Origin of the sequence: Sphingobacterium sp. UBA3519, assembly GCF_002377215.1 — a bacterium.
In the GTDB taxonomy this organism is placed as follows: Bacteria; Bacteroidota; Bacteroidia; order Sphingobacteriales; family Sphingobacteriaceae; genus Sphingobacterium; species Sphingobacterium multivorum.
The window spans coordinates 1-57,671 of record NZ_DFPI01000030.1; the positions used below are offsets into that span (position 1 = coordinate 1).

General features: G+C 39.9%; 55 protein-coding genes, 2 tRNA genes and 1 pseudogene (1 of these 58 running past the window's edge). 44 read left to right on the forward strand and 14 right to left on the reverse strand.

Annotation, left to right across the window (positions count from 1 at the left end):
• The first annotated feature begins 185 nt into the window (after positions 1–185).
• Positions 186–2,498 carry a glycoside hydrolase family 3 protein gene (locus B3297_RS19360; protein ID WP_286779320.1) on the forward strand — a complete coding sequence of 771 codons (2,313 nt, stop codon included), beginning with the start codon at positions 186–188 and terminating at the stop codon, positions 2,496–2,498.
• Between the two features lie 117 nt (positions 2,499–2,615).
• Here B3297_RS19360 and B3297_RS19365 read toward each other — a convergent pair.
• Positions 2,616–2,689 (reverse strand) — tRNA-Arg (locus B3297_RS19365).
• 186 nt (positions 2,690–2,875) lie between these two features.
• On the opposite strand from B3297_RS19365, the gene B3297_RS19370 reads away from it, so the two are divergent.
• From B3297_RS19370 to B3297_RS19400, 7 genes are all read left to right on the forward strand, one after another.
• Entirely contained in the window at positions 2,876–3,394 is a 519-nt protein-coding gene (locus tag B3297_RS19370; RefSeq protein ID WP_046676084.1) for a YceI family protein, read from the forward strand.
• 55 nt (positions 3,395–3,449) lie between these two features.
• A tRNA-Ser gene (locus B3297_RS19375) sits at positions 3,450–3,537 on the forward strand.
• A gap of 555 nt (positions 3,538–4,092) precedes the next feature.
• Positions 4,093–4,932 carry a class I SAM-dependent methyltransferase gene (locus B3297_RS19380; protein WP_070560890.1) on the forward strand — a complete coding sequence of 280 codons (840 nt, stop codon included), beginning with the start codon at positions 4,093–4,095 and terminating at the stop codon, positions 4,930–4,932.
• Complete coding sequence (locus B3297_RS19385; protein ID WP_083295741.1) at positions 4,922–5,131, forward strand: hypothetical protein; 210 nt, start codon at positions 4,922–4,924, stop codon at positions 5,129–5,131. The genes B3297_RS19380 and B3297_RS19385 overlap by 11 nt, the downstream gene beginning before the upstream one ends.
• A gap of 284 nt (positions 5,132–5,415) precedes the next feature.
• Positions 5,416–5,910: a hypothetical protein gene (locus B3297_RS19390; RefSeq protein ID WP_286775400.1), complete on the forward strand. Its 495-nt coding sequence runs from the start codon at positions 5,416–5,418 to the stop codon at positions 5,908–5,910.
• Positions 5,911–6,037: 127 nt separating this feature from the next.
• Positions 6,038–6,331, forward strand: a complete 294-nt coding sequence (locus tag B3297_RS19395) for an MGMT family protein (RefSeq protein ID WP_070560884.1) — start codon at positions 6,038–6,040, stop codon at positions 6,329–6,331.
• Positions 6,332–6,348: 17 nt separating this feature from the next.
• A complete protein-coding gene (locus B3297_RS19400) occupies positions 6,349–6,876 on the forward strand; it encodes a DUF1697 domain-containing protein (RefSeq protein WP_070560882.1) in 528 nt (175 codons plus the stop codon).
• Positions 6,877–6,977: 101 nt separating this feature from the next.
• On the opposite strand, the gene mgrA is transcribed toward B3297_RS19400, so the two are convergent.
• Complete coding sequence (mgrA, locus tag B3297_RS19405) at positions 6,978–8,009, reverse strand: L-glyceraldehyde 3-phosphate reductase (protein ID WP_070560881.1); 1,032 nt, start codon at positions 8,007–8,009, stop codon at positions 6,978–6,980.
• A gap of 219 nt (positions 8,010–8,228) precedes the next feature.
• On the opposite strand from mgrA, the gene B3297_RS19410 reads away from it, so the two are divergent.
• On the forward strand, positions 8,229–8,870 hold the full coding sequence (locus tag B3297_RS19410) for a peptidylprolyl isomerase (protein WP_070560879.1): 642 nt from the start codon (positions 8,229–8,231) through the stop codon (positions 8,868–8,870).
• 51 nt (positions 8,871–8,921) lie between these two features.
• On the opposite strand, the gene B3297_RS19415 is transcribed toward B3297_RS19410, so the two are convergent.
• The 4 genes from B3297_RS19415 to B3297_RS19430 form a co-directional block, all read right to left on the reverse strand.
• Entirely contained in the window at positions 8,922–9,557 is a 636-nt protein-coding gene (locus B3297_RS19415) for an HdeD family acid-resistance protein (protein ID WP_046676237.1), read from the reverse strand.
• A gap of 107 nt (positions 9,558–9,664) precedes the next feature.
• Complete coding sequence (locus tag B3297_RS19420) at positions 9,665–11,005, reverse strand: TolC family protein (RefSeq protein ID WP_286779321.1); 1,341 nt, start codon at positions 11,003–11,005, stop codon at positions 9,665–9,667.
• A gap of 84 nt (positions 11,006–11,089) precedes the next feature.
• The gene (locus B3297_RS19425; RefSeq protein WP_070560877.1) at positions 11,090–11,938 is read right to left on the reverse strand and encodes a helix-turn-helix domain-containing protein; all 849 of its coding nucleotides are present in this window, start codon (positions 11,936–11,938) and stop codon (positions 11,090–11,092) included.
• A gap of 175 nt (positions 11,939–12,113) precedes the next feature.
• Positions 12,114–12,953 carry an aldo/keto reductase gene (locus tag B3297_RS19430; protein WP_115048514.1) on the reverse strand — a complete coding sequence of 280 codons (840 nt, stop codon included), beginning with the start codon at positions 12,951–12,953 and terminating at the stop codon, positions 12,114–12,116.
• A gap of 273 nt (positions 12,954–13,226) precedes the next feature.
• On the opposite strand from B3297_RS19430, the gene B3297_RS19435 reads away from it, so the two are divergent.
• The gene (locus B3297_RS19435; RefSeq protein WP_286779322.1) at positions 13,227–15,446 is read left to right on the forward strand and encodes an NADP-dependent isocitrate dehydrogenase; all 2,220 of its coding nucleotides are present in this window, start codon (positions 13,227–13,229) and stop codon (positions 15,444–15,446) included.
• 82 nt (positions 15,447–15,528) lie between these two features.
• Here B3297_RS19435 and B3297_RS19440 read toward each other — a convergent pair whose 3' ends face one another.
• Together B3297_RS19440 and B3297_RS19445 are read right to left on the reverse strand one after the other, a co-directional pair.
• Positions 15,529–16,482: a glycoside hydrolase family 43 protein gene (locus tag B3297_RS19440; protein ID WP_115048517.1), complete on the reverse strand. Its 954-nt coding sequence runs from the start codon at positions 16,480–16,482 to the stop codon at positions 15,529–15,531.
• 253 nt (positions 16,483–16,735) lie between these two features.
• Positions 16,736–17,629 (reverse strand): DUF4377 domain-containing protein, encoded by an 894-nt coding sequence (locus tag B3297_RS19445; protein WP_286779323.1) that lies wholly within the window; start codon positions 17,627–17,629, stop codon positions 16,736–16,738.
• 39 nt (positions 17,630–17,668) lie between these two features.
• Between B3297_RS19445 and B3297_RS19450 the strand changes: the two genes are divergently transcribed.
• The 4 genes from B3297_RS19450 (at position 17,669) to B3297_RS19465 (ending at position 22,746) form a co-directional block, all read left to right on the forward strand.
• Positions 17,669–18,568 (forward strand): hypothetical protein, encoded by a 900-nt coding sequence (locus B3297_RS19450; protein WP_286775407.1) that lies wholly within the window; start codon positions 17,669–17,671, stop codon positions 18,566–18,568.
• Positions 18,555–19,481 (forward strand): alpha/beta hydrolase, encoded by a 927-nt coding sequence (locus tag B3297_RS19455; RefSeq protein WP_312194605.1) that lies wholly within the window; start codon positions 18,555–18,557, stop codon positions 19,479–19,481. The genes B3297_RS19450 and B3297_RS19455 overlap by 14 nt, the downstream gene beginning before the upstream one ends.
• 136 nt (positions 19,482–19,617) lie before the next feature.
• A complete protein-coding gene (locus B3297_RS19460; RefSeq protein ID WP_070560867.1) occupies positions 19,618–21,942 on the forward strand; it encodes a TonB-dependent receptor in 2,325 nt (774 codons plus the stop codon).
• A gap of 6 nt (positions 21,943–21,948) precedes the next feature.
• Positions 21,949–22,746: a DUF4249 family protein gene (locus tag B3297_RS19465; protein WP_070560865.1), complete on the forward strand. Its 798-nt coding sequence runs from the start codon at positions 21,949–21,951 to the stop codon at positions 22,744–22,746.
• On the opposite strand, the gene B3297_RS19470 is transcribed toward B3297_RS19465, so the two are convergent.
• A complete protein-coding gene (locus tag B3297_RS19470; protein ID WP_376745399.1) occupies positions 22,743–23,294 on the reverse strand; it encodes a polysaccharide deacetylase family protein in 552 nt (183 codons plus the stop codon). The genes B3297_RS19465 and B3297_RS19470 overlap by 4 nt on opposite strands.
• A 114-nt stretch (positions 23,295–23,408) precedes the next feature.
• Between B3297_RS19470 and B3297_RS19475 the strand changes: the two genes are divergently transcribed.
• The 5 genes from B3297_RS19475 to ispE all read left to right on the forward strand — a co-directional run bounded on the left by B3297_RS19475 (position 23,409) and on the right by ispE (position 28,544).
• Complete coding sequence (locus tag B3297_RS19475) at positions 23,409–24,788, forward strand: TolC family protein (RefSeq protein ID WP_159332923.1); 1,380 nt, start codon at positions 23,409–23,411, stop codon at positions 24,786–24,788.
• 22 nt (positions 24,789–24,810) lie between these two features.
• Positions 24,811–26,115, forward strand: a complete 1,305-nt coding sequence (locus tag B3297_RS19480) for an efflux RND transporter periplasmic adaptor subunit (RefSeq protein ID WP_070560902.1) — start codon at positions 24,811–24,813, stop codon at positions 26,113–26,115.
• 106 nt (positions 26,116–26,221) lie between these two features.
• On the forward strand, positions 26,222–27,184 hold the full coding sequence (locus B3297_RS19485; protein ID WP_070560859.1) for a helix-hairpin-helix domain-containing protein: 963 nt from the start codon (positions 26,222–26,224) through the stop codon (positions 27,182–27,184).
• Positions 27,171–27,698 carry an adenine phosphoribosyltransferase gene (locus B3297_RS19490; RefSeq protein WP_046676245.1) on the forward strand — a complete coding sequence of 176 codons (528 nt, stop codon included), beginning with the start codon at positions 27,171–27,173 and terminating at the stop codon, positions 27,696–27,698. The genes B3297_RS19485 and B3297_RS19490 overlap by 14 nt, the downstream gene beginning before the upstream one ends.
• Before the next feature lie 30 nt (positions 27,699–27,728).
• Complete coding sequence (gene ispE, locus B3297_RS19495) at positions 27,729–28,544, forward strand: 4-(cytidine 5'-diphospho)-2-C-methyl-D-erythritol kinase (protein WP_115048527.1); 816 nt, start codon at positions 27,729–27,731, stop codon at positions 28,542–28,544.
• A 74-nt stretch (positions 28,545–28,618) separates the two neighbouring features.
• Here the strand turns inward: ispE and B3297_RS19500 are convergent, their stop codons facing one another.
• A complete protein-coding gene (locus tag B3297_RS19500) occupies positions 28,619–29,464 on the reverse strand; it encodes an ATP cone domain-containing protein (protein ID WP_286779324.1) in 846 nt (281 codons plus the stop codon).
• Between the two features lie 135 nt (positions 29,465–29,599).
• Here B3297_RS19500 and B3297_RS19505 point away from each other — a divergent pair, with 135 nt between their 5' ends.
• Positions 29,600–29,896, forward strand: a complete 297-nt coding sequence (locus B3297_RS19505) for a YgaP family membrane protein (protein WP_046676248.1) — start codon at positions 29,600–29,602, stop codon at positions 29,894–29,896.
• A 76-nt stretch (positions 29,897–29,972) separates the two neighbouring features.
• Here the strand turns inward: B3297_RS19505 and ychF are convergent, their stop codons facing one another.
• Positions 29,973–31,073: a redox-regulated ATPase YchF gene (gene ychF / locus B3297_RS19510; protein WP_070560853.1), complete on the reverse strand. Its 1,101-nt coding sequence runs from the start codon at positions 31,071–31,073 to the stop codon at positions 29,973–29,975.
• Between the two features lie 68 nt (positions 31,074–31,141).
• Between ychF and B3297_RS19515 the strand changes: the two genes are divergently transcribed.
• The 7 genes from B3297_RS19515 to trxB all read left to right on the forward strand — a co-directional run bounded on the left by B3297_RS19515 (position 31,142) and on the right by trxB (position 38,091).
• Positions 31,142–31,477 carry a Rieske (2Fe-2S) protein gene (locus B3297_RS19515; RefSeq protein ID WP_070560851.1) on the forward strand — a complete coding sequence of 112 codons (336 nt, stop codon included), beginning with the start codon at positions 31,142–31,144 and terminating at the stop codon, positions 31,475–31,477.
• Between the two features lie 88 nt (positions 31,478–31,565).
• The gene (locus B3297_RS19520; protein WP_286779325.1) at positions 31,566–32,570 is read left to right on the forward strand and encodes an NAD(P)H-dependent glycerol-3-phosphate dehydrogenase; all 1,005 of its coding nucleotides are present in this window, start codon (positions 31,566–31,568) and stop codon (positions 32,568–32,570) included.
• Between the two features lie 19 nt (positions 32,571–32,589).
• The gene (gene hemF, locus B3297_RS19525; protein ID WP_070560847.1) at positions 32,590–33,486 is read left to right on the forward strand and encodes an oxygen-dependent coproporphyrinogen oxidase; all 897 of its coding nucleotides are present in this window, start codon (positions 32,590–32,592) and stop codon (positions 33,484–33,486) included.
• A 20-nt stretch (positions 33,487–33,506) separates the two neighbouring features.
• Complete coding sequence (locus B3297_RS19530; RefSeq protein ID WP_115048529.1) at positions 33,507–34,766, forward strand: M16 family metallopeptidase; 1,260 nt, start codon at positions 33,507–33,509, stop codon at positions 34,764–34,766.
• Positions 34,756–36,078, forward strand: a complete 1,323-nt coding sequence (locus B3297_RS19535; RefSeq protein ID WP_070560844.1) for a M16 family metallopeptidase — start codon at positions 34,756–34,758, stop codon at positions 36,076–36,078. The genes B3297_RS19530 and B3297_RS19535 overlap by 11 nt, the downstream gene beginning before the upstream one ends.
• A gap of 71 nt (positions 36,079–36,149) precedes the next feature.
• Positions 36,150–37,106 carry a 3'-5' exonuclease gene (locus B3297_RS19540; RefSeq protein ID WP_286779326.1) on the forward strand — a complete coding sequence of 319 codons (957 nt, stop codon included), beginning with the start codon at positions 36,150–36,152 and terminating at the stop codon, positions 37,104–37,106.
• A 28-nt stretch (positions 37,107–37,134) separates the two neighbouring features.
• Positions 37,135–38,091: a thioredoxin-disulfide reductase gene (gene trxB, locus B3297_RS19545; protein WP_070560840.1), complete on the forward strand. Its 957-nt coding sequence runs from the start codon at positions 37,135–37,137 to the stop codon at positions 38,089–38,091.
• Positions 38,092–38,136: 45 nt separating this feature from the next.
• Here trxB and B3297_RS19550 read toward each other — a convergent pair whose 3' ends face one another.
• Positions 38,137–38,631, reverse strand: coding sequence for a ribonuclease H family protein (locus B3297_RS19550; RefSeq protein WP_070560900.1), 495 nt, complete (start codon positions 38,629–38,631; stop codon positions 38,137–38,139).
• Positions 38,632–39,058: 427 nt separating this feature from the next.
• On the opposite strand from B3297_RS19550, the gene B3297_RS19555 reads away from it, so the two are divergent.
• From B3297_RS19555 to B3297_RS19570, 4 genes are all read left to right on the forward strand, one after another.
• Entirely contained in the window at positions 39,059–40,897 is a 1,839-nt protein-coding gene (locus B3297_RS19555; protein WP_286779327.1) for an alpha-L-fucosidase, read from the forward strand.
• Positions 40,898–41,070: 173 nt separating this feature from the next.
• The gene (locus B3297_RS19560; RefSeq protein WP_070560836.1) at positions 41,071–41,526 is read left to right on the forward strand and encodes a hypothetical protein; all 456 of its coding nucleotides are present in this window, start codon (positions 41,071–41,073) and stop codon (positions 41,524–41,526) included.
• A gap of 82 nt (positions 41,527–41,608) precedes the next feature.
• Positions 41,609–42,298 (forward strand): SIR2 family NAD-dependent protein deacylase, encoded by a 690-nt coding sequence (locus tag B3297_RS19565; RefSeq protein WP_070560834.1) that lies wholly within the window; start codon positions 41,609–41,611, stop codon positions 42,296–42,298.
• A gap of 32 nt (positions 42,299–42,330) precedes the next feature.
• Positions 42,331–43,428, forward strand: a complete 1,098-nt coding sequence (locus B3297_RS19570) for a DUF2891 domain-containing protein (RefSeq protein ID WP_070560832.1) — start codon at positions 42,331–42,333, stop codon at positions 43,426–43,428.
• On the opposite strand, the gene B3297_RS19575 is transcribed toward B3297_RS19570, so the two are convergent.
• The gene (locus B3297_RS19575; protein ID WP_286779328.1) at positions 43,417–43,782 is read right to left on the reverse strand and encodes a winged helix-turn-helix transcriptional regulator; all 366 of its coding nucleotides are present in this window, start codon (positions 43,780–43,782) and stop codon (positions 43,417–43,419) included. The two genes, B3297_RS19570 and B3297_RS19575, sit on opposite strands and share 12 nt — an antisense overlap.
• Before the next feature lie 91 nt (positions 43,783–43,873).
• On the opposite strand from B3297_RS19575, the gene B3297_RS19580 reads away from it, so the two are divergent.
• The 10 genes and pseudogenes from B3297_RS19580 (at position 43,874) to B3297_RS19625 (ending at position 55,269) form a co-directional block, all read left to right on the forward strand.
• Positions 43,874–44,245, forward strand: a complete 372-nt coding sequence (locus tag B3297_RS19580) for a DoxX family protein (RefSeq protein ID WP_286779329.1) — start codon at positions 43,874–43,876, stop codon at positions 44,243–44,245.
• Between the two features lie 920 nt (positions 44,246–45,165).
• Complete coding sequence (locus B3297_RS19585; RefSeq protein WP_046676263.1) at positions 45,166–45,876, forward strand: membrane protein; 711 nt, start codon at positions 45,166–45,168, stop codon at positions 45,874–45,876.
• Positions 45,877–45,891: 15 nt separating this feature from the next.
• Complete coding sequence (locus B3297_RS19590; protein WP_286779330.1) at positions 45,892–48,126, forward strand: TonB-dependent receptor; 2,235 nt, start codon at positions 45,892–45,894, stop codon at positions 48,124–48,126.
• Between the two features lie 78 nt (positions 48,127–48,204).
• On the forward strand, positions 48,205–48,612 hold the full coding sequence (locus tag B3297_RS19595) for a VOC family protein (RefSeq protein ID WP_286779331.1): 408 nt from the start codon (positions 48,205–48,207) through the stop codon (positions 48,610–48,612).
• A 1,055-nt stretch (positions 48,613–49,667) separates the two neighbouring features.
• A complete protein-coding gene (locus tag B3297_RS19600; protein ID WP_286779332.1) occupies positions 49,668–50,255 on the forward strand; it encodes a hypothetical protein in 588 nt (195 codons plus the stop codon).
• Positions 50,256–50,483: 228 nt separating this feature from the next.
• Positions 50,484–51,830 (forward strand): Gfo/Idh/MocA family protein, encoded by a 1,347-nt coding sequence (locus B3297_RS19605; RefSeq protein WP_286767580.1) that lies wholly within the window; start codon positions 50,484–50,486, stop codon positions 51,828–51,830.
• Between the two features lie 222 nt (positions 51,831–52,052).
• Positions 52,053–52,880, forward strand: coding sequence for a phosphatase PAP2 family protein (locus B3297_RS19610; RefSeq protein ID WP_201303617.1), 828 nt, complete (start codon positions 52,053–52,055; stop codon positions 52,878–52,880).
• A complete protein-coding gene (gene eptA, locus B3297_RS19615; protein ID WP_286779333.1) occupies positions 52,867–54,387 on the forward strand; it encodes a phosphoethanolamine--lipid A transferase EptA in 1,521 nt (506 codons plus the stop codon). Before B3297_RS19610 ends, eptA begins: the two co-directional genes overlap by 14 nt.
• Before the next feature lie 31 nt (positions 54,388–54,418).
• Positions 54,419–54,600, forward strand: a pseudogene (locus B3297_RS19620) (class D beta-lactamase); the annotation flags it as partial.
• Between the two features lie 51 nt (positions 54,601–54,651).
• Positions 54,652–55,269, forward strand: coding sequence for a class I SAM-dependent methyltransferase (locus B3297_RS19625; RefSeq protein WP_070560817.1), 618 nt, complete (start codon positions 54,652–54,654; stop codon positions 55,267–55,269).
• Between the two features lie 72 nt (positions 55,270–55,341).
• Here the strand turns inward: B3297_RS19625 and B3297_RS19630 are convergent, their stop codons facing one another.
• Positions 55,342–55,683 (reverse strand): winged helix-turn-helix transcriptional regulator, encoded by a 342-nt coding sequence (locus B3297_RS19630; protein ID WP_070560815.1) that lies wholly within the window; start codon positions 55,681–55,683, stop codon positions 55,342–55,344.
• 93 nt (positions 55,684–55,776) lie between these two features.
• On the opposite strand from B3297_RS19630, the gene B3297_RS19635 reads away from it, so the two are divergent.
• The 3 genes from B3297_RS19635 to B3297_RS19645 form a co-directional block, all read left to right on the forward strand.
• Positions 55,777–56,067, forward strand: a complete 291-nt coding sequence (locus B3297_RS19635; RefSeq protein ID WP_070560814.1) for a redoxin family protein — start codon at positions 55,777–55,779, stop codon at positions 56,065–56,067.
• Positions 56,068–56,077: 10 nt separating this feature from the next.
• Positions 56,078–56,881 (forward strand): DNA alkylation repair protein, encoded by an 804-nt coding sequence (locus B3297_RS19640; protein WP_286779334.1) that lies wholly within the window; start codon positions 56,078–56,080, stop codon positions 56,879–56,881.
• A gap of 182 nt (positions 56,882–57,063) precedes the next feature.
• Positions 57,064–57,671 carry the start of a TonB-dependent receptor gene (locus tag B3297_RS19645; RefSeq protein ID WP_286779335.1) on the forward strand. 2,158 nt of this gene lie beyond the right edge of the window, so only the first 608 of its 2,766 coding nucleotides appear in the window; the start codon lies at positions 57,064–57,066; its stop codon lies beyond the right edge, outside the window.

Below are 57,671 nucleotides of genomic sequence, written 5' to 3' on the forward strand. Positions count from 1 at the left end.
AAACGTTTAGGACGCAAGTGTTATTTTGTTGATTTTATTTTGTAATTGAACAAAAAGATTGTACACTTGTATTGCTTCATTATGAAGCAATGTAAATAACTGATTATAACGTGTTAAGCCAAATGTTTTTTTAGCCGTGAGGCGAATGTTTGACTACGAACTCATGTATTAAACGAACAGATTTTATGAATGTAAGAAACCTAATATTCGCTTCATCTTTCAGTCTATTTTTAACTTTTTCAGCACAAGGCCAGGTTTATCAAAAGATTGAGAATCAGTATGGCCCTGTTTTGGGGTATTCAACAGCTTCGGGCGTGAAGATCCTAAGTATTGCTGGAAATAAATTTAAGGATCTCAATCGAAATGGAAAATTAGACCGTTATGAAGATTGGCGTTTGACAGCAGAGGAGCGAGCTAAAGATCTCGCCTCAAAATTGTCTGTTGATCAGATTGCTGGGCTTATGTTGTATAGCAGGCATCAAGCTTTACCGGCACCGGCCTTTGGATTTATGGGAGGCACTTATCAAGGAAAAAACTATCAGGAAGGTCTAGTTTCACCTTGGGCTCTGACCGATCAGCAGCGTGAGTTTCTGGAGAAAGATGGGCTGAGGCATGTCCTGTTGACAGCAGTGAAAGATCCGGAGACCGCTGCCCGTTGGAATAATGAGTTGCAAGGTTTTGTGGAAGGCTTGGGATGGGGGATTCCGGCGAATGATAGTTCCGACCCACGTCATAATGCTGTTGTCAGTGCAGAGTTCAACGCTGGGGCAGGGGGGCAAATTTCAATGTGGCCGGATGGGCTTGCGATGGCGGCGACATTCGATCCAGCTATCGTCAAACGTTTTGGGCAAGTAGCGGCTTCGGAATATCGATCCTTGGGCATCACGACGGCATTATCACCACAGATAGATTTGGGTACCGAACCGCGTTGGTATCGTATCGGTATGACTTTTGGAGAGAGTCCCGAGTTGACAACAGCGATGGCTAGAGCTTATATCGATGGTTTTCAGACATCGAGTGGAAAAGACGAAATTGCCTTAGGCTGGGGGTATAAGAGTGTTAATGCTATGGTGAAACATTGGCCCAGTGGAGGGCCTGAGGAAGGTGGTCGGGATGGCCATTGGGCTATTGGAAAGTTTGCGGTATATCCAGGTGATAATCTGAAGCAACATATTATGCCATTTGTCAATGGAGCTTTTCAGTTGACAGGAAAGACGAGCAAAGCTGCCGCAGTTATGCCCTATTATACGATTTCTTTTGGTCAAGACGAGAAGAATGGTGAAAATGTGGGAAATGGTTATAGCAAATATTTGCTTACCGACTTGTTGCGCGGCACCTACGGTTATGATGGTGTGATCTGTTCGGACTGGTTGATTACGGGAGATGAAGCGCCTAAACCAGATGGATTTGCAGGTAAACCCTGGGGGGTAGAACAGCTGTCGGTGGCAGAGCGTCATTATAAAGCATTGATGGCAGGCATAGATCAATTTGGTGGCAATAACGATAAGGCTCCTGTTTTGATAGCCTATGAACTGGGCGTGAAAGAGCACGGACAGAAATTTATGAGACAACGATTTGAAGCTTCTGCCAGAAGGCTTCTGTTAAATATTTTCCGGGTAGGACTCTTTGAAAATCCATATTTGGATGTCGAGGAAAGTCGCGCCACTGTCGGTAATCCGCTCCATATGAAGGAGGGCTACGACGCACAGGTAAAGTCCATTATTTTACTAAAGAATAGTGATCAGCAATTGCCTATTCTTGGACGGAAGAAAGTTTATGTTCCGAAGATGTATAGTGCAGCAATGAAAGATTGGTGGGGAAACTATGCACAGGCACGATTGGAATACCCTGTCAACATTGATCTCTTGCGAAAATATGCCGATGTAACCGATAACCCTAGTGAAGCTGACCTTGCAATCGTGTTTGTACAGAGCCCGATCAGTGCAGAAGGTGGGTATAGCGCAAGGGATCGCAGGAATGGTGGAAATGGCTATGTTCCGATTTCCTTGCAGTATGGCACTTATACAGCCTCAGATGCACGAGCGGAGAGTATTGCCGCAGGTGATCCTATAATCGATCCATCGATTAAGAATAGGTCTTATAAGAATAAAATGGTGACTGCTGCGAATGTGATGGATCTTCAAACGATATTGGATACGAAGGATATGATGATGGGGAAACCTATTTTGGTGTCTGTGACAGCAAACAAGCCCATGGTATTTGCCGAGTTTGAAAAGGAGGTATCAGGTATTATCCTAAATTTTGGTGTATCAACACAGGCTGTATTGGATGTTATGTTTGGAAAGTACGAACCTTCCGGTCTATTGCCTGTTCAAATGCCCGCAAACATGGCTACAGTTGAGAAACAAGCTGAGGACGTGCCTTTTGACATGGAAGTCTATGTTGATCAAGCAGGACACGCCTACGATTTTGGTTATGGTTTAAACTGGTCGGGAGTCATTAAAGATAAACGCGTAGGAGAGTTTGTGAGGAAATAATAGGGGCAATTTAAAAATGAGAAGGGGAGATAGGTTCAAGCTTGCGTATGTATCGTGGATATTTTGAATTTGATGTATAAAAAAAGCTCCTTTGTGTCATACAAAGGAGCTTTTAAGTACGCCAATCAGGATTCGAACCTGAGACCGTCGGTTTAGAAAACCGATGCTCTATCCAGCTGAGCTATTGGCGCGTCGTTTTCGGTAATGCAAAAGTAGACATTTGTGTTGTATTTCCAAAATATCACTGACTTTTTTTTGTGGTTTTTCAATAACTGATTGCTTTTCAACAAGATTATTTTATTGATCTAGGTCAAACAAATTGAATAAAACTGCTGTTAACTTTGTGCTGTTAAACAAATAGAAAAAAACATAAAATTATGGCACAAGGAAAATGGGAACTAGACGCTGCACATAGCGAGATAGAATTCAAAGTAAAACACATGATGATTACAAACGTTAAAGGAAACTTTGACAGTTTTAAAATAGATGTTGACGCCGAGGGCGAAGATTTTAAAAATGCCCTTGCGAAAGTTGTTATTGACACGGCATCGATTAATACACGTAATGAGCAACGTGATGGTCATTTAAAAAGTGCAGATTTCTTTGATGTAGAGAAATATCCAGCAATTACATTTGAAGCAACGAGCTTGGAGAATAATGAAATTAAGGGAAATTTGACAATTCGTGACGTTTCTAGACCGGTGTCTTTCGACTTGGAATTTGCGGGTATCCAAAAAGATCCTTGGGGAAATACGAAAGCTGGATTTATTGTAGAAGGCAAAATCAAACGTTCAGAATTTGGCCTTAATTGGAATGCGGCGTTGGAAACAGGAGGGGTAATGGTAAGTGACGAAGTAAAATTTAGTGCTGATATTCAGTTTATAAAAGCTCAATAAGCGCAATATATAAAATAAAATTTGGTGGGAGTGTGAAAATTCGTACTTTTGTCGCGGAGAGTTGGCAGAGTGGTCGAATGCGGCGGTCTTGAAAACCGTTAACTGTCACAGGTTCGGGGGTTCGAATCCCTCACTCTCCGCCAGGTGCAAATTTAAAGTTTTTAAAAAGCACTAAAAAATAGATAAATCCTGCAAAATCAATGATTTGCAGGATTTTTTTGTTTATGGGAATTACTAAAATTTTCAAAAACACTCATAATTTTTGTGGCACATTCGTGGCACATTGGAGTTTTGAAAAAATGTGCCACGAAATTCAGTATAAACAATTGATAATCAACATGTAAATCTGCTTAACGACTTGACTTAAAGAATCTTTGGTTCGATTAAATGTAAAAATATTGAATTGTACGTCAGGAGCAAAGGGCATCATAGAAATTCATCTAAAGAAATGAATAGGTAGAAAAAAAATCTATCTTTGTAGTCAGTTATACTATATCTAACATATTATCTGCGTCTTAACTAAAAAAGACATGCTCGAAAATGAGCTATAACTGCATGAAATCTTTTGACTTTCAGTGCACAGATAATTGTATCCCCATATTTTATTAAATCACAACCGAAAAATTGATTATCAAATCGATTGGTTTATCATTTCACGATGTTATAGCATTTAAAATGCTTATTATACAAGGAATATAATGAATAGTAAACAATTAATAAGTAGAGAAATAGAGTTATTCTACGATAAAGTATCGGAAGAAACCAGACTTGATAAGGGAATGGGAGTATTTGAGTTTGAAAGAATAAAATCACTTATTGAAAAATACATCATCTCTTCACCATTAACCATAATTGATATCGGTGGTGGCACAGGGAAGTATTCGGAATGGCTTGCAAAGAAAGGACATCGAGTTCATTTGGTAGAGCCCGTTACAAAACATTTAAAAATAGCCCGCGACAGAGCTAATAAATTGAAAAACAAATTTGCTGTGCACAAAGGAGAATCTCGAAAATTAGAGTTCTCAAATAATTATGCCGACCTTATTATACTACACGGTCCACTTTATCATCTTCAAGAGAAAGAGGACCGGGATTTAACCATTTGTGAAGCCAAACGAGTTTTGAAAAACAACGGCGTTATATTGGGTTTTGCCATTAATTATACTGCATCCACTTTGGTAGGTCTTTTAAATGGGTTAATCCACAAAAAGTCATTTTTTGAAATGTGTAAGGAAGAACTAACACTTGGCAAACATAATCCGCCCCCTGATTTCCCTTGGCTTTTAGCAGAAGCATTTTATCATAGGCCCGAACAATTAAAGAATGAATTTTTAAATCAACAATTAACCTATTTAAATACGTATGCAGTTGAAGGTATGGCATGGTTGGACAAAGACTTTTTTGCCAATATGCAGAACTACCAACGGCGGAGAGTACTCATGGAGCTTATTCAAATTACTGAAAATGATAGCTACCTTCTTCCATTCAGTCCACATATGATGATAGCGGTACAAAAAACATATAACCATGGAAAATAAAGACAAATATTACTGGGCACTAATAGACAATGATGGTCAACTAAACGAAATTGATCTCGGAGAAAAAATAGGATTGAACGAAAATGAAACCAACGAAATAATTGGACAGCTTTTGTCTGAATATAAAATTGAATATACAGCAATCAGATGCTGCAATTACAGCCCGACGAAAAGAGCGAAGAGAATGAAGAAAAATTAACCGCTAATGTATTTTTCCTAGGAGCTGTTACTGCAATAGTCTATGTTGCCTTTAGTCTGACAAGGCTGGTCATGGCGATAGTTGCGGCTTTGCTTATTGGTGGGTTTTACGCTGAGATTATATTTTGAGGGATCGATTTGATACGTAAGGAATATAGCGATTGGGAGCACGAAATCCTAATAACTTTTGTAAATTAGGAAAGCAGCAAAAGACGTTGTCTGTTGACAACAGATAACGCTTTTTTTGTTTGATTATTTACTTATTAACGTTTAAAGGAACAAGATATGGGCGGAAAATTGATCCTAAAGTTCTCACTTTTGGTCGGACAGCTATTCTTAGGAGAAAGCTGTACCCATAACTCACATCGGGTGACGGCAGAAAATACTAAAAATGAGATTACAGCAGTGTCAATTTCTATGGTTGGCGGATTTACAGTAACACCTTCAAAAGCTTATACGATGAAGATAACAAGAGATAGTATTTATTGTCTGTTTTCTGCAATTGATACAGCGCAGAGTACCCTAAAATCATATGTCAACACAGAAGATAAATGGAACTTGTTATTGGATAAAATTGATTTGGAAAAATTTATTGCCGCTAAAGAAGAGGAATCGCGTCAGCCATACGACGGAATAGATATAAAAATAAGCATTACAACAAAAAAGGGGCAATATGTAAAACTGAATGCTGACGATAACCCTAGCTGGAATCGTGTATATAGACAATTGGAAGAATATTTTCCCCCACAAGCATATGGAAACAAAAAATTAGACAATTGAATCAACTAAAGACTGTACAGCTTATAGTAGCTTTTTGTAACTTAGTTTACTTTCCTTTTTTGCTGTAGAAATAGCGAAAGAAAATTTTTTGACATGTATAATCAAGGCAAATAAAATATAAATTACCATGGATGAGCAATTCAAACAGCAGGTATATGAGGTTGCAAAGCTGATTCCGAAAGGAAGAGTGACGACCTATGGGTCGATAGCAAAAGCCTTGGGCTATCCAAATCATTCGCGACATGTCGGAAAGGCTATGGGAGGATGTCCCAGTGATGTACCCGCCCACCGTGTTGTATCCAGTGGCGGCACGCTCGCAGTGCCTGAATTTCAAGAACGGCTTGAAGCCGAGGGGCTTGTTGTCAATAATTTACGGATCAAGGACTTTAGAAAGCTGTTTTGGGATCCGATGGACGAATAATCGATTAATGTAATACTATGAAATACTGTGCTTTTCTACGCGGCGTCAATGTGAAGGGAACCAATATGAAGATGTCAGATGTCAGTCAGGTTTTTAAGGACGCCGGTGTAACGGACGTTACTTCGGTACTGGCTTCTGGAAATATTGTTTTTTCGTCGGACAAAGCTCCCGCCTCGCTCAAGCAGTTACTAGAGGATTCCATGTCGGCATATTTTTCTTATGAAGCTTTTTTGTTCATCCGATCACAGGAAGAAGTGGAATTGCTGCAGGCAAATATTCCTTTTGAAATACATACAGACTTCCATGTCTATGCTTTTGTAGGGACAACAGGTGTCGAAACAATACTGATGGATGAATTCAGCAATTCGACACATGTGCCGGGAGAGAAGGGAGAAATTGTCGATACGGTCTTTTATTGGCGCGTACCCAAGGGCAATACCTTGGATTCCAGCTTCGGAAAGGTGTTGGGGAAAAAGAATCTGAAAGATAAGATGACAAGCCGGAATATCAACACCTTTGAAAAGATATTGAAAAAAATGGGTTAATTAACGGAATGAGCCCGGTATTATCCGGGCTCGTTTTTAGTTTATGGAATTCAGCCATGCGTGAAGTAGTTCCTCGGATGAAAACTTTTATGGCATTGATCTTAATCAATCTCAGCCGATTTAGCCCAGATGTTAATATGGCCGTCTTTTGCATAAAGATCAATTTCGTGAATTTCTTCCGGGCTAAACGTCAGATTCTTCAGCGCACCCACGCAATCAATGACCTGTTGTGGTCTTGAGGCGCCAATTAGCGCCGATGTAACTTGCTTCTTGCGTAAAACCCATGCTATAGCCATTTGTGCCAGTGATTGCCCTCTACGCTGTGCAATTGCATGTAAGGCCTGGATGTTCTTTTGATTTTCTTCATTCAGAAATTTTGTCTGAAGTGATTTGGATTGCGCCGCACGGCTATTCTCGGGGATATGCTGTAAATATTTATCGGTGAGCATGCCCTGTGCCAAAGGGGAAAAGACGATAGAACCAATGCCTATCTCATCCAAGGTATCGAGCAAGCCATCGGTTTCTACCCATCTGTTTAGCATAGAATAGCTAGGCTGATGAATAATAAAAGGTGTGCCCAATGATTTCAGGATTGCATGGGCTTCTTTTGTGCGTTGCGAATTATAGGATGAAATACCGACATAAAGCGCTTTTCCGCTACGGACAAGCTGATCTAGCGCCAGCATGGTCTCCTCCAAGGGGGTATTGGGGTCGAAACGATGTGAATAGAAAATATCGACGTAATCGATACCCAGGCGTTTAAGTGATTGCTCACAGCTTGATATCACATATTTACGGCTTCCCCATTCTCCGTAAGGCCCATTCCACATGTGATATCCCGCTTTTGATGAAATAATCATCTCATCGCGTAAACCGTAAAATTGTTCTTTTAATATTTGTCCGAAGGCCCTTTCGGCACTTCCAGCAGGCGGACCATAATTGTTTGCGAGATCGAAATGGGTAATTCCCAGGTCAAACGCTGTTGTGCAAATATCAACTTTCGTTTGATGGGCTGTGTCGTCACCGAAATTATGCCACATTCCCAATGAGATGGCAGGCAATAGAATACCGGATTGACCACAACGATTATAGATCATATCTTGATATCGGTCTGGATTTGCTGTATACTGCATAGTCTTGAATAGTTTTAATCCAAACTAAGATAAATTTACGCTTATTTGCAAGTTTTAATTCCATACCATGGCTGTAATTTTTTAGTGCAGGAAAAGTTTTGGAAGTATCCTGTACAGATATTCTTCGAGAGCATTTGGAAAACTGCCGCTCAATGTCTTTCAAAAATCGAAATTTAATGTATTTTTATATGAAATCTAAGAAAACGATTAATTCATACGATGAGGAAAATTCTAACCATCCTAAGCTTTGTTTTTATTGTATTGGGGAATTGTTATGCCCAATCAAAACATTTACTTTTCAAGACTGATTTTGGCGATTTTAAAGTTGTACTTTATGATTATACCCCCAATCATCGCGATTTGATGTTGCGATCTATTCGGGATACGGTCTATCAAGGAGCATTGTTTAATCGCATTATCGAAAATTTTGTTGTGCAGGGCGGAGAGCATGATATCGATATTGAAAAACGTGAGGCGGCAGATCCTCTTCATAGAAAACCGCGATTGGCGGCAGAGTTCGATGACCGGGCGTATCATAAAATAGGTGCCTTGGGTGCAGGACGGGATGGAAACCCCGCAAAAGCATCTTTTTTGAATCAGATCTATTTCGTGGTCGGAAAGAAAATCACGGAAGCAGAACTGGATAGTCTGGAATTGAAGAAAGGGATAAAATATACTGCAGCACAACGTCAGGAGTACTTGGCTCGTGGCGGACAGCCAAGACTTGATCACGATTTTACCGTTTTTGGCGAGATTTATGAGGGATTAGAGGTGATCATGAAAATCAGTCGGGTAAAGACGGATAAACAAGATTTTCCACTTCATAATGTGCCTTTTAAGATTGTCGAAATAAGTAAATAAACTTAACAGTCGGAGCAATATTGATAAAAAAAGGGCAACTAAGCCCTTTTTCTATTTGCGGTGTTGATCAAATTCTTCTTTAAGCTTCTGATAACGCTCTTTCCACTCGTCTGGCAGCTTGCTCGGGATGTCTTTGAGACTTTTCAGCTGAAATGCAAAGACACAGGCTGCAAAGCCCACCGTACTTATGGCCATTCCGGTCCATATGACCAGCGAAAAACCTGCAAATAGCGGATTCCAAAGTAAGATAAAGCTGAAAATAATGCCTAAAATGGCAAATAATAAATTCCAGCCCCAAGATTTACTGCCGTAATTTTTGAGGTCAAAAGAAAAGGATAGCAACTGAAAGGATTTAAAGAGCGCATAAAAGCCTACAATAAACGCCAACGTGCTGGCTGAAAGCAACGGGTTGGCAATCAGTAATATGCCGAATAGGGTATAAAGAATCCCTCCGGTGAGGTACCAACCCCAACCGTCCACTTCATCTTTGTTCTGCACGGCAAAGATAATTTCCAAAATACCGGAAATAATAAATGACCATGAAAATAGAATCGCTAATGTGAGAAATGCGGCAACAGGTGTGTAAATGGTATAGAACCCCAAAAGAATTAATAGAATGCCGATAATCAATGGAATATACCAGTGCTTAATGGATGATCTGATCGTTTTAAAAAATGAATTTGCCATAATAATGAGTTAAGATGATGCAGTATTGTCGATAAAAAAGCCCCATTAATTACTTAATGAGGCCTTACATATATAAAACTGATTAAATTAGGCAAAAGGAAAATGTACTAGATCTTTCCAGTCTCTTTTAAAAGTTTGTAATATGCATACAAAATATTGATTTCAGCATTTGTGTATTTCAATTCCGCTTCAAGTTTTGAGTTTGAAGCATCCATGATATCGACGATCAACGCCAATTGGTTCAAGTACTTTTTCTCAATAATACGATAGTTCTCATCTGCAAGAGCTTTATTGTATTCCAGCGTCTTGCGTTGTGAGTAGGCCTCATTGTATTTAATGTATGCAGTATTAACAGCGACGCTGGTTTTTTGTTTCAGAGCACTTGTGTATTTTTCGTTCTTTTCAATTTGTAGATCATCTAGTTTAAGCTTTTTTCCTGTCGTGTAGATTGAAGAAATCGTATAATTCAGGGAGATACCGGTATTCCAGGTATTCATATACTTGTCGATCACCGGCATCACATTGGTGATAGGTTTCACAAGACTGTTTCCCGCGAATAGGCTGAGGGCAGGGGATCGCTCTGATTTTGTAATAGCCTTTTCTGTCAGTAAAAGTTCGGTTTCCTTGGCCGCAAGCTGTAGACCGGGACTGGAAACGTAAGCGTCTTGTTTTAAGCTCGCGAGGTCTGCCAGCTGAAAGCTGCTGTTTAATAGTTTGTCATCCGGCTCAATTACTGTGCCCTCCGGTAGCCCTAATGCGACTATAAGCTCGTCATTCAGGATTTTCCGATTATTCTGAATCACCTCTTTGGCTAACTCCAACTCGGATATTTGCAATTGGTTGCGGATAACATCATTTTTGGTGATCATGCCCTGTTTATATAATTTTTCCGTCAGGTCCAGTCTCTTGTGCGCAAGCTCAATATTTTGATTGTAGACAGCTTCTTGATTTTTCAGTTTAAATAGATCAAGGTAATAGCCTAAAACCAAAATTTTAATGTTCTGTTCTTCATTCTTATGGTCCAATTCAGCCAGTTCTTCGCCCAGCGAGGATGCTTTGATGCTATTTTTTACGACACCGCCCTTCCAGATAAGTTCTTTCGCTTCCAATGCATAGTTGTTACCGAAATGGGGTAAAGGGACTTTTTCCGACCCCGAAAGGTCTTTGTCGATCAACGCAGCGTTGCCGAGGTAAAAAGCCGATGCTGAAGCACTGATTTCGGGAAGCCTTCTTAATTTTGCAACTTCCGTTTTTTGTTTGGCGATACTTACGGCGGATGCCGAAACAATAAGATTCGGGTGATGATGGATGGCAAGTTCAAACAGCGTTTCAATGGTTATTTTTCGGCTGTTTATGCTGTCTTGACCGTATGTTTGATTGCAAAAGAATGTAAAGAAGCATAACGTCAAGTAAAAACCTATTTTTCGGGCTCTTGACTTTGTATTCATGGTATTTAACTTTGTTTATATATGTGCTACAAAGTTAGTATGCCCTGGGGTGAAAAGAAATGTTTGATTACTGCTTTATGATGTTCAATTGGTAACAAGATTTGCCTGTTGTTCACGAAATAGCTTAGGTGTTATGCCGACATGTTTTTTGAAAAACTTGCTAAAAGCATATTGATCTGAAAAATTAAACTCTTGTGAGATCTGGTTGATTGTTTTGGTAGAAATGGTGAGCTGCGCTCTAGCTTCTGTGACTAGCCAGTTACTGATAATTTCCGAGGGCGATTCTTGTGTAATCTCCTTGACGCTGATCGACAGGTATTTGATGGAGATGTGGAGGCGGTCGGCGTAGAATGCGAGATCGCGCTGCGTTTTGTAGTGATCGGCGATAAGTTGTAAAAAATGGACGGTAATTTCTTCCTTTCTCTTGTTGCGTGCCTTTCCGGAGCTTTCACCAGCAGTATAGATCACATCGGCCAAAAGGTAGATAATCGCCATAAAAATATTGATATTGGCTTTTTGGAGGAAATCCTTCTTCAGATCGATTGGTTTTTTACGGTTGCTATGTAAAGTGGTTAACAATGTCCAAATAGCTTCAAAATCGTTGGCGGCAGGAGTAAAGGGTGTGGAGCGGTTGGAATTAATTAATCGATAAGCATCGTACCGACTGATTGACAAGCGTATTCGGTTGGAAAAATTCCTGTCATAATGGAGTATTTTAAAAACAGCATTGGTACTGATTGTCGTAAAGCTATAGTACTTATTGTATCCGATAAACAGGATGTTACCGGCTTGAAGGTCGGTGGGCGTACCATTGCTATTGACCTGCATAGAGCCTCTATACAGCAGTATACACGTCGTCCATAAGGGGTGATAGTAGTAGTCTTCTCCCTTCGCAGGAAGTTCCGATTGATCTATAAGTTCTATTTCATTCATTTTTATAATAAAAAAGTAAGGAATAGTGTAGGCAACTTTACCGCTATAATAGCAAAAAATTGTTATATCCTGTTTAGGAAAAAGGGACAATCAGTTTCTTTGGTACTGGAAGCTCAACAATATAAGATTGGAGGAGCAGCCCAAGAGCGACTCCATCAATCCTATATTATCACCTTTAAAAAGCGACTTTTTTAGGGTCCGATCCGGAAAACCCCATTTCAGGTAAATCGAGGATAGTTTTGATATCGCTTGCTGTCAGCTCAAAATCGTCGATCACTAAATTTCTTTTAATATTATCGGGATTGGTTGATTTTGGCAGCGGTAAGATACCCTGAGATAAAGCAAATTTGATACAGAGTTGTCCAACACTAGTATTCTTTTCCTTAGCCAAAGCAACGAGTGTTTCATCCTGTAATATTCTGCCCGAACCCAGGGGTGACCAAGCCTGAACAAGGATGTCATTGGATTGGCAGAGTGCCACAGTATCTTGCTGAAGGTAACCCGGATGAAATTCAATTTGGTTCACTGCAGGGATGATTGTCGCTGACTCCAATAATTTGGCGAGGTAGTCTTTGGGGAAATTACTCACGCCGATCGCTCTAACTTTCCCCTCTTTGTACAGCTGCTCAAAAGCCCGCCAGGTATCGGCGTTGATGTCAGACCAGTTTGCAAATTGCGTTTCGTTGGCAGGCCAATGAATCAGGTAAAGATCGAGGTAATCCAATTGTAGATCGCTGAGCGATTTTTCGAATGCAGCAATAGTCTTATCGTATCCACGCTCGGTATTCCAGAGTTTTGTTGTAATAAACAGCGAATTACGATCGATACCACTGTCTTTTATCGCTTTTCCAACACTTTTTTCGTTGCCATATATGGCCGCAGTATCAATATGTGTATACCCAGCGGCAAGTGCTTCTTTAACTGCCTGATAAGCTTCGTCGCCCTCAGGAATTTGCCAGGTTCCAAATCCAATTGCCGGAATTTCAATTCCATTGTTCAATTTGAATGTTTTCATTGTAAGTCGTGTTTTTATGTTGAGCTAAAATAGGATTTCGCCTGTAGTATCTGGTCACTGAAATGTCAAGAGGAAATACTTTTGGGTAGAGGAGGGGCGACTTATTCTGTATTGCCAAAATATATTTATTTTCACAATTTTATTGTCAAAAGGGGTGCAATTCCTCGTTAATTATGGCATTTATTCTTATCTTTAGGCGAATTTTTGAGAAATTCAGATTTTTCAATGATTTCACATAGCATTAAAAATTAAACATATTTCTAATAGATTACTATGTCAAACAAATCAAAAATTGTTTGGACAAAAACAGATGAAGCTCCTTTATTAGCGACTTATTCGTTTTTGCCTATCGTTCAAGCGATTACAGCTACAGCTGATATCGATGTTGAATTGAGAGATATCTCTTTAGCAGGCCGTATTCTTGCTAGCTTTCCAGAATTTTTAAAAGAAGATCAAAAAATTGCTGATGCATTGGCTGAGTTGGGTCAGTTGGCAACAACTCCTGAAGCAAACATCATTAAATTACCGAATATCTCCGCCTCGATTCCGCAGTTAAAAGGTGCTATCGCTGAATTACAGCAAGCAGGCTACGCTGTTCCAAACTATCCTGATGAAGCGACAACAGAAGAGGAAAAGTCAGCTAAAGCGAAATATGCCAAAGTATTGGGTTCTGCGGTAAATCCTGTATTACGTGAAGGAAACTCAGATCGCCGTGCGCCTAAAGCGGTTAAGAACTATGCAAAAGCAAACCCACATAAAATGGGTGCTTGGGCGAAAGATTCTAAAACAAAGGTTGCGTCAATGACTTCAGGTGATTTCTATGGCTCAGAGCAGTCTGTAACCGTAGAAAATGAAGGCCAATTTAAAATTGAGTTTGTTGATGAGCAAGGTGCAGTAACAGAATTAAAAGGACTTTCGCCATTGAAAGCGGGTGAAGTTATTGATTCTTCAACGTTGAGTTTAACAGCATTGAAAGCTTTTGTAGCAGATGCTATCGCTGAAGCGAAAGCGGCAGGGGTATTGTTGTCTGCACATTTAAAGGCAACAATGATGAAAGTTTCTGATCCGATTATCTTTGGTGCTGTTGTTGAAACTTATTTTGCAGATGTTTTTGCGCAATATGGCGATTTATTCAAAGAGCTGGGTATCAATAAAAATAACGGCTTAGGTGAGGTTTATGCTAAAATCGCGGGCCATGCAAAAGAGGCTGAAGTGAAAGCTGCTATCGACGCTGCTATCGCAAACGGCCCTGCTTTAGCGATGGTAAATTCGGATAAAGGCATTACAAATTTCCACGTGCCTTCTGATGTTATTATTGACGCTTCTATGCCAGCAATGATCCGTATTGGTGGTAAAATGTGGAATAAAGACGGTCAAGAAGAAGATACTATTGCGATGGTTCCTGATCGTTGTTACGCTGGCGTTTACGAAGCTACAATTGAAGACTGTAAGGAGCATGGTGCCTTAGATCCTAAAACAATGGGTTCTGTGCCAAACGTAGGTTTGATGGCGCAAAAAGCTGAGGAATACGGATCTCATGATAAAACTTTTCAAGCTGCAGGAAACGGCGTTATTCGCGTGGTGGATGCTGAAGGAAATGTTTTCATGGAGCAAAAAGTGGAGACAGGTGATATCTTCCGTATGTGTCAAACGAAAGATGCACCAATTCAAGACTGGGTGAAATTGGCTGTGAATCGTGCTCGTTTATCTGAAACTCCAGCTATATTCTGGTTAGATGAAAACCGTGCACATGATAGAGAAATCATCAAAAAAGTAGAAAAATACCTGCCAAACTTTGATACAACTGGTTTGGATATTCGTATTTTATCTCCGATTGATGCGACGAAATTCTCTTTGGAACGTATTCGTAAGGGCGAGGATACCATTTCAGTAACTGGTAACGTGTTGCGTGATTATTTGACGGATTTATTCCCGATCTTAGAAGTGGGTACATCAGCTAAAATGTTGTCTATTGTTCCATTGATGAATGGTGGTGGTTTATTTGAAACAGGTGCTGGTGGTTCGGCTCCGAAACACGTAGAACAATTCCTTCAAGAGGGTTACTTGCGTTGGGATTCATTGGGTGAATTTTTGGCGCTTGGTGCTTCTTTGGAACACTTGTCTCAAACACAGAATAATCCAAAAGCGCTTGTATTGGCGGAGACCATGGATGAAGCAACAGAAAAATTCTTAGCGAACGATAAATCTCCGGCACGTCGAGTTGGTCAGATTGATAATCGCGGATCACATTTCTATTTGACACTATACTGGACTCAGGCTTTGGCGGCACAGACAAAAGATGCTGAATTGGCAGAGAAATTTGCAACTGTTGCAACGGTGTTGACAGATAATGAAGCGAAAATCAATGAAGAACTGATCGCTGCACAGGGGCATGCACAAAACATCGGCGGTTACTATTTCCCGAATGATGAATTGGCTGCTAAGGCAATGCGTCCTTCTGAAACATTAAATAATGCAATTTCTAGCATTTAAGCGGTAATTGTTTTCATAAAAAAAGAAGCCCATTTCGATTGATCTGGGCTTCTTTTGTTGTTTGCAAAAACGAGTATTTTTGCTATTTTAATGGATACTTGACACCTGTAAAGGTCATCTTAACAGGTATGATATGTCCATTTTTGTCAAATTTCATTTCCTCGATACAGGTGACGCGCTCATTGGCCCCATCTTTGCCAAGCGGTCTACGGTGGTAGACGATAAAATACTTGTCTTTGTTGGGTACTTTGATGACTGAATGATGTCCGGCGCCAACAGCGACTTCGGGATCTCGTTCTAATATTGTCCCGATGCGCTCAAAAGGCCCAAATGGCGAATCGGCGATGGCATAAGCGACTTTGTAGTCGGGGCCTGTCCAACCGCCTTCCGACCACATGAAGTAATATTTTCCATCTTTTATAAACATAAATGGTCCTTCAACGTAATCTTTAGGGGTGATTTCTTTGTAAAAGCTACCATCATCAAAAGGGAGCAAGCCGGTGAAATCTGGCTTGAGCTTCACCATATTGCAATGCTTCCAACCGCCGTAATACATATAGAAAGTTCCGTCTTTATCTTTAAAAACAAACTGATCTATCGGTTGAGCGCCATTGATAATATCGTTGATTAAGGGTTTGCCCAATAGGTCGCTATAGGGACCTTCTGGCTTGTCGGCCACAGCCACCCCGATGCCTCCGATCTCGCCTTGATGTACATCATTGGCTCCGAAAAATAGGTAATATTTGCCTTTGTTTTCCAATACCGCTGGTGCCCACATAGCTTTTTTCGCCCATTTGACATTGCTGTTTTCCAAGATGCGGCTGTGTTTTGTCCAGTTGGCCAAGTCGGAAGATGAAAACGCGTCGAAGAATATCTGCTCTTCATAAGGTGCCGAATAGGTCGGGAATATCCAGTATTTATTGCCATAGATAATACCTTCAGGATCGGCATAGTTTCCCTTGATGACAGGGTTCTTCTGGGCAAAAAGTGTCGCGGTTAAAAGTAAGGCTGTTGATGTTAAAAATGTTTTAATCATTGTATCGGTTTAAACCTGTAAGATACAGGATAAATATGGATCGGGATGAGTCAAAATGAATCATTTTTATGCTCATTTATCTCATTATTTTTTGAAATGTTAAAATTTTGTTAAAATAATATTGTGCTTTCGATTGTTTCCGATTTATTTCACATATTTGTTTATGTCATTTCCAAATGGCATAAATACTTTTCATAAAATAGGTTAATAATATGGCTAAGATACCCAAAGTCTCCCAGACTTTGGGTGTTTTTTATTCCCGCTCTAACCCAAAAATCATGACTAGTTTTCTGTCGTTGTATAAATTTAAGGTTTGTTCGGCTATGTCAAATTGAATTTGTTTTTGTTCAAAAATTTGGAAAAAGTCATTTTCGATATTTTGGCCATTGCAGCCACGCATGGTGCTTGCTAGGTGTATAAAGCTGATTTTGTCCCCTTTAATAGTGAAATTTCCCCAAAAATTGTTGCATCCCGTTGTTCCGGTAATCGTGCCATTTCGGGCATCGAACCCGATGCTTGCTTTGCTGTCGGTGACATCCTTTCCATTTAACTGAAGTAAATTCCATTTAAAACGAGCCAGAAATGCGGCCACACTGGGCAGTTCATTTGTACGTTCTTTTGAGACAACTTCAATTAAGCTGTATCTGATGGTGTCTGTATCTTTTTGTTTCGTTTGTTTTACCCGAATGCGGTAACGGTAGCCCTCTTGGTAATCGAAACCTTGAATGGTTGCAGCGAGGTATTCCCATTTATTTTTTTTATCAGATTTTATCTGCAGACACTTCAATTTACCAAGGTTCTGAGCATTTACGTAGTTTTCTCCAACTTCCCATGTGTCCACAGCCGTCTCTTCCGATAATGATTTTGTGATCGTTTTGGCTAAGCTGTATGTTGGACGTGAACCGTTTTGACGTTTGAGGATCTTGATGTCATATTCAAATTTGGGATCATAATCAAATTGGCGTATCTCGGTATTGAATTTCTCCCAATCTTTACTGTTGTAGTACTTGACAAGATAAGGTGGTGTTTGGCGAAGACCGGATTTTACTTTTACACGAAATGAAGAATTCTGCGCGAGTAGGCTGTGACAGGGGAATAAGAGTGTTAAAAAAAGGAGTAATGAACTGTATGTGGAAGGCTTCTTCATAATTAGAAAGTAAATATCAATAAAAACGTATCTTTAAACATGAATATTGCACGATTGAATCTGTGCCTGCTGTTTACATTTTCGCTGTTAAGTTTGCAGGTGTACAGCCAAAATAGGAAGGATTATTTTAAAACGCAAATTGCTCTTGGGGAACTGACTGATCCACAATTGAAGGAAGTGTCGGGTATTACACCGGCATATCAGGAGGGTAATTTTTGGGTACACAATGATAGTGGTGACGGTGCAACTATTTATTTAATTGATCGTCAGGCCAAACTACTGAAAAAATTTTCACTTGAAGGAGTCTCTGTCGTCGACTGTGAGGATATCGATCGGGTGAAAATTGGAGATACCTATTTTCTCGTCCTCGCGGACATCGGAAACAACGCCGGGAAAAGAACCTGGACATGCCTGTATGTATTTCCTGAGCCTCAGGCCGATGATCCTGGGCTTATTCCGAAGAAGTCCATTCGGGCTATCTTTCTTAAATTTCCTGGCCGGCAACGGTTAGATGCCGAATCGATTATGATTGATCCAATTGACAACATGTTGTATGTTATATCTAAACGTGAATTTCGATCGACTGTTTATGGCGCCGAAGTATTTACAAATGTTAAACAGCAATATTTCACCTTAAATAGGATAGCAGAGCTGCCATTTACTTTTGCTACGGCTTCTGCTATAGATCAGACAGGTACACAACTGCTTGTAAAGAATATTACCCATATTTTCTATTGGCAGAGAAACCGAAGTGAATCCTGGAAGCAGGTATTGCAACGAAAGCCAGCTATTCTGCCTTATCAGGTAGAGCCGCAGGGGGAAGCAATAGCTTTCGATAGCAATGGAACTGGATTTTATACAATTAGCGAGCGTCCATTTGGTTTAAAATCCTATCTTTATTTCTTTGAAAGAAATCAATACATTTATGATAAACACTAGACCTATTTTCAGTTATTCGATGCATAATTTTCATCAAACCGATCCTATCAAAAGCGGCCTATTTTGTCTGGCCGGTATTAGACAGCTGTTAATTGCATTCACTTTATTTTTATGCACACTCACGAACTCCTACGCTGCAAAAGTGGATACTCTTTCCATTCAGAGCCCGTCCATGGGTAAAGCAATTAAGACAGTCGTAATTCTTCCGCAAAATTACTCGAGCAAAATCAATTATCCCGTCCTTTACCTATTGCATGGTTATTCCGGTAATTATAGCAATTGGGTTAAAAATTCAAGTGTAAGCGCATTGGCAGATCAGTATGGTTATATGGTGGTTTGTCCCGATGGCGGTTTTGGAAGCTGGTATTGGGACATCGCGAACGATAAAAACTACCAATATGAAACCTTTGTGTCCAAAGAGCTGATCGATTATGTAGATCAGCATTATTCAACGATCAAAGATCGGAGCGGAAGGGCTATTACGGGTTTAAGTATGGGCGGGCATGGCGCGCTCTCGCTGGCCATAAAACATCAGGATAGTTATGGCGCTGCAGGAAGTACGGCCGGTGGGGTAGATTTTAGACCTTTCCCCCTAAATTGGGAAATTAAAGATCGCATAGGGAATTATGCTGATGTATCGCAAGAATGGGATAATCGTGTTGTTATGAATATGGTTCCCAAATTAATCAATAATAAACTTCGCTTAATCATCGATTGCGGTAAGGAAGATTTTTTCTACACGGTGAATGTTGCGCTGCATGATAAATTGATGTACCATAATATAAATCATACCTTTGTTACAAGTGAAGGTGGACACAATTGGGAGTACTGGTCTCGGTCAATTGTTTATCAAATGGCTTTTTTTAAGGGATATTTTGATCAAGCGAAGAAAAGTGAAAAGAAAAATGGATAAATATTTGGCATAAATGAATAAAATACTATTTTTGTTAAACAGAGACCTTAACTAACAAATTATAAACTTATTATTAAGCCTTACAAATTGTAAGGCTTTTTTATTATTTTCAGCAAAATTTTGACTTCACTTGATTATGTTTAAACCTATAAAGGTTGTTTTTTGTCTTTCTTCCATTTTGTTCTGCGCGCAGCAAGCGTATAGTCAACAGTCTAAATCTATTTCGGGGTTTGTTAGGGACAGTATCAGCGGTGAGAATATTATTGGTGCCGTGATACGAAACGATGCGGAGGAAAAATCCACTGCGTCAAATAAATATGGTTTTTTTAGCTTGTCTGTCCGTGATGGCAGCAAAGGGATAGAAGTATCGTCGGTAGGCTATCGAACAAAAGGATTTTCTGTTTATCTGGATAAGGACTCCACTTATATTATTCAGTTGGTACCTGAGGAAAATCAGCTCGCCGAGGTTACCGTGACCGGAAATAGGCGCAAATCAATAAAGGATCTAACGCCTGGGCTTACGCAGTTTAGCCCTAAAGAAATCGAAAAAGTCCCTGTACTATTTGGAGAAAAAGATATTCTCAAGACCATACAGCTATTTCCAGGAGTAACCAGTGGTGGGGAAGGAAGCAGCAATTTTTATGTGCGTGGTGGTGGTGGCGACCAAAACCTGATTTTGCTGGATGAGGCTCCTGTCTATAACAGTTCCCATCTGTTCGGTTTTTTCTCGACCTTTAATTCCGATGCGATCAAAGACGTTAATTTCTACAAGGGTGGGGTTCCGGCTCAATATGGGGGTAAAATTTCGTCGGTTATGGAAATAACCACCTTGGATGGAAACAATCAGCACTTCAACGTAGAAGGTGGCTTGGGACTTATCGCCTCGCGTCTTAAATTGGAAGGACCTATTCAAAAAGGCAAGAGCTCATTTATGATCTCCGGCAGACGTACTTATGCGGATCTTTTCTTAAAACTTTCAAGTGATGAGAATATTAAGAAGAGTGCGCTCTTTTTTTATGACCTCAATGCAAAGTTTAATTATCGCATCAATGATAAGAATACACTTTACTTGTCTGGATATTTCGGTAAGGATGCAATGGCTTATCATGATTTGTTTGATTTCAATTGGGGAAATGCGACTGGAACCATGCGTTGGAACCATGTCTGGAGCAATAGGTTGTTTAGCAATACAACGTTAATTTTTAGTAAATTCAATTATCAGGTTAAGATTGAGGATGATAATAACTTTAAGATCCGCTCAGATATCTTTAATTACAATTTTAAGCAAGATTTTCAGTACAATCTTTCGGACCGTCACAATCTAAAATTTGGATTGCAGGCAGCCCTGCAGGAAATCCGACCGGCAAGTATCGAAGCGGGGGAAGATTCGAAGGTGAATTCATTGCAAATTCAACATCGTAAGGGTGTTGATGTTGCTGCATATCTAACCGATGACTGGTCAGTTACCGACCGTTTAAAATTAAACTTTGGACTGAGAGCATCCGCTTACGCAGCATTGGGACCGGGAACATTTTATACTTTCGATCCTGCTGGCGAGGCCGTGGATTCTACCTATGTAGGAAATGGCAAGTTGGGTAAAAAGTACGTCTATCTGGAGCCTCGCATTTCCTTAAACTACGCGATCAATGATTTGACAACGGTAAAGGCTTCGTTTAATACCAATGTTCAGTATTTGCATCAACTGAGTAATACGACCAGCAGCCTTCCTACCGATCAATATGTACTGAGCAATAATACAATTAAGCCGCAGTTATCCAATCAGTATTCGCTGGGTTACTTTCGGAATTTTGCATCCAACAGATATGAATTCTCTGTTGAAGGTTATTATCGAGATTTAAAGAACCAGATTGACTATAGGAATGGCGCCGATCTACAGGCAAATGAATTGCTGGAAGGGGAATTGCTGTTTGGAAAAGGTAGAGCGTACGGCATTGAATGGTTTCTGAAAAAGAGACTGGGGCGATTTAGCGGCTGGCTGAGTTATACTTTATCCAAAAGTGAGCGCCAATTTGAACAGATCAATGATGGTGCGTGGTTTAGTGCGCGGCAGGATAAAACCCATAATATAGCCATTGTGGCGCAGTATCAGTTAAATCCGAAGTGGAATTTGAGCGCCAATTTTGTCTACTATACAGGTGACGCCGTAACGATGCCCGCGGGGAAATATTTTGTTGACGATCGTACGATCTTCTATTACGATAAAAGAAATGGGCAGCGGATGCCAGCTTATCACCGCCTGGATTTGGCAGCAACTTATGATATTAAGCGAACAAAGAATAGCTACTCGAGCTTGTCGTTTGGTCTCTACAATGCCTATAACCGAAAAAATGCCTATTTGATCGACTTTAGAGAAAAAGAAGGACAATCCAATGTCACCGAGATTTATCGGATAGCATTATTTGGAGCGATACCATCGATTACGTGGAATTTTAAATTTTAGCAAAGTATGAAGAAGATATTAGGAGTTATAGCTGTTGCATTATTTACTTTAGGGAGCTGCGAAGACAAAATAGAATTGGAACTGCCCGAAAATACAGGTCAATTGGTTATCACCGCAGATTTGATGGTTTCGGATCAACAGCATGAGATTAGTATACAGCAGGTTGTAAGTATTAAAGACTCGCTGTTTTCTCCGATAACAGATGCAGAAGTGATCGTTAAGAATATGCAAAATAATCGCACTTATACGTTTCAAGCGGGGGCTGACGGGCTGTATACCAATAAGACATTACGGTTACAGGAGAAGGTCACTTACCAGTTGCAGGTAAAGACCGCTGATGGAAGGGAGATCCAAGGGGTATCAAAGGTTCCCAGCTATGTGGATGTGGATTCTATAGGGCTTTCACAGCGCATTATTTTTACTGATACCATTTATTATCCAACTCTCGTATTTGTTGACCCCCCGGAAAAAGGGAATTATTATAAGTATAAGATGTCGGTGAATGGAGGTAAACTACGTTTTATTGATGTCTTTAACGATAAGTATAACAATGGCTTAGAGGTGCAGCATGATATTGTCGACCGCGATAGAGATTTGAAAGTTGGTGATCGTGTGCGTATCCTACGTCAATGTATCGATGTAGGCGCCTACAATTACTGGAATAGTTTTCAAATGATTAATCCTGGTTCGGCTTCGCCATCTAATCCGATTTCAAATTTAAGCAACAATGCATTGGGGTATTTCAGTGTCAGTGTAGGTAAATATTATGAATCTGAGGTGACGTTTGCTAGAAGTAAACCTTAATCTATTCTCGAAAGCTGATAGTTATTTTTTAATAGAAATTCTATTGTTTTAGGGAGAACATATTCGACACGGGGAATGGCTTTGATATTATCATGAAAAATAATAACAGAGCCATTTTTAATGTTGGGCAAAACGTTTTCGAGGCATTTCTGGGGACTTAAATTCGGATCAAAATCACCCGACATAATATCCCACATGATCACACGGTATTTTTTATAGAGTTGACGGAGTTGGGATTTTGTTGCTCGGGCATAAGGCGGGCGAAAAAGATCGGTTTGGGTCAGTTCCTGGCATTTTGCAACATTTGCCAAATACTGCTCATCATTTGTCTCCCAGCCTTTGAGGTGATTGTAAGTATGGTTGCCCAACTGATGTCCTTCCGCTAAAATTCGTTGAAACAAATGTGGATTTTTTTTAATATTTTCACCAACACAAAAAAATGTTGCCTTCACCTGATATTTTTTTAGGATATCGAGTATAAAAGGTGTAATTTCAGGAATTGGACCATCATCAAAAGTAAGATAGACTTTTTTTTCATGACGTGGCATGTTCCATATTGATTTGGGATATAGCCATCTAAGGAAAAATGGAGATTTGACAAAATACATAACCGATAAATGAAGTTCAAATCTAAAAAAAAATGTATGGTTCTACATATGGACATGAAAAGATTTTATTATTCTGCAGTAGTATTTACTGGGTTATTTCTTGGAACTAATGTTTTAGTTCAAGCCCAACAGGTTGTGGGGGTGGCCGAGGCCATTCGTATGACATTGGAACGGAACGTACAGATAAAGCAAGCGGCCCTGAACAAAGATCTTGCTGAGCAGGACCTGTTTCAGGCAAAAAGTAATTTGTTGCCAAACCTGAGTGCTACTGTGGATCAAAGTTTCCGTTATGGTTTTGGTTTCGATTTAACTTCTGGACGAATCGTTAATAACACTTGGACAAAAGGAACCAGTGGCTCCGTGGGATCTAGTGTCAACTTATTTCAGGGTTTTCAGCAGGTCAATCAGATCAAAGCGAATAAATTGCAACTGGAGTCTACAGCGACTCAGGTAGATAAGATCAAGAATGATCTCGTGCTCAATGTGTTGGTGAATTATTTGGAAGCAATAACCAATCATGAGATGATGGTTGCCAGTGAAGATCAGATTGCTTTATCAAAGCAACAATTTTCTTTGGACTCCATCCAATTTGCAGTTGGTAATAAAACAATTGCCGATCTTGCTAAGTCAAAAAATCAGGTTGCCACAAATGAACTGAACAAAGTTAATCTAAAAAATTCATACGAAATGTCTTTGTTGACCTTGAAGCAGTTGATGGAAATGCCTCCTGAAACCGTTATTTCTTTGGAACGCCCGAGTCTGGAAGCCATATTGGTTCATGCAGTGGATAAGAATGCCGTGGATGTTTACCAAAAAGCGCTCACCTTACAGCCCGATATTCACAAATCTGCATTGGATAAAGAGGTGGCATTGAAACAAATCGATATCGCGAAGGGAGGCTATTATCCTACACTCAATCTGAATGTGAGTTATGGAACGAATTACTCCTCTGCAACGACAAGACAAACCGATCCCTTAGATCCTGCAACTCTTTTTAGAGTGCCCTTTGGCCAGCAAGTATCGGATAATAAGTCATTTTTCACAGGTTTATCTCTTGCTATTCCTATTTTTTCGAGAAATCAGAATAAAGTGAATGTGGCCAAGGCAAAGATTGGTTTGAAACAGGCGGAGGCATCCGAGCAGTTGGCAAAAAATAACTTAAACAAGGCCGTTAATCAGGCTGTATTGGATGTGAATGCGGCCAAACAACGCTATAGCTCGGCTACTGTAGCATTTGAAAGTGCTGAAACAGCATTCAAGGCAACAAAGGAGCGTTATGATATTGGTATGGCGAATTCACTGGAATTGTTTACAGCTCAAACAGAACGAAATAAGGCCGAATTTGACCTTATTCAAGCAAAATATAACGTAATATTCAGATCGAAGATCATCGATTATTACCTTGGAAATCCAATTCAATTCGATAACAATTAATCTATTTGAACTAACAAAAGAAATGGCAAAGAAAAAACGTAGCATTGGAAAAATTATACTGATCATCGTAGTGCTCTTGGTGGTCCTTGGCTTCATAGGTTTTAAAGCTGGCTGGTTTGGAAAGGGAGAGATTACTAAAGTCGCTGTGGATGTCGTAAAGGAGGCCGATGTCGATGAATTAGTTTCTGCGAGTGGGAAGATTCAGCCTGAGGTGGAGGTTAAGTTGAGTTCGGAGGTATCTGGAGAGGTTGTTGAGCTTAACATTAAAGAAGGTGATTTTGTTAAAAAAGGACAGGTGCTCTGTCGCATCAAACCTGATATTTTGCAGTCTGGTTATGATCGTTCGGTTGCGGCAATGAATTCACAGCGGGCCAATCTCGCAGCTGCACAACAGCAATTAAAACAACAAGAAGAAAACTTCAAAAATGTTGCCGCTACCTATAAACGGAATCAGGAGCTTTTCGAAAAACGTGTTATTTCTGCTTCAGAAATGGATAAAAGTTCTGCCGAATATTTTGCTGCACAGGCTTCTATCCAAGCACAAAGGGAAACGGTACGTTCGACAAAATATGGCATTGACCAATCACAAGCGTCAGTAAAAGAAGCACAGGATAATTTGAATCGGACGACAATCTATGCGCCCTCAGATGGTATCATCTCGCTCTTGTCTATCGAAAAGGGAGAGCGTGTTGTTGGAACGGCGCAGATGGCAGGTACAGAAATTATGCGTATAGCCAATATGAGCTCGATGGAGGTTAATGTCGATGTAAATGAAAATGATATTAATAATGTAAGGGTAGGGAATCAAGCTGAGATCGAAGTCGATGCTTTTAAGGATAGGAAGTTTAAAGGTGTTGTGACGGAAATTGCTAGCTCGTCTAAAAATATAGCAACAACAACGACGACGACATCATCGACAGATCAGGTAACAAATTTTAATGTAAAAGTGCGCATCAGTGCAGAATCGTATCAGGACTTGATGAAAGAGAACGTTGCATCGCCATTTAAGCCAGGGCTTTCAGCAACCGTTCAGATATTTACAAAACATGATAAAGGGCTGGTTGTTCCGATTCAATCGGTAACTGTGCGTTCTGATGATAAAGATTCTACCAATACAAATAAGAAAGTGGAGGAGTATGTATTTGTCCTAAAAGATAAAACTGTTAAGCAGGTGTTGGTAAAGACCGGTATTCAGGATGATAAAAATATCATCGTTACCTCAGGGCTGAAAAAAGGGGATGAAGTGGTCTCTCGGCCATTTGATGCTATTTCAAAAACTTTAAAGGATGGTAGCCAAGTTGAAAAAGTGGACAAGTCAAAGTTATAAATCTCTTTGTAGATAATAATTAATAAAAAGGGAATTGTTTTTAATAATTCCCTTTTTATTTTCCTTATAATTTATTAAATTTAGATATCCCAATTTTTAGCGGCTTATGAAGAGGCTATTGGCTTATTTTAAATTTAATAAAACAGAACAAAATGGGTTTTTCATTATTTTGGTAATCATTGTGTTGTTTGTGACGATCTATGCTTTGATTAAAAGCAATACGCGCGATCCAATTCCCAATCAGGCCAAATTATTTGAACAATCCTTTCATGACTCTCTTGAGGTCTCTGGTCCGGTAAACAAACAGGAGGTCGAGGCAACCTATTCGACTAAAGACAAAAGTGCGGGGGCAATATCTGAACATTCGGTTTTGGAAGAGACCAAACTATTCTATTTTGATCCAAACAATTTACCACACGCTGATTGGCATAAGTTGGGGCTTTCTGATAAACAGATTGCGGTCCTGAAAAACTATGAAAAAAAAGGTGGAAGGTTTAGAGTAAAAACCGATCTGAAGAAAATTTACTCGATCAATGGCCGACTTTACAACAGATTAGAGCCCTACATTCAAATCAAAACAATGCCTGATTCAGCGCGAACAAAACAACAAAATAAAGCGCCTTTGCTTTACGATAAGTTTGAAAGAAATAAAGCCGAGCTTATCGATATTAATACCTGTGATACCACAGCATTAATCAGTCTTAAAGGGATAGGTTCGGTTCTATCCAAACGCATTTTGAAATATAAAGAGGTTCTTGGTGGGTTCTACCGCATAGAACAATTAAAGGAGGTTTATGGAGTTACAGCCGAGACCTATGACCAGATTAAAGACTATATTGTTGTAGCCAATTTAGATGGAATCAAAAAAATCAATATTAATAAGCTTGATGCAAATTCATTGGCCAAACATCCGTATCTTAGCCCTAAAGATGCGAAACTAATCGTCAATTATAGGGATCAGCATGGAAGTTATGTCAATATTGAGGACTTGACAAAAATAGGAACACTTTCAGATCTTGCGATTGCGAAGATTGCGCCTTATTTAATATTTGAGAATGATTCAAGATAAATTGAAACTGGAAATCCGGGATATTGTGGATTTTCCTAAACCTGGTATTGTCTTTAAAGATATTACCCCTTTGTTGAAAGATGCGGCATTGTGTAGCGAAATGGTTGATGCGATTATTGATCAATTGCAAGGCATAGAGATAGATGCTATTGCTGGAATTGAGAGTCGGGGTTTTCTATTTGGATTTTTACTTGCCAATAGGCTGGGCTTGCCTTTTATTCCAATCCGAAAACAAGGTAAATTGCCTTTTAAAACCGTATCTGAATCCTATGCACTGGAATACGGCCAGGCAACCATTGAAATCCATGAAGATGCTTTTGAAAAAGGAAGCCGTATATTGGTTCACGACGACCTTTTAGCGACAGGGGGTACCGTCGTTGCCGCCAGTAAACTTATTGAACGACTTGGTGGGGAGATTGTCGCCTACAGTTTTATTATCTCTTTGGATTTCCTTAAAGCGAAAGGACGGTTATCTAGGTTCAGTGATAATATCTTTTCATTGGTAAGTTATTAATTTTGAAATATACGATTTAGAGCAATTCACATGATACTTTTTGCAAACGCTAAACTAAATATTGGGCTGCAAGTCATTGCCAAGCGTACGGATGGTTATCATGAACTGAATAGCGTTTTCTATCCACTTCCGATTTACGATATTATCGAATTATTGGAAACGACTGCTGCGGAGACAACACTAAACATTCAAGGGGAACGTATCCCAGGGAATCTCCATGATAACCTTTGTATAAGAGCTTTTGAATTGTTGAAAAAAGATTATGGCATTCCACCCGTTTCCATTGATTTGGTCAAACAAATTCCGATTGGAGCAGGATTAGGCGGCGGTTCTGCGGACGCGTCTTTTGTTTTGAAAGGACTTAATACGCTCTTTCAATTGAATCTTACTGAAGAGCAGCTGGCGGGATACGCCGCAAAGCTAGGTGCCGATTGTCCTTTTTTTATCGCAAATAATCCTGTTTTTGCAACAGGTATTGGGACAGATTTTAAAGACTTAAATCTAAATCTGGATGGCTACCATCTTGTGGTAATTATGCCTAATATTCATATTTCTACGGCTGAGGCTTTTGCTGCTGTGCAACCTAAGGCACCCGAAGTTAATTTGGAAGAAGCGATTCGTTTGCCCATCCAAGAGTGGAAGTTTCATATTCGAAATGATTTTGAGGATGGTATTTTCGAAAGTTACCCCTTGTTGAAAGAAATCAAAGAAACTTTATATCAAAAAGGAGCAATTTACGCTTCTATGTCAGGGTCCGGAGCAGCCATTTATGGTATATTTTGGGAAAAGACAGATTTAAACGAACTTGCGAAATATGGCAAGATCTATCATCCGACCAAGCTTTAGAAGTAATATCGACTACTGAAAAAGGTGTTATGTATAGCTGTCCAAACAGGTATACATAACACCTTTTTTTATAATTAATATTCTTCTTCCACCTGATAGTTGATGAGTTCGCGAGCCTCGTTTAAGACCTTTTCTTTCCGTTCTTTTGTTAAGTTTAGGAGATCCAATTTCTCGGGATTACTCACGATATCTTTTACCAAAATAAGTTGATTTTTGAGCAGTTGCTGTTCCTCAAGGTCGGAAAGAGTTGTGAGACAAGTGACCGGATAGAAAACAGCTTTGTCTACTCTCTTTTTGATGCTATTTTCTTTTGGATAATCCCAAGAAAGCAAGTTGATACGATAGTATTTGGCAAAATCAATCGAGTCGGAGGTGAAGTATGCATTGGTAATCAGCCAGCCTTCTTGAAACTGCAGCTGTTTTCCAAAAAACTGATAATTGATATTGCTGATATCTTTGAATCTTGAAAGATAATACATGGGCGTCGTTACGGATATTTTTGCGTCAATATCGTTTCGAAATTTGCATTCGGCGGTGATCAGTTTACCGTCCTTATAGGCTACAACATCCAATTCATGGGAAACGGCATGTCCCTGTACGGTCTGTCCGGTGGTGCTTTCATATCCGATGGATCGCAGAAGGTGGGCAATGTATTTTTCGAAGTAGAAACCTTCGGGGCCAAGTTCACGCAGGGCTTTCTTAAGGCTGTAGCGAGCGGCGTAAGAATTTCGCACAGTTTTTAACGTATCAAAGGCCAGCTGATAGAGTTCTCTTGTTGAAATCCCATCATATATTTCGTTGAGTACCTTATCGTAGACCTGATTGACCTGGTCAGCATTGGCACCGGAACGAGAAAGCGAACGACGTAGCGATTCACCATTAAAGGGTACCAATTCACCAGAATATTTTTTGATTTGCATGTATCTCTAATTTGTTAAATACGAATATAAGAGATGTCGTCGGAGAAACAACATAAAAAACTATTATTCTATTCCTAAACTTTTTTAGGACACCATTTGTTTATAACATGTACGATAAATAAAATGGAGATAATTATGAGTAACCTACTAAACTTTGCATTTGATAAGATAAAAACAAAGATCGAAGACGATTGTATCGAAGAAAATATTGGCACCTCTGAGCGTGTTCTGTCGGTGATTGCCGGCGGATTCATATTGGGCTTGGGTGTTAAAAAACTTTTTAAATCACCACTGACTGGATTATCAGGATTGACCCTTGGCGGAGCGCTGATCTATCGCGGCGTAACTGGTCATTGTGATGTTAAGAAAGTGCTGGAAGATAAGGATATCAAAAAAGTAGAGGTGATTGAACACCGCTATTTTGTTAAATAACACAAAAAAAAGAGGCCAGTACATTTCATGTACTGGCCTCTTTTTTGTATTTATCTGTTTGAACAGGTGGGAATGATTATACATTAAAACGGAAGTGCATGATATCGCCATCTTGGACAATATATGTTTTTCCTTCCACCGATAACTTTCCAGCTTCTTTTACCGCATTTTCGGAGCCAAGTGAGACAAAATCGTCATACTTGATTACTTCAGCGCGGATAAACCCTTTTTCGAAATCTGTGTGGATTACACCTGCAGCCTGAGGGGCTGTAAATCCGTTCTCAATCGTCCAAGCGCGAACTTCCTGTACACCAGCGGTAAAATAAGTCGCCAAATTTAAAAGCGAATATGCAGCGCGGATGAGCTTATGTACGCCAGATTCTTCAAGACCCAAGTCGTCTAAAAACATCTTTCGTTCTTCGTAGCTTTCCAGTTGTGCGATTTCAGATTCGATCTGTGCTGAGATAATCAATACCTCGGCTTTTTCATCCTTTACAGCTTCCTTAACACGTTCTACGTAAGCGTTACCTGTATTAACAGAACCTTCATCTACATTACATACATAAAGTACAGGTTTAGCCGTTAACAAGGCTAAATCCTGGATAAACTCAAAATCTTCAGCTTCAATTGCTGCTGTACGGGCGGATTTTCCAGCTTCAAGATGATCTTTGACGATTGATAGGATGTCAAACGTTCTTTTTGCATCTTTATCGCCGCCTGTTTTAGCCATTTTTTCTACCTTCTGGATACGTTTTACTACAGTGTCCAAATCTTTAAGCTGCAATTCGGTGTCAATGATTTCTTTATCTCTGATTGGATCTACCGAACCATCTACGTGGATCACGTTCCCATCGTCAAAACATCTTAAAACGTGAATAATAGCATTTGTTGTACGAATATTTCCTAAGAATTGATTGCCTAAGCCTTCACCTTTTGAAGCTCCTTTCACAAGACCGGCGATATCGACAATCTCGATGGTGTTTGGAACAATTCGTTGCGGGTTGACTAATTCAGCTAATTTATTGAGACGGGCATCCGGTACGGTAATTACCCCAACATTTGGTTCAATTGTACAAAATGGAAAGTTAGCCGCTTGCGCTTTCGCGTTCGACAAACAGTTAAATAATGTTGATTTACCGACGTTTGGTAAACCTACGATACCGCATTGTAAAGCCATATATAGTGCAAATTTTTGAAATTGCACAAAGATAGAAAATTCACTGTAATTTTTAGCTATCTTGTCGAATGGTTCATTGGTACAAAATTGAACATGCCGATTTTCTTAAAAATCAGGGCATCAGCGAACATAAATTTGGTGGAAAAATTATTTGTATTACCTGGTACGAAGACCAACTCTATGCTTTCTCGCCTAAATGTCCACATGCTGGGGCACCATTGAAAAATGGCTGGTGTGAACGTGGCAAAGTAATCTGTCCTTTTCATCGCCATGAATTCGATCTGGTGTCGGGAAGAGGTAATCCCGAACAGCATGATTTTATTCGCGTTTACCCCATAAAATTCGAAAACAACGATTATTATGTTGGCTTGGAATTAGGCTTCTGGGAGCGTTTATTTGCTTAAAAAGTAACGAAAGTATCATATCTCACCGCGTGAATCGTATATCTCGTTAGTAAATAAGTATATTTGCTGTCGAAAACAAATTAAAGACATGCAGGGGAAAAAGATTGGTATAATTGGTAGCGGAAGTTGGGCTACTGCTATGATCAAGATGCTATGTGAAAATGACCAAGACAAGCATATTTTTTGGTGGGTAAGAAAGGAAGAGGATGCAGAATATATTCAAAAATTCAAACATAACCCGACTTACCTGAGCAGTGTTTCGGTTGATCTTAGTATTACGACGATTGATACCGATGCTAAAAATGTAATTACTAATTCAGATATTGTCATTTTAAATACGCCTGCGGCCTATTTGAAGGATGCACTGGCCAATGTGACGAAGGAAGATTTTAGAAATAAAATTGTTGTTTCAGCCATCAAGGGGATTATTCCCAAAGATAATTTGATTATCGGTGAGTTTTTGGAGCAACGCTATGAGGTCGATATTGAACAGATCTGTGTGGTTGGTGGTCCCTGCCATGCGGAGGAAGTTGCCTTAGGCAAATTGTCGTATTTAACTTTCGGCTGTAAGAACCTGGATAGTGCAGCATTGGTTGCTTCCTTTCTGTCGTCAAGGGTTATCAAGACGATTCTTTCGGAAGATGTACTCGGAATAGAATTTGGTGCAGTAATGAAAAACATCTATGCGTTAGCTGGAGGTATCTGTCACGGCTTAGGTTACGGTGATAATTTTCAGGCTGTGCTGGTCTCCAATGCAATTCGCGAAATGCGTCGTTTTGTAGGTAAAGTAGATGGTGATACGTCAAGGGATGTGAATACTTCGGCTTATTTAGGGGATCTTTTGGTAACAGCCTATTCCCAATTTAGCCGAAATAGAACCTTTGGTAATATGATCGGAAAGGGCTACAGTGTACAATCTGCGCAGTTGGAAATGAATATGGTGGCTGAAGGGTATTACGCATCGGCATGTATTCAAGAGTATGCGAAAAAATATGCGGTGGAATTGCCAATATGCGATGCCGTGCATCAAATTTTGTATGAACACCTCCCTGCATCTAAAATTATTCAAGCATTGAGCGAAAAATTAACATAATAAAGTAGCAATAGAGTAGATGATAACAAAAGAAGCGATTGCTTTAGCTTATAAAGAAATTCAGGACGAAATATGTCAGGCGCTGGAGAAATTAGACGGATCGGCACGCTTTGAAGAAGAATTGTGGGAGCGTGAAGGCGGCGGTGGCGGTCGCACCAGGATCATTCAAAATGGTCAAATTTTTGAAAAAGGAGGCGTTAACTTTTCGTCTGTGTATGGCAAATTACCTGAAGCGATCAAAAAGTCATTTGCGGTGGAAGAAGATGATTTTTTTGCGACAGGAGTTTCCATTGTAATCCATCCAAACAATCCCTTCGTACCTATTATACACATGAATATCCGCTATTTTGAACTGAACGATCAGATTCGTTGGTTTGGCGGCGGTATTGATTTAACTCCGCATTATATCGATGAAGAGGATGCGCGTTATTTTCATCAGCAGCTGAAAGATGTCTGTGATAGACATGATTCTACCTACTATGAAAAGTTTAAAAATTGGGCGGATGATTATTTTTATATCAGACATCGCCAGGAAACACGTGGCATAGGAGGTGTATTTTACGATAAGTTGAATACTGAAAAAACGGGGGTGAGCATGGAAGATATTTTTGCTTTTTCCTGTGACCTTGGACGCACGTTTGCACCAACCTACACTGCATTGGTGGAGAAAAATCGACATAAAACCTTTACAGATCAACAGAAAAATTGGCAATTGATCCGTCGCGGACGCTATGTCGAATTTAACCTCGTATGGGATTCGGGGACTAAATTTGGACTTGAAACGAATGGTCGGATTGAGTCCATATTGATGAGTCTACCAGCCCAAGCCAATTGGGTATATGACTATCGTCCTGAAGAAGGCTCCGAAGAAGCCAAAACCTTATCTTTATTGCGAAAAGGTATTAACTGGATTTAAAAACATCGAAGAAAAAATAGATGGTTTCTTATCAAAAATTTACGTTGGAAAACGGCCTACGTGTATTGGTACACGAGGATCATAATACAGCCATGGCCTGCGTCAATATCTTGTACGATGTGGGAGCAAGGGATGAATCGCCGGAACAGACCGGATTTGCGCACTTATTTGAACACCTGATGTTTGGTGGAAGTATCAATATTCCTAATTTCGATACCGAATTACAAAAAGTGGGTGGCGAGAATAATGCATTCACCAGCAACGATATTACAAATTATTACATCACTTTACCCTCTTCAAATCTAGAAACGGCATTGTGGTTGGAGTCGGACCGGATGTTAAGTTTGGCTTTTTCCGAACAAAGCCTCGAAGTGCAGCGGAATGTCGTGAGTGAAGAATTCAAACAGCGTTATTTGAATCAGCCTTATGGTGACGCTTGGCTAAAATTACGTCCATTAGCCTATCAGGTACATCCGTATCGTTGGGCAACCATCGGAAAAGAACTGAGCCATATTGAAGAGGCTACAATGGAAGATGTTAAAGCATTTTTCAAATTACATTATAATCCGCAGAGTGCAATTATGGTTGTTTCTGGAGATGTTCATTTTGAGGAAGTAAAAGCTTTGACTGAAAAATGGTTTGGCGATATCGAGGCGGGCGAAAAATACAATCGCCAATTGCCTAAAGAACCCGCGCAAGATAAGATTAGGCGTGAAACGACTTGGGCAGAGGTGCCTTTGGATGCGCTTTATATGGCATTTCATGGCCCTGCTCGATTGGAAGAGGGGTATTTTGCAATGGATCTTCTGTCGGACATTTTATCGAGGGGCTCTTCTTCACGTTTGTATCGTCGATTGGTAAAAGAGGGGCAGTTATTTAGTGAAATAAATGCTTATGTGATGGGAAGTATCGACAATAACCTCTTTGTTATTGAAGGAAAACCATCGGAAGGCATCTCGCTAGAGGAAGCTGAACGTGCGGTGTGGGCAGAATTGGAGGTCATAAAATCCGAGTTAGTACCTGCAGCTGAATTGGAAAAAGTAAAGAATAAGATCGAATCGACCAATGTTTTTGCAGAACTATCTATTTTGGATAAAGCCATGAACTTGGCTTTCCATGAGTTGCTGGGTGATGCAAACGGCATCAACACAGAGGTCTCAAAATATTTGTCGGTGAGTGCTGAGGAAGTTCAACAGCAAGCTCAGGTTATTTTTAGACCGGAGAATGCTTCTATATTAATGTATAAATCAAAACAAGAGGAGGCTGTACATGTTGGATAGAACAAAAGCACCCGAGTTCCGTGAAATTGGAAATATAAGTTTGAAAGAACCAATCAAGAAGCAGTTTGCAAACGGATTGCCTGTCTATGTATTCCAGTCGCCCGAGCAGGAGCTGGTACGGATAGAATGGATCTTTGAGAATACCTATCTTGACGGTGCGGCTGAAAATCCGTTGTTAAATAGTACTTTAAGTGCATTGCTTAAGGAGGGGACAAAGACCATGTCGAGTGCAGAGATTGCAGATAAAGTGGATTTCTACGGAGCATTTCTTGTTCCTGAATATTCTTTTGACGTAACGTCTCTGTCGCTTTATACATTGAATAGACATAGTCAAGTACTCTTGCCGCTTGTAAAAGATATTCTGACGGAAGCATCGATTCCGCAACAGGAGTTAGATACCTATTTGCGTAATAACAAGCAAAAGTTTCAAGTTTCTATTCAGAAAAATGATTATCTGGCGAGACGCAAATTTTACAATTTGATCTTTGGTGAGAACAATCGTTATGGGCGTACACCAAAACTAACAGATTACGATGCAATTACGCGTGCGCAGCTGATCGAATTGTACCGTAGGGAAATTGTTCCTACCAATTGTACATTAATTGTTTCAGGTAATGTTTCTGAAGAGCTTTTGCAGGAGTTGGAGCAAATCTTCGGTGTCGATTGGCAAGGAGCAGCTGCTGTATCTCCTTCGGAAGTCCCAGTTTTGGTGCAAGGTTCAAATAACCTGGCTTATGAGGAAAAAGATAATGCCTTGCAGTCTGCCATTCGGTTAGGCTGTCAGACAATCGGAAGGGAACATCCCGATTATCCGGCATTACAATTTGTCAACACATTATTAGGTGGTTTTTTCGGTTCCCGCCTAATGCGCAATATCCGAGAAGAAAAAGGGTATACCTATAGCATTGGTTCGGCTGTTGCTACCTTGAAACATACTGGTTTTATGACCATTGTAACTGAAGTTGGGGTAGATGTAACACAGGCCACGTTGACTGAAATAGAAAAGGAGATCAATTTGTTGAAAACAACTTTGGCCTCCGAGGATGAGGTCAATCTTGTGAAGACCTATATGGAAGGTTCTATGTTGGGTTCGTTGGAAAGTATCTTTTCGCATGCCGACAAGTTCAAAAGTGTTTTGTTAAATGGGATGACATTGAACTATTATTCTTATTATATGGAACAGATCAGAAATATGTCGCCCGAGAAGGTGCAGCATCTTGCCAATAAATACTTGGACTACGATGCCATGGTGAAGGTTGTTATTGGGAAAATCAGTCAAGTAGAACCAGTTCATCAAGCGGTTGTAAATTAAATTTCTTAGACTACAAAAATCGAATACTACTTTGTATTTTTGGTTTTTGATAAAAAAGTGTATTATCCAGCATGGAATTAAAATTAAAAAGACCATTGGTATTTTTCGATTTGGAAACTACAGGTGTTAATGTAGCGACCGATCGTATTGTGGAAGTATCATTTCTGAAAGTGATGCCCAGTGGTGAAGAAACAGTCTATACAAAGAAGATCAATCCAGAAGTGCCTATCCCTGGGGAATCCTCTTTTTTTCACGGCATTTATGATGAAGATGTGAAGGATGCTCCTAATTTTAAAGCAATCGCAGTGGAACTTGCGGCTTTTATTGCCGATGGAGATCTCGCGGGCTATAATTCCAATAAATTCGATGTCCCAATGCTTATGGAAGAGTTTTTACGGGCAGGTGTTGATTTTTCATTGGAGGGTAGAGCATTTGTGGATGTTCAAAATATCTTCCATCAGATGGAACAACGTACGCTGAAAGCTGCATACAAGTTTTATTGCAACGAAGATCTTGAAAATGCGCATACAGCGGAAGCGGATGTTCGTGCCACATATGAGGTCTTGAAAGCGCAGCTGACAAAATATGAAGGCGCTGCATTCGAAGATAAACATGGGACAGTATCTTATCCTGTCGTAAACGATGTTGAGGCGCTACATACGTTTACCAACCTAAGTAAACCTGTAGATTTTGCCGGACGGCTCGTCTATAATGCGGAGGGATTGGAAACGATCAATTTTGGTAAACATAAAGGAAGACCTGTTATAGAAGTATTTGAGCAAGAGCCCAGTTACTACGCTTGGATGCAGAATGGTGATTTTCCATTGTATACCAAGAAGGTCTTGGAGAATATCTGGAATCGGTATAAAAAGGAAAAGAGTGAGCAAAAGGCAAAAGCAGCTGCAGCCACCCATTCTGTAGAAGATAAAAAACTTGCGAAAAAGGAATTCAATCAACAAAAAGAAGAAGCGCCGCAGAACATTTCTTTGGATATGTTGAAAGGATTGCAAGATAAATTTAAAAAATAACGTTAATTAATAGCTTAGAAAAAGGATTATGGAATTCAAACAAGAAGTGGAACATGTACAGTGTTTGATTATTGGTTCGGGACCAGCAGGTTATACTGCCGCGATTTATGCAGCCCGTGCGGATATGAAACCAGTCGTTTATACCGGTATTGTGCCAGGGGGACAGTTGACTCAAACAACTGAGGTGGACAATTTCCCTGGTTATCCAAAAGGTATCACTGGACCAGTGATGATGGAAGATTTGCGTGAGCAAGCTGAACGTTTCGGAACTTCAGTGCGTTTTGGATATGTGACTAAAGTGGATTTTACAGGTGAGGTACACCGTGTTGAGATCGATGGAACGGTACAAGTTACCGCAGATACTGTGATTATTGCGACAGGAGCCACAGCAAAATGGTTAGGCTTGGAATCTGAACAAAAATACAATGGTTTTGGTGTTTCAGCATGTGCTGTATGTGATGGGTTCTTCTTTAAAAACCAAGAGGTTGCTATTGTAGGTGCTGGGGATACAGCGGCAGAAGAAGCAACGTATCTTGCAAAATTATGCTCAAAAGTACATATGTTGGTTCGCCGTGACGAGTTTCGTGCTTCTAAAGCAATGGTACATCGCGTTATGAATACACCAAATATCGAAGTTCACTACAATTCTGAGGCAAAAGAAGTCCTAGGAGATGGTCAGGTGGTGACCGGAATACGTGTTGTAAACAATAAAGACCAGTCTGAAAATGATATCGAAGTAACAGGTTTCTTCGTTGCTATTGGGCATAAGCCTAATACCGAGCTTTTCACAGGTGTATTGGATATGGATGAAACAGGTTATTTAATTACAAAACCAGATAGTACTGCAACAAATATCCCGGGTGTTTTTGCTTGTGGTGATGTTCAGGATAACATCTTCCGTCAGGCAATCACTGCTGCAGGTACAGGTTGTATGGCAGCTTTGGAAGCTGAAAGATACTTAGCAGCTAAGGAAAGCGGCGAATAATCGCATGGAAATAATAAAAACGGGGCATTGTACAATGCCCCGTTTTTATTTACCTTCTTCCATTTCAAAAACACTATCGATTTTCCAATTTGCCTTATCTTTGGATGCTGCGACAGCTAAACGATCACAGCGCTCATTTAACGGATGCCCAGCATGGCCTTTTACCCATACAAGGCGTACGGTATGGAGCTTATAGGCGCTCATTAAGCGCAACCAAAGATCTTTGTTCTTTTTTCCCGCAAAACCTTTTTGTATCCAAACATATACCCATTTCTTATCAATGGCGTCAATGACGTATTTGGAGTCAGAATACACGGTAACATGTTGTTGTAGATTTTTCAGTGCCTCGAGGCCGACGATCACAGCCATCAATTCCATCCTGTTGTTAGTCGTTTTGCGGTAACCGCCCGAAAACTCTTTTTCGATCAGTTTACCTTTAAAGGCTTCATTATCGCCTGTATAAATAGTTCTTAAGATGGTTCCGTAACCTCCAGGGCCCGGATTTCCACTTGAAGCCCCATCTGTATATAATTCGATCATACCGGCCAAATATACATGAAGTTTTTGTAAGCACATACAAACAGGTAAAAATGATCAAGACTAGTCCATATTTTGATGCTCGAAGTAGAAGAATTTTAACACTGCGACATGTTCAATCAATTCAACGATAGGGCATAGTGCTACAAGCATCAAAATTCATAGGTATTTAAGACTGACTTTATAGGTGTTTAAAAGGGACTTTACACGGCTTTATCCGAATGAGGTCCGAATGAGGTCCCTATAAAGTCCCTATGAGGTCCGTTTAAATAATAGGAATATTCCCTGCGTGTTTTTAGTTTGAGCGAGAGAAAATACAATGTTAGATTTCAATTGCTCTCCAACGTAATTTATCCCTTACATAGTTGGATTGTGCTGATTTATGTGTATTTTGCCCGCTTAAACTGTTATGTAATCGATAAAATAGCTTATGAAGTTTCGAAAGAGTTCTCTTTTTGTTCTTTTGGCGTCCGCGTGCTTAAACGTTTCAGCGCAGAACAATGTATCACCGCAAAAAATGGATTGGTTTGAGGATGCCAAACTGGGTATTTTTATTCACTGGGGGATTTATTCTGTCGATGGAATATCAGAATCTTGGTCATTCTTCAATAATTACATCAACCATGACAATTATATCAAGCAACTGAATGGTTTTACAGCAAAGGATTATAGACCGAAGGAATGGGCCAAATTGATCAAAGAAGCCGGTGCGAAATACACGGTGATTACGACCAAACACCATGACGGGATCTCGATGTGGAATACGAAGGCTGATAAAGCGATCACGACATTACAAGACGCAGCTGCCAAACAGGATGTAATCACACCATTTGTGAAAGCCATACAAGAAGAAGGCTTGCATACTGGACTGTATTATTCTTTGCCCGATTGGAGCCATCCTTATTACGATGTTTTTACGCGCAATCGAAAACGTTATGAATTGAAAAGTGAGCCTTCTCGTTGGGATAATTATGTAAAATATTACCAGAAGCAATTGACTGAGCTATCCGAACAGTATAAGCCCGAATTACTTTGGTTTGACGGGGATTGGGAGCATAGTGCCGAGGAGTGGAAAGCTAAAGAGACCTTGAATCTTTTGCGGAAGTATAATCCGAATATTATTATAAACTCGCGATTGAATCATCATGGAGATTACGATACACCTGAGCAAGGGATTCCAGTAACCCGGCCTGATGCTAAATTTTGGGAACTCTGTTATACCATGAATGATTCTTGGGGCTATCAACCCTTTGATAAAAAGTACAAATCACCGAATATGATCATTCGAACGTTGGTAGATTGTATTTCCATGGGTGGAAACCTATTGTTGGATATCGGTCCAAAGGCAGATGGAACGATCCCTGAGGAACAATTAAATATTTTGAAACAGCTGGGGCGATGGACACATAAGCATGCAGCTGCGATCTACGGTACAAGAGCCGGTATTCCTTTTGTGAACTACGGCGGGAAATCTGCTTTATCAAAGGACGGAAAGACACTTTACCTGTATGTATACGAACAGAAACCCGAATTGCAGCTCAGAGGTTTGGTCAATCATACAGCCATTAAAGAAGTCTCAGTTGTTGGTGATGCATCCGCGAAAGTGAACGTTAAGTCTGAAAACGGAACCGTTCAAGTCGATTTGACGAAAGTAAACTTTGATCAGGATGTGACTGTGATTGCACTAACCTTTGCGGAGGTGCTTCGTTGGACTGCACCGCAAGATACTGAAGTTACGTTGAAATCTGTACTGGATAATAAGTTGACAGGTCGTGCTTTAGGTCAGATCGCTTCAACACTGCATGCCGGAAAAAATATCTTTGATAATTCCGGATTGACCGTGGATGGCTTAGAGACCAAATTGCCAAGTAATAATGCGACTAATCCAACGGTATTAAAGTGGATTAAGGATCATGCCGAAGCACTTTATGAGACTGGAAAAGGCTTACCTGAAGGACATTATGAAGGACTAAGCGCGCTCTCTAAAGATCGCCAGACATTGTATCTGTTTGTCGAGGGAAAACCTACGGGTCCTATTGCACTAAAAGGTGTTAAAAATGGAGTCGCCAGGATCCGCGTGGTCGGTGAGGGCTCCATGATAAATCATGAGATTTTCAATAAGCTTTATTGGAGTAGCATCCCGGGTATTATCTACATTCAGGCACCAGCAGAGCGCTTGGATAAAAATATGACAGTTATTGCTGTTTTGTTGGATGCGCCAATACAACTATATCGCGAGAAAGTGGGCGCTATCGAAAATAACCTTTAAGAGGTCGAATAGCAATTAGCGTCGAAAAAAGCCTGGGATAACAAAATATCCTGGGCTTTTTTGCGAGATATAAACTATGCTGATTTATTAATTCTGATCCATTTTCTTTCGGTATTCGGTGCATTTTCTCCTGAATTGTGGCGCAAAAGCATTTTTTATTATAACTTAGGCCTATGAATCCAATCAAAGCTGTTTTGATCCCAATTTTTGTTCTTCTTTGTGTTTGTTGTTCTTCCGGTGACGGAAGTAAATCCGAGCGATTGCGGGCAGATTCGTTAGTGAATGAAGTGGTCAACGGAAGGTTAGCTCTAGCAACATTAGCAGAGTCAAATGAATTTATGTATTTCAATGATAAATACTTTCATGAACCGGCGGATTTAAAGGTCATTCCGAAATTTGATAAGGTACAGATTCAAGTTGTTACTTATCGGATTTATCAGCATGTCAAATTAAAAAATAATCGCTATGTGTTCAACGTGCAGAAAGCCAGTGAACTGCATATACCAAATAGCGCTTTTGTGTATTACCAACGTTCTTTTGATGATATGAACCGTAAGGCAGCCTTGAGTAAAGATTCGATCCGACTCGAGCTGCCGGATAATTATGCATCTTTGTTGATAAATGAATGATCTAGATCAGGCCTACAGACATGATGAAGGTCATATCAAAAGTCAATCTTAACTATACAATGGTGCAACAAATAGATTTAAGATGGAAAAGAAAAATATCGTTGTATTGACGGGGGCCGGTATTTCGGCTGAAAGCGGTATACCTACCTTTAGGGATGCCAATGGATTGTGGGAAGGACATGACGTCATGGAAGTTGCTTCCATTGAAGGTTGGCATAAAAATCCAGCCTTGGTGCAGGAGTTTTATAATCTGAGACGGAAAGCCGCTTTGGTCGCACAGGCAAATGCGGCTCATCATGCGCTGGTAAAATTGGAATCAGCATACCGGGTGAGTATTGTGACGCAGAATGTAGATCTACTACATGAACAGGCAGGTTCATCCCATATCGTTCATTTGCACGGACGCCTGGATCAGTCGAAGTCATCTGTCGATGACCGTTTGGTGTATCCCATTGTTGGTGATGAGATCAAAATGGGTGATCTTTGTGAGAAGGGTAGTCAGCTGAGGCCAAATATAGTCTGGTTTGGAGAGGCTGTGCCGGCCATTGAGGAAGCGATAAGCCTGGTTTCGAAGGCCGATATTTTGATTATTGTGGGGACCTCCCTACAGGTTTATCCCGCTGCGGGACTTAAAGAATTTGCGCCTAGTCACTGTAAATCGTTTTTAATTGACAAAAAGATTCCTCATGACAACGCTTTACGTAATATACAGTGTATTGAAGAATCGGCGACCATAGCTGTTCCTGAACTGGTAGAACAATTACTTAATTAAATGTTATATAGTCGTTTATAAAATAAGGGTTTATGAAGAAAATAATAGGGCTTCTTTGCATGTCCGTTGCTTTTGTTGCATGTCAAAATAATTCAGCGATCAAAGTAAATACGAGTTCAAATGATCAGCCTTTAACCTTGGATAGCGTTCAGGCCAAGCATCTGCTCAGTTTGCCACTGCATTGCATCGAAGTGGAATATCCCAATAAGCTGGGACAGGTACTCGGTAGTGATGGTGATCTAAAAGCACCGCGTACATTGCATCCAATTTTTTACGGTTGTTTTGACTGGCATTCTTCTGTACACGGGTATTGGTCAATTGTGCATATTTTGAAGGAATTTCCAAATTTGGATAGCTCAGGTGAAATTCGACGCCAATTGAACCGAAATATTACAGCAGAAAATGTGGCTGTTGAATTAGATTTCTTTCAAGATAAGAACAATAAGAACTTTGAGCGTACGTATGGCTGGGCTTGGTTGTTGCAGCTGCAGAAGGAATTATTAACTTGGGAAGATGCCGATGCAAAACGCTGGGCATCGAATCTTGAACCGTTGGTGAAACATGTGGTAAAATCGTATCAGGAATATTTGCCCAAATTGGTCTATCCGATCAGGACAGGCTATCATGATAATTCGGCCTTTGGCCTTTCGCTGTCCCTGGACTATGCAAGAAGCACGGGAAATGTGACGTTTGAAAAATCATTAATGACGAATGCTTCTCGTTTATACAGTCAGGATAAGAGCTGCAACATTTCTTTTGAGCCAAGTGGAAGCGATTTTCTTTCTCCTTGTCTTGAAGAAGCCCTTTGTATGAGTATGGTGCTGCAACAGGAGGATTACCGTAAATGGTTAAAGGATTTTATGCCAGATCTGTTTAATCCCGATTTCAATTTAGAACCAGGAATCGTGAAAGATCGAACCGACGGACATTTGGTCCATCTGGATGGACTTAATTTTAGTCGCGCCAACTGTTTAAACGGTATCGCCAAAGCGCTGCCTGAATTAAGTTATTTGCATAGGTTGGCGAATAAACATTTAAAGTATTCTTTGCCCAATATTACAACCAAGGATGATTACATGGGGTCACATTGGTTAGGTACTTTTGCACTCTATGCACTATCAAAGCATTGATTCGGGGAGATTATCTTCTCCCCATTTATCCATTAGGTTTAATATTTCCTCGAGCGAACGGCCGAGCTCGGTTAATTCATATTCTACCTTTGGGGGAACTTTCTGGTATACAATTCTATTAATCAGCTTGTCATGCTCCAGTTCCTTTAATTTGGCGATCAGCATACGTTCAGATATTCCCACGAGTCTTTTCCGCAACTCACTATAGCGGAGTTTACCTTCATTTAGCAAATAGGAAAGGATATTGATTTTCCATCTGCCACCTATGGTGGCCAAGGTAAATGCAATACCACAACGGTCTTTCCAGTATAGCTCATTAATGTGATTGGTTGAATTCTCTTTTCGCGGGTTCATACAAACTTTTTTGTTGGTATCATACAATCTTGTATGTACTGTTATTCCTGCAAATTAATAAAGAAATTTGTAGGAAAACAAAAAGTATAACATGGAAACGATTAAATCAGTCGCTCATTGGTTGAGCTATGCGTACTACCTTTATGTATTTGGATATGCATCATTATTCAAAGTTTTTCAAAAGAGCGCCATGATGCAAAGCATGCAGTCCCTGTGTTTTAATAAGACTTGGACGATCATTATCGGAATAGGGGAACTAATGGGGGTAGTATTGCTCTTAATAGGTTTGTATAACCCGCAATTTAAGAATGCTGCAGTGCTGCTGTTGTTTCCATTTGCGGTTGCTGCGTTTACGGCACATATGGCGCATCAAGAGTATCATCATTTCTACAACTCCTTGCTGATGTGTGTACTTAGTATTGTGCTGTTGGCCACAGACAAAACCTTTAAAATTATACTTTAAATCCTGCGTCAGCTTTAGCATGATCATTAGAAAATTAGGATTATTTTATAGCTTAATTTTCTAATGATCCTATGTTTATCCGGAAGCAAGTGGTGCTGGAGATGCAAGAGGGAAAATAATGTGATAGACTACAATTATAAGCGGTATGGCAAGCCGGTCGATAGCCGAAAATATAGGAGCGACTTGATCGGTTGTAAATCGTGATTTGTGCTAATTTAACTCTGTTGATTTATGCTGGGATATTTTGTTTTTCTACCGTTTTATTGCGTTGTTATTGGTATAAGTAAAGTTTTCGCGCTGTTTTTTTTAGATATACATTTTTTAGCAAGTTAGAAAAAGACTATAAAATTCAAGATTTGTGCTACTCTGCACGATCAAACTTATAATACATTTGATCTATCAATCCCATAGGGATGTTACATGCTATGTATAGGTATTTAAGACAACTTTTAATGGTTTTGTCCATTGTTTTTTTCTGTCTGTTTTTTACAGGTAAAATAAACAAGGATGTCTTTTCACATACTGCCTATAAAAACACCTCAAAAACGGCAATAACTTCTTCACAATCCCATTTCGATTTTTATGTCGGATCGATCGAAGAATGCTCGTTCGAATGGCGTTATGATCAACATTTAGCATATGCCGTTCGGCTCTGTACCTTGGGACTGATTCTACCAATTTTCTTGCTATTTGCGGATAAGAAGTCATGGCATAGTTTTTATGAACTCCAAAATAAATATCTATCGAACAGGCTGCCAGACAGGTGTATCCTATACCATTCCTTTAAAATTTTCGGTTAAATCCCTTTTCCTTTTCGTGAATATCATCGGTTGGGTCGACAGACGGCTATAAAACCGATTTAATAAATCATTGCTTGAAGAAAGCGGCTTAATCAGCTGCTTTGCTATTAAATCATTTATATGAACACAACACTTTACGCATTAGCTATTACAGCTATTACGATCAGTTTTTTTCATACTGCATCGGGCCCAGATCATTATCTGCCATTTATTGTATTGTCCAAATCGAAAAAATGGTCGTTGGGGAAAACCATATTATGGACCATTATATGTGGGCTTGGGCATGTTTTCAGTTCGGTCATACTGGGGATTATTGGCGTTTATCTTGGATGGCAGCTCAATAAGATCAGCTGGTTGCAGGACGTGCGCGGCAATGTTTCGAGTTGGGCACTATTTATTTTTGGACTTGGATATTTGATTTACGGGATCTGGAAAATGTCAAAGAAGCATTCTCATAAGCATTTTGATGTGATGGGTGATGAGGTGTATGTGCATGAACACACGCATGGGAAAAGCACATCAGGGCATCATCACCATCATCAAAAAACGAAGGTAACGCCTTTGGTATTATTTGCAATTTTCGTCATGGGACCATCGGAACCATTGATTCCACTTTTATTTTTTTCAGGTGCTCACCGCTCAATGCCAGAGGTGATTACACTGATTAGCACCTTTACCATCACAACAGTGGCAACCATGGTTGGGATGGTCTTGTTGGGAATTTATGGTTATAATTTGCTCAACACCGAAAAACTTGATCGATATGTACACGCTATTAGTGGTGCTGTCCTCTCAATTTGCGGTGCGGGGATGTTATTTCTGGGATGGTAATTTTTTAAATAGGATATGAACAAACATCAAATCACCTTTTTTATAAGCCTAATGGCTACTACACACAGTTATGCCCAGCAACATGTAATTCAGGGAACTGTGAAAGATAAGGATAGTAAACAGAGATTAGAAGAAGTCAATATACGTTACCAACGTGGAATAAAACATAGTCATACAGCATCGAATGGTACTTTTTCCGTACAGCCGGGAATATTTCCGGATACTTTATTGTTGAGCCGGATTGGCTATCTCGATCAGGTATACATCCTAAAAGAAGCGAAGTCTCCGATTGAAATCGAGATGCAAAAAAATGAAGTGCAGTTGAGTCAAATTCAGGTGGATGCATTCAATAGCAGTAAAACATTGAGCAAAGTTGATTTAAGTAAGATTCCGGTTAATTCGGCGCAAGATCTGTTACGAAAAGTTCCTGGGCTCTTTATAGCACAGCATGCCGGTGGTGGAAAGGCTGAGCAAATATTTTTGCGTGGATTTGATAATGATCACGGTACAGATATTGCCATTACTGCAGATGGCATTCCCGTTAATATGGTCTCTCATGCGCACGGTCAAGGATACGCAGATCTCCATTTTATTATTCCAGAAACGGTAAAAGACATTGATTTTGGCAAGGGTGCTTATTATGCAGACAAAGGCGATTTGAACACATCGGGTTATGTTAATTTTACGACCTTGGATCATTTGGATCATAATCTTTTTAAGGTTGAAGGCGGTTCTTTTGATTCCTGGCGTACCGTGGCCATGCTTAATCTGCTGAATAACCATGAGCAGAATAAATATGCCTATGCCGCAGGAGAGTTCAATTATTCGAATGGTCCTTTTGACATCAAGCAAAATTTTAGTCGTGTCAATCTATTTGCGAAATATAATCAGTGGATCGATGAGAAACATTATATCAATCTCCAGGGGTCCATATTCAGTTCGGGTTGGAATGCATCGGGTCAGATTCCGGAGCGGGCTGTTCGTCAGGGACTGATTAGCCGTTGGGGTTCGATTGATTCTACAGAAGGCGGGAATACATCCCGCATGAATTTGGCGATGCAATACCGTGCGCTGATCAGTGATCAAGAAAGCTGGGAAAGCAATGTTTACTTCTCGCGCTATAAATTTCAGTTGTTTTCGGATTTTACTTTCTTTCTGAAAGACCCCATTCATGGCGATGAAATAGAGCAGGTTGATAATCGATACTTGTACGGTATCGAAAACAAATACAATCGCCAATTTCATTTTGATCATAGTCAGTTTTCTTGGACATCGGGGTTTGGGCTCCGAGTGGATGATATCAAAGATCTTCAACTGAACCATGTCTATCAGCGCGACGAATTATTGGATCGGCTTTCGCATATTTCGGGTGTAGAAATGAATCTTCATGCCTATAGCAATCTGGATTGGCGTATTGGAAAATGGACGATTAATCATGCATTACGTGTCGATCACTTGATTTTCAACTTGCATGATAAGCTGAAAAGTGATCCTGCAGGGCAAGAGGCTTCTGCAACAAGAATCAGCCCAAAGCTGAACTTTGGATATACGTTCAATCATAGCGCCCAAATCTATTTGAAAACGGGTATGGGATTTCATTCCAACGATATCAGGGTGGTGATGGAACAACAGGGAAAAGATATTATGCCCATTTCCTTTGGTGCAGATCTTGGCTTGATCTGGAAGCCAACTGATAACCTTTTTATTCAGCCTGCTTTATGGGGGTTATACCTGCAGCAAGAATTTGTGTACGACGGGGATGAAGCTGTTGTAGAGCCTTCAGGCAAAACGAAACGTCTGGGGGCTGATTTGAGTCTACGCTATCAAGCTACTCCATGGTTATATTTTGATGGCGACATCAATTATGCGTACGCGCGGGCAATTGACCAACCTAAAGGCGAAAACTATATCCCGCTGGTACCTTCTTTAACAAGTACAGGGGGAGTATCTGTGAAGCTACCGCTCGGCATTTCGGCCAATTTGCGCTATCGTTATATGAATACAAAACCAGCGAAAGAAGATAATTCGGTACGTGCTAAAGGTTATTTGGTCAACGATCTCCTGCTTAACTATGGCGTGGGAAAATGGAATTTTTTGTTGCAGGCCCAAAACTTATTTGACACCAAATGGAATGAAGCACAGTTTGAGACAGAGACTCGATTAAGAAATGAACAACAGCCCGTTTCTGAATTGCATTTCACCCCTGGAACACCTTTTATGGTAAAAGCTGGCCTGAGCTATAAATTCTAAAGACTGGGTAAAGTGGTCGCCTTAAAATTTTCCTTTGTATCTTTAATAGGAATTATAAGTCCTTATAAATGATGTATTATGGAAAAGAGTAAGTTACTTCGAATGGATAATATGGGTATCGTGGTGGAGTCGTTGGACAACGCGATTTCGTTTTTTTCAGAACTTGGTTTACATTTGGAGGGAAGGGCACAGATTAAAGGGGAATGGTCAGGTCGAATAACAGGTCTCGGTGCTCAGCATGTGGAGATCGCCATGATGGTGACACCAGATGGGCATAGCCGATTGGAGCTTTCAAGATTTATTGATCCAGCGATAATTGCAGATCATAGAAACGCTCCGGTCAATGCCTTGGGCTATTTGCGGGCAATGTTTACCGTTGAAGATATCGATGATGTGCTGCGGCGACTCATTGACAATCATGGAGCTGTGCTGGTCGGGGAGGTGGTACAATATGAAAATGCGTATCGTCTCTGTTATCTAAGTTGAGTAGAGGGATTATTGATTGGTTTAGCACAACCGCTGTAAGGTAATTGATATGAACTGGTAAAAGACAGCTATAGGAATAATTACAAGGCAAGTGATAGGAATTGAATCTTTGTACGAAAAAAGAAAATTTAAGAAATTTCTATGTTTTACAAAATAAATAGGAAACTAAGACGTTATTGATACAAATACTTTTCATAAAATAGGTTAATATATGGCTAAGACCCTAGAGTTCCCCGCTCTAGGGCTTTTTTGTAATTATACGTCCGGGAATAACGAAATTTTGTACAATCTGTCTGGATCGCGTTCTTTCCTGATCAATAAAGCGAAATTTAGCTACTTGATGAAAGCCATGAGGAGGGCCTAAGAATCTATTTTTTAGATGCTGTTTTCAGCGATGAACTCGTCGTTATCACTGGTTTTGCAATTTTGCCCAAACTGGATATAAATTAGGCAATTTTTGAACATGTGGTCATTAGTATAATCACACATAAGACGAGTAATATAATAACAGATGTGGTGTAAAGCGTTCTTCTCATAATACTTTTTTTTACTTAGTAGTTTACAAAAGCCGTGCCTTTATTTTTAGAACTTGCAGTAAGTCTGGTTGTTGTAGCTTCGTGTCTACAAGGCGTCGATATGAATAAGGAAATGATATGTTTGAAAAGGCTTTTGCCGATGTCTTGTGCATCAATTGTGGAATTAATGGATCTGGTTCCTATTGTTCGTTTGAAACGATGTTTTTTTTGATAGTCTATAGACGATGAGAATACCCAAAAGCATTACAATTGTATAGGCAATAAACGCGATGTTTTCAGACTGATGTTCGCTACCCTTTGCAACACAACGCTGTCTGTTTGGTCACAGCGGCAGCGAAAGCAAACAACACCAGCGAAGCCACGTAAAATAATATTACTTTTAGGTATATGGTTTCTCTTTTCATTTTCTAACTGTTTGGTAAACGTGAATTTACACTATTTTTGAAGAAATAGTGAAGGTTATCTGAAAGAGTGGTGTGCTTTTTGTTTATAGGGGAGAAAGATTAGAGAAATAATAATATGAAGTATCCTTATTTAGGAATTAGTATGGTATGTGCGGCCCTAACGAGCATGGCCAATTCAAAGGCTGTATTTGCCGGAGAGCAATTAGCTGTTCAACACATTGAATATGTGCAGGTAAATTCAGACTCATTGAAGGTTGAACAATTAGCAACAGCGCTGAGAAAGATGAAGCCTATCAGTTCGGCTGATTTTAAGGCAAAGTTCAAACCGGAAATCAATGGATTTAAGCTCACAGAGGTGACGGCTTTCGAGGATGCGGAGTCAGGATCTTACGCAACGGCAAACTATGTGAAGGGAGAGCAAAATATTTATTTGATGGTTACCGACGGAGCCGGTCCAGGTTCGGATCAGGTAAAGTTAAATTTGATGAACTATATCGACCTAAAATCAATTGAAGACCTAGGAACCAAAATGCAGGTTAAGCCTTACAAAGGTTGGCTGGCGTCTTTTGACTGGAGCATGTTTGAAAACGATGGTTTGACTAGCATTCAATATCTCGAATCAAATCGATTTGCAACTGTCTCTTCAGCAAATAATGTAGCAATTGAAGAATTAGAGAGTTTTTTGAATAGTTTTAGTCTATAAGAAAATTGGCACAGTCCCGGAACCTTTAATCAAAGCCGGGACTCAGTCCATCAAACCGATTTAATCCATTCCCCGACTGCTAATAGTCGTTAAATATCTATATCTTCCGAGCCTTTCTTTCCGTAATTTCCCAGATTATCCGCTCTATAGCTGCGCTTGTTGATGCAATATTTTATTGTTTATTGCTTATTTTTCTTATATTAGGTAATAAACCAGCAAATTGTGTCTATGTTCAATCTAAATCGGAGAAAATTTATTCAAGGAGCGGGAGCAGTCTTAACTTTATCCGCTTTGCAAGTTAAAGGTCTGTCGTTTAAAGATGCGATTAAAAATTTTCGGGTCGGATTGATCGGTGCGGGTTGGTATGGGAAGAGTGATTTGTTCCGTTTAATGCAGGTTCGGGATGTTGATGTTATCGCCATATGTGATGTTGACGACAACCATTTGCAGGAGGCGGGGCGATTAACTGCTGAGCGCCAGGTTTCAAAAAAGGTTCCAAAGCTTTATAGAGATTATAGGGAGATGCTCGCTAACCATAAATTCGATCTTATCCTTATTGGCACACCGGATCACTGGCATGCAAGACAGGCTATAGACGCGATGCGTGCGGGGGCTCACCTTTATTTGCAGAAACCCATCAGTGTGGATGTACTTGAGGGCGATGCCATATGGCGCGCGGCTAGAAAATATAACCGGAAAGTGCAGGTAGGGACCCAACGGCGGAGTACGGCGCATCTCATCGACGCTAAGAAGCGTGTGGTCGATAGCGGCCTGCTTGGTAAGGTTTCGCATGTGGAGATGTGCTGCTACTATCATATGCGGAAAAATGGTAACCCGCCTACACAACAAGTTCCAGAGTTCTTAGATTATGAGTTATGGACAGGACCGGCACCTTTACGAGCTTATGATGGTTTACCGCATGGCAGCTGGTGGCGAACCTTTATGGCTTATGGAAATGGGATAACCGCCGATATGGGAATGCATATGTTTGATACGGTACGTTGGCTTTTGCAACTTAAATGGCCCAAAAGCGTGAGTGCCAAAGGTGGTATTTATGTCCAAAAAGAAGGCAAATCGACGATTGCAGATACGCAGACCGCTCTATTTGAATACGAAGATCTTAACTGTGTCTGGCAGCATAGGACATGGGGAGCAGCAACAGACCCTGAATATCCTTGGGCATTTGTTATATACGGTGACAAAGGTACTTTAAAGGGAAGTGTGATGAAATATGAGTTCATTCCCATCGGAGAAGGTGAGACTATCCGAAAGGATGTTATCTTAGAAAAAGAGACGTTTCCTAAAGATCTGGAAGAGCATCGAATAGAACTGCATACAGCTCCGGCAACGCGACGACACATGCTCGATCTTTTATCAGCAATTGAAAATAATCACCTACCTGTAGCCGATATTGAAGAAGGCTATATCTCCACCGCAAGTTGCATATTAGCCAATTTGTCGATGCAGTTGAATCGGCCCCTGATTTATGATCCTACGCAAAAAATATGTATTAATGACCCTGAAGCAACTCAATTATTGCAGAGAGGGTATCGCAGTCCATGGCAACATCCGTAATAAAAATATCAAGCGACAGATACCGGCAAATGGAAAAAACGCACCCGTCAAAATATGCCATGCATATGGACAGACTTGGCATTTATCAATATATAGAACGTTCCTGACCTAACGGCAAAGGGATCCAATAGATTAAACAAAATATGTTCAAGCTTAAAATTCTAAATTTCTACAGAATTCGAACCGTTCTTTACTCGATTAAAAGACGAGTAGACGATGAATATGAATTCGACGATAACCCATAATTATGCTAGGCTTAGAAAACCCTTGTTCTTTCTACCTATACTTCTATTAGTTCTGCTCATTCTATTTCTCTATTTTAATCATGCATTGAATGTATATGGCTATACGGTCATTCAGAAGAATAGCTTTTTCACAATAAATGCTTACCTCGGACAATATCCAAATCTTGAGTCTAATTTTACACAGTTTGGAGATTGTTTAATTAGCCTGTCACTATTGAGTGTTTTTGTATTATATGCGCCTAAATTATGGGAAGCATTGATATCAGCATCGCTAATTTCAGCTTTTTTTTCCATTGTTTTAAAAGTGGCATTTGCTGTGCCTCGACCTGCAGCGGTGTTTAATCAAACGAGTTTTTTGATTACTGGTAAGATGCTTCTTGGTAACAATAGCTTGCCTTCGGGCCATTCCATTACGATATTTACAACGCTGACCGTTATCATGTATGCTTTTATGCCGCAACGATTGAGTTATAAAATAATGTGGTTTTTTTGTTTAACATGTATTGGGTTAATGCTTGCTTTATCTCGCGTCGCGTTGGGAGCACATTATCCATTAGATGTAGTTAGTGGCTGTATTATAGGATATGTTTCGGGACTGCTCGGAATTTTTTTTAGCAGGGAATTTAAAATATGGAATTGGGTCAACGACCAACGGTATTATCCAATTTTCATTTTATTATTCCTCGTTTTCAGTATAGTATTGGTCAATAGAATAATTAATGATAATTTGCTAATATTTTATTTTACATTTATCTGCTTAATTAGTACACTTTATAAAACCATTACCGTTTATGCTAAAAAATAGCTTAAAACTAGTTCATTTTGTCCTTTTCATGAGTGTGTTGAATTTTATATTCTTCCATTTTCCATTTTATACTTTTGTTTTTAAAAATGTTGATTATAAAAGCTTTGGGGGCATTGTTCTCATCGGCAGTCTAATGGTTTTGATGCTGGTAATGAATGCTTTAGTACTTTATCTATTTTTTTCAGCCTCGCGTCGCTTCGGGAAATCGATACTTGTGTTGTTCTTTCTTATCAATTCAGTAGCCGTTTATTTTGTAAATACCTATAGCGTTATTTTGGATGAAACCATGATCGGCAATATCTTGAATACCCGTTATTCCGAGTCCAGCGGTTTCTTTTCCCTGAAATTGATCGTTTATCTCGTTTTTCTCGGTATTATTCCCAGTATCTTCATTATTAAAGCAAAAATAATAAAGGATAAACCAAAGAAGTTCTTTATCACTTCGTCACTTTCGCTATTATTTATCGTTATTTTAATATTCGCCAATGCGACTAATTGGTTATGGATCGACAAGAATTCGAAGACTTTGGGCGCACTTGCCATGCCGTGGTCTTATACCGTCAATATTTCGCGTTTTTACATTCACGAACATCAAAAAAATAAAAAAGAGATTTTATTGCCAGATGCGAAGATAACTGACCACAAAAAGACAGTGGTTGTCCTTGTTATTGGTGAATCTGCTCGAAGGGATAACTTTTCCTTATATGGCTATCAAAAGAATACAAATCCGCTACTTTCCAAAACACCCAATCTTTATCATTTTGACGCAACTTCTTGCTCCACCTATACGACAGCAGGAGTAAAATGTATATTAGAGCATAAAAATACAGATGATTTGTACGAAATCCTGCCGAACTATCTCTATAGAAATGATGTCGATGTGATCTGGCGAACAAGTAATTGGGGGGAGCCACCTGTACATATTAAAGAATATGAAACAAATGATCAACTTGCCACAAATTGTAAGGGTGAAGGATGTGCTTACGATGAGGTACTTTTAACAGGTCTAAAGGAGCGAATATCCTCCAGTAAAAAAGATAAAATTTTTGTTGTGCTCCACACAAGTACAAGCCATGGGCCAACATATAGCAAAAAATATCCCGCTCAATTCGAGCTGTTTAAACCTGTATGCAATAGTGTTGAACTCGGGAACTGTTCTAAAGAAGAGTTGATCAATGCTTATGATAACACCGTTGTTTATACAGATTATATTTTACATAATCTGATTGAGGATCTAAAACAATTGAAGGAATATAATAGTGCCATGTTGTTCGTCTCGGACCATGGCGAATCGCTGGGTGAAAATAACCTTTATATGCACGGATTGCCGATGAGCATTGCACCAAAAGAGCAATACGAGATTCCCTTTATTGTTTGGGTTTCTGATCATTCAAAACAGTTGAAACCAAATAAAACGTTGACCCAAAATCACGTATTTCACAGTGTGTTGAAATTTCTGGATATGAAAAGCCCTATTTATGATGAAAATATGGATATTTTCGAATAGACAGGATTGCGGGTACAGTTTGGTCTAAAACGGATGGACTATGGCCAATCAGATCAATACCGGATGGTGGATAGGTTATGTTGAGCAAAAAGAAAAGATTTATTTCTTTGCAACGCGGCTTATTCAGGACCGCAAGTTCAATCGTCCTGATTTCTCGCGCTGCCGCAAAGAGATACGCGGAAAGTCTTTAAGGAGCTAAAAATTTTGCCCTAAACCTTAGGGCATTAGATATCAATCATCAAATTTTACCAGGACAATAGACAGATGGAAAATTTTAATCGAAAGAAGCATTGGGAAGACATATACGAAAACAAGCCGCTGGAATCAGTGAGCTGGTACCAGCCCAATCCAGAAGCATCGCTACATTTTGTAGAGCAAGCTAACCTTCCAAAAAAGGCGAAAATCATCGATATAGGTGGTGGTGACAGTTTCCTGGTTGATTTCTTGCTGAAAGCAGGATTTGAAGATATTACTGTATTGGATATATCCAACGCTGCAATTGAACGAGCGAAGAAGCGATTAGGGGATGAGGCGACTAAAGTCAAATGGATTGTTTCGGATATCTTGGATTTCGTTCCCGACGCAACTTATGATTTTTGGCATGATCGGGCCACCTTTCATTTTTTGACTGTTCGCCAGGAGATTGATCGTTACATCAAAATCGCAGATCAATCAATTGCGGTGGGAGGTATTTTAGTCGTTGGAACTTTTTCTGAACAGGGGCCAAAGAAATGTAGTGGCATTACTATTAAACAGTATTCAGCACAATCAATAAGCGATTTATTCCAGACATGTTTTAGGAAAATTGAATGTATGACTATTGACCATATAACACCCTTCGACACGAAACAGCATTTTGTGTTTTGCAGTTTTCGTAAATAGCTGTCATAGCTGGGGCGAACGCATTTCGTACAAATAGCGCATCGGTGTGTGGCTCGAATCTGCCCCTTTGTGCTAATTTTTATTGGAATTTTCCAATAAAAGTTCTCCCCAGGCATTTAATTTCCAGAGTACTTCCACTAAACTTTTCCCTAAGGGTGTCAATGAATACTCCACTCTGGGAGGAAGCTCATGGAAAGATTGTTTACTTAAAATACCATCATTGACCATTTCGGCCAATTGTTGGTTTAGCACCCGTCTATCAACTGTTGCAATACCACGAAGCATTTCACTTGGGCGTTTTTCCCCTTCATTGATACGCCAGACAATCGGAATTTTCCATTTCCCGCTAATCGCATTGACGGCAAATTCCAATGGACATATTTTTTGTTTTATTGCTTTCTCTGTTATACTCATAAAATTGACTTTTTTGCCCCATAGGGATAATAATATGCGGTATTGTGATTGTGCATTTACTTTTAAAACTTTGCAGAAATAACGTACAGCATCATGAAAAATTTAGAACACAAAATTGCTAAATTAAATGCGAATTTAGCTAATCTTCGTCTTGAAATAAAGGAAATATTTGGCAGATCCATTCAGGATCTTCAGTCTGGCGATCTAATCGAAAAGAGCCTGCAGATAGGGGACAAGGTCCCGAATTTTAGTTTGATGAATTCGCTGCATAGCAAAATTGAGCTCGGAAAACTTCTGGAGAATGGAACGGTTAGCGTGGCCTTTTTCCGCGGCAACTGGTGTCCTTACTGTAATCCCGAGCTAAGACTAATATTGATGCGTTAATCATACAGCTATGAGCAAAGTACAACGTAAAGGGGTAAGGCGGACAGCTGATATTTCAATAGACTGCCTAGCCAGTCTGAACCGCGGTGAGATTGAAACTGCAAATCTTGTAGAGTGGCTAGCTGTTGACCAACGGCTTTTACTTGCGCACATTCTTCAGCAGAATGCGCGCATTCACTACTTAAAGCCAATCTTGTTGCTTTTGGAGCAGTTACAGAAACCGACGGTAAATTCCATCAATGAAACGATCGGACGTGCGCTGTTCGACATGATCACACAAAATCGTGATAATACCTTCCTGACAATATTATTCAATCATCCTGCAGATCTCGTGCGTTGCTGGGCGACCTACGCGATTGGAAATGATAAACAGCTTGAAATTGAGGAACTGCTTTCATCAATACGTCCTTTTGCTGCAGATACACATTTTGGTGTACGAGAAATCAGCTGGATGGCCATCCGTAATAGGATAGCTTTTGATTTGGACAGGAGCATTACCTATCTGAGCCTATGGGCGATGGAGAAGGATGAAAATGTGAGGCGTTTGGCTACGGAGTCAACCCGACCGAGGGGCGTATGGTGTAAGCACATCGATCGGTTGAAGCAGGAACCAAGTCTAGCCTTGCCTATTTTAGAACCGCTAAAATCCGATCCTTCAAAATATGTTCGGGATAGCGTCGCAAATTGGCTGAATGACGCAAGCAAAAGCCAACCTGGTTTTGTTAGAGCACTTTGTCATCGTTGGGAAGAAGAAAGTAATACCAAGGAAACACACTACATTATTCGAAAAGCATTACGCACAATTTCGAAGTAAAAATTACCGGTATCAGTATTCTGTTTTTTGCGTCTTTCTAGTTCATATTTAATTTTTTATGCAGTAGTTTATTTAGAATTATTAAAAATAATTTGAAATTCTGTGTTAAAATACGTTACATTTGCATCTGTTTAGAATCATTTTAAATAGATGTGCCTTTTTGTGCGCTTTTATTCTCACTTATGAAAAAGCCCTATTGGAGTAGTTTTATTTTATTTTACACAATTGCAGTTGCGCATGCACAGTCGATATACATCCGGGGAAAGATCACTGATGGTAATAAGAAAGTCCTATTGGGAAGTACCGTTATTTTGGATCAGTTAGGATTCTCCAGTATGAGCGATGGGCGTGGTGAATATCGTTTAACCATCCCTAAAGAGCAGTATGGCAAACTTGTTACGCTATCGGTTTCCTACATTGGTAAGAAAAAGGTTGAAAGGACAGTCCTGTTAGATTCGATGCAAAAGATTGAAAATTTTTTGTTGCAAGATATGAGTCTTGCTCTTGAAGAAGTTGGGGTACAGGCGAAGAGAGGGGAGTTGAGCAACTCATCACTCGTATTTGATCGCGAAATGATTGAACGTTATCCGGCGCTAAGTTTAAACGATCTGCTGAACCGATTGCCAAACCGGAAGAATACAGCCCCTTCTGTGCAGGAGATGCAAAATCTGACGCTGAGAGGTGCTTTTAGTGAGACTACAGGACGATCGCGAGACGCGAATGAACTGAATAACTCCTTTGGTGTCGCTATCATAATGGATGACATGGTTTTGGGTAACAATGGTAATAT

Excerpts from the sequence above, each read along its gene's own strand:
- B3297_RS19360 (WP_286779320.1), top strand. The coding sequence starts at position 186 with ATGAATGTAAGAAACCTAATATTCGCTTCATCTTTCAGTCTATTTTTA.
- B3297_RS19370 (WP_046676084.1), top strand. The coding sequence starts at position 2,876 with ATGGCACAAGGAAAATGGGAACTAGACGCTGCACATAGCGAGATAGAA.
- B3297_RS19380 (WP_070560890.1), top strand. The coding sequence starts at position 4,093 with ATGAATAGTAAACAATTAATAAGTAGAGAAATAGAGTTATTCTACGAT.
- B3297_RS19385 (WP_083295741.1), top strand. The coding sequence starts at position 4,922 with ATGGAAAATAAAGACAAATATTACTGGGCACTAATAGACAATGATGGT.
- B3297_RS19390 (WP_286775400.1), top strand. The coding sequence starts at position 5,416 with ATGGGCGGAAAATTGATCCTAAAGTTCTCACTTTTGGTCGGACAGCTA.
- B3297_RS19395 (WP_070560884.1), top strand. The coding sequence starts at position 6,038 with ATGGATGAGCAATTCAAACAGCAGGTATATGAGGTTGCAAAGCTGATT.
- B3297_RS19400 (WP_070560882.1), top strand. The coding sequence starts at position 6,349 with ATGAAATACTGTGCTTTTCTACGCGGCGTCAATGTGAAGGGAACCAAT.
- mgrA (WP_070560881.1), bottom strand. The coding sequence starts at position 8,009 with ATGCAGTATACAGCAAATCCAGACCGATATCAAGATATGATCTATAAT.
- B3297_RS19410 (WP_070560879.1), top strand. The coding sequence starts at position 8,229 with ATGAGGAAAATTCTAACCATCCTAAGCTTTGTTTTTATTGTATTGGGG.
- B3297_RS19415 (WP_046676237.1), bottom strand. The coding sequence starts at position 9,557 with ATGGCAAATTCATTTTTTAAAACGATCAGATCATCCATTAAGCACTGG.
- B3297_RS19420 (WP_286779321.1), bottom strand. The coding sequence starts at position 11,005 with ATGAATACAAAGTCAAGAGCCCGAAAAATAGGTTTTTACTTGACGTTA.
- B3297_RS19425 (WP_070560877.1), bottom strand. The coding sequence starts at position 11,938 with ATGAATGAAATAGAACTTATAGATCAATCGGAACTTCCTGCGAAGGGA.
- B3297_RS19430 (WP_115048514.1), bottom strand. The coding sequence starts at position 12,953 with ATGAAAACATTCAAATTGAACAATGGAATTGAAATTCCGGCAATTGGA.
- B3297_RS19435 (WP_286779322.1), top strand. The coding sequence starts at position 13,227 with ATGTCAAACAAATCAAAAATTGTTTGGACAAAAACAGATGAAGCTCCT.
- B3297_RS19440 (WP_115048517.1), bottom strand. The coding sequence starts at position 16,482 with ATGATTAAAACATTTTTAACATCAACAGCCTTACTTTTAACCGCGACA.
- B3297_RS19445 (WP_286779323.1), bottom strand. The coding sequence starts at position 17,629 with ATGAAGAAGCCTTCCACATACAGTTCATTACTCCTTTTTTTAACACTC.
- B3297_RS19450 (WP_286775407.1), top strand. The coding sequence starts at position 17,669 with ATGAATATTGCACGATTGAATCTGTGCCTGCTGTTTACATTTTCGCTG.
- B3297_RS19455 (WP_312194605.1), top strand. The coding sequence starts at position 18,555 with ATGATAAACACTAGACCTATTTTCAGTTATTCGATGCATAATTTTCAT.
- B3297_RS19460 (WP_070560867.1), top strand. The coding sequence starts at position 19,618 with ATGTTTAAACCTATAAAGGTTGTTTTTTGTCTTTCTTCCATTTTGTTC.
- B3297_RS19465 (WP_070560865.1), top strand. The coding sequence starts at position 21,949 with ATGAAGAAGATATTAGGAGTTATAGCTGTTGCATTATTTACTTTAGGG.
- B3297_RS19470 (WP_376745399.1), bottom strand. The coding sequence starts at position 23,294 with ATGCCACGTCATGAAAAAAAAGTCTATCTTACTTTTGATGATGGTCCA.
- B3297_RS19475 (WP_159332923.1), top strand. The coding sequence starts at position 23,409 with ATGAAAAGATTTTATTATTCTGCAGTAGTATTTACTGGGTTATTTCTT.
- B3297_RS19480 (WP_070560902.1), top strand. The coding sequence starts at position 24,811 with ATGGCAAAGAAAAAACGTAGCATTGGAAAAATTATACTGATCATCGTA.
- B3297_RS19485 (WP_070560859.1), top strand. The coding sequence starts at position 26,222 with ATGAAGAGGCTATTGGCTTATTTTAAATTTAATAAAACAGAACAAAAT.
- B3297_RS19490 (WP_046676245.1), top strand. The coding sequence starts at position 27,171 with ATGATTCAAGATAAATTGAAACTGGAAATCCGGGATATTGTGGATTTT.
- ispE (WP_115048527.1), top strand. The coding sequence starts at position 27,729 with ATGATACTTTTTGCAAACGCTAAACTAAATATTGGGCTGCAAGTCATT.
- B3297_RS19500 (WP_286779324.1), bottom strand. The coding sequence starts at position 29,464 with ATGCAAATCAAAAAATATTCTGGTGAATTGGTACCCTTTAATGGTGAA.
- B3297_RS19505 (WP_046676248.1), top strand. The coding sequence starts at position 29,600 with ATGAGTAACCTACTAAACTTTGCATTTGATAAGATAAAAACAAAGATC.
- ychF (WP_070560853.1), bottom strand. The coding sequence starts at position 31,073 with ATGGCTTTACAATGCGGTATCGTAGGTTTACCAAACGTCGGTAAATCA.
- B3297_RS19515 (WP_070560851.1), top strand. The coding sequence starts at position 31,142 with ATGGTTCATTGGTACAAAATTGAACATGCCGATTTTCTTAAAAATCAG.
- B3297_RS19520 (WP_286779325.1), top strand. The coding sequence starts at position 31,566 with ATGCAGGGGAAAAAGATTGGTATAATTGGTAGCGGAAGTTGGGCTACT.
- hemF (WP_070560847.1), top strand. The coding sequence starts at position 32,590 with ATGATAACAAAAGAAGCGATTGCTTTAGCTTATAAAGAAATTCAGGAC.
- B3297_RS19530 (WP_115048529.1), top strand. The coding sequence starts at position 33,507 with ATGGTTTCTTATCAAAAATTTACGTTGGAAAACGGCCTACGTGTATTG.
- B3297_RS19535 (WP_070560844.1), top strand. The coding sequence starts at position 34,756 with ATGTTGGATAGAACAAAAGCACCCGAGTTCCGTGAAATTGGAAATATA.
- B3297_RS19540 (WP_286779326.1), top strand. The coding sequence starts at position 36,150 with ATGGAATTAAAATTAAAAAGACCATTGGTATTTTTCGATTTGGAAACT.
- trxB (WP_070560840.1), top strand. The coding sequence starts at position 37,135 with ATGGAATTCAAACAAGAAGTGGAACATGTACAGTGTTTGATTATTGGT.
- B3297_RS19550 (WP_070560900.1), bottom strand. The coding sequence starts at position 38,631 with ATGATCGAATTATATACAGATGGGGCTTCAAGTGGAAATCCGGGCCCT.
- B3297_RS19555 (WP_286779327.1), top strand. The coding sequence starts at position 39,059 with ATGAAGTTTCGAAAGAGTTCTCTTTTTGTTCTTTTGGCGTCCGCGTGC.
- B3297_RS19560 (WP_070560836.1), top strand. The coding sequence starts at position 41,071 with ATGAATCCAATCAAAGCTGTTTTGATCCCAATTTTTGTTCTTCTTTGT.
- B3297_RS19565 (WP_070560834.1), top strand. The coding sequence starts at position 41,609 with ATGGAAAAGAAAAATATCGTTGTATTGACGGGGGCCGGTATTTCGGCT.
- B3297_RS19570 (WP_070560832.1), top strand. The coding sequence starts at position 42,331 with ATGAAGAAAATAATAGGGCTTCTTTGCATGTCCGTTGCTTTTGTTGCA.
- B3297_RS19575 (WP_286779328.1), bottom strand. The coding sequence starts at position 43,782 with ATGAACCCGCGAAAAGAGAATTCAACCAATCACATTAATGAGCTATAC.
- B3297_RS19580 (WP_286779329.1), top strand. The coding sequence starts at position 43,874 with ATGGAAACGATTAAATCAGTCGCTCATTGGTTGAGCTATGCGTACTAC.
- B3297_RS19585 (WP_046676263.1), top strand. The coding sequence starts at position 45,166 with ATGAACACAACACTTTACGCATTAGCTATTACAGCTATTACGATCAGT.
- B3297_RS19590 (WP_286779330.1), top strand. The coding sequence starts at position 45,892 with ATGAACAAACATCAAATCACCTTTTTTATAAGCCTAATGGCTACTACA.
- B3297_RS19595 (WP_286779331.1), top strand. The coding sequence starts at position 48,205 with ATGGAAAAGAGTAAGTTACTTCGAATGGATAATATGGGTATCGTGGTG.
- B3297_RS19600 (WP_286779332.1), top strand. The coding sequence starts at position 49,668 with ATGAAGTATCCTTATTTAGGAATTAGTATGGTATGTGCGGCCCTAACG.
- B3297_RS19605 (WP_286767580.1), top strand. The coding sequence starts at position 50,484 with ATGTTCAATCTAAATCGGAGAAAATTTATTCAAGGAGCGGGAGCAGTC.
- B3297_RS19610 (WP_201303617.1), top strand. The coding sequence starts at position 52,053 with ATGAATTCGACGATAACCCATAATTATGCTAGGCTTAGAAAACCCTTG.
- eptA (WP_286779333.1), top strand. The coding sequence starts at position 52,867 with ATGCTAAAAAATAGCTTAAAACTAGTTCATTTTGTCCTTTTCATGAGT.
- B3297_RS19625 (WP_070560817.1), top strand. The coding sequence starts at position 54,652 with ATGGAAAATTTTAATCGAAAGAAGCATTGGGAAGACATATACGAAAAC.
- B3297_RS19630 (WP_070560815.1), bottom strand. The coding sequence starts at position 55,683 with ATGAGTATAACAGAGAAAGCAATAAAACAAAAAATATGTCCATTGGAA.
- B3297_RS19635 (WP_070560814.1), top strand. The coding sequence starts at position 55,777 with ATGAAAAATTTAGAACACAAAATTGCTAAATTAAATGCGAATTTAGCT.
- B3297_RS19640 (WP_286779334.1), top strand. The coding sequence starts at position 56,078 with ATGAGCAAAGTACAACGTAAAGGGGTAAGGCGGACAGCTGATATTTCA.